This window comes from Rhodococcus aetherivorans (assembly GCF_011058165.1).
Lineage (GTDB): Bacteria > Actinomycetota > Actinomycetes > Mycobacteriales > Mycobacteriaceae > Rhodococcus > Rhodococcus aetherivorans.
On record NZ_JAALEG010000056.1, the window covers coordinates 1 to 41803 of the forward strand.

General features: G+C 70.4%; 45 protein-coding genes and 1 pseudogene. 19 read left to right on the forward strand and 27 right to left on the reverse strand.

All coding sequences use genetic code 11. The features are described from left to right. The first annotated feature begins 255 nt into the window (after positions 1 to 255). Positions 256 to 558: a metal-sensitive transcriptional regulator gene (locus G6039_RS19835; protein WP_006940428.1), complete on the forward strand. Its 303-nt coding sequence runs from the start codon at positions 256 to 258 to the stop codon at positions 556 to 558. Between the two features lie 42 nt (positions 559 to 600). Here the strand turns inward: G6039_RS19835 and G6039_RS19840 are convergent, their stop codons facing one another. Beyond that, on the reverse strand, positions 601 to 1233 hold the full coding sequence (locus tag G6039_RS19840; protein WP_043798333.1) for a class I SAM-dependent methyltransferase: 633 nt from the start codon (positions 1231 to 1233) through the stop codon (positions 601 to 603). A gap of 39 nt (positions 1234 to 1272) precedes the next feature. Next, positions 1273 to 1617 carry a glutaredoxin domain-containing protein gene (locus G6039_RS19845; RefSeq protein WP_006940432.1) on the reverse strand — a complete coding sequence of 115 codons (345 nt, stop codon included), beginning with the start codon at positions 1615 to 1617 and terminating at the stop codon, positions 1273 to 1275. Positions 1618 to 1824: 207 nt separating this feature from the next. Here G6039_RS19845 and G6039_RS19850 point away from each other — a divergent pair, with 207 nt between their 5' ends. The 3 genes from G6039_RS19850 to G6039_RS19860 all read left to right on the forward strand — a co-directional run bounded on the left by G6039_RS19850 (position 1825) and on the right by G6039_RS19860 (position 5404). Continuing rightward, positions 1825 to 2709: a slipin family protein gene (locus G6039_RS19850; RefSeq protein WP_043798330.1), complete on the forward strand. Its 885-nt coding sequence runs from the start codon at positions 1825 to 1827 to the stop codon at positions 2707 to 2709. 198 nt (positions 2710 to 2907) lie between these two features. Continuing rightward, positions 2908 to 3729, forward strand: a complete 822-nt coding sequence (locus G6039_RS19855) for a class II glutamine amidotransferase (protein WP_006940434.1) — start codon at positions 2908 to 2910, stop codon at positions 3727 to 3729. 16 nt (positions 3730 to 3745) lie between these two features. Next, positions 3746 to 5404, forward strand: coding sequence for an MFS transporter (locus tag G6039_RS19860; protein WP_043798327.1), 1659 nt, complete (start codon positions 3746 to 3748; stop codon positions 5402 to 5404). Here G6039_RS19860 and G6039_RS19865 read toward each other — a convergent pair. The 5 genes from G6039_RS19865 to G6039_RS19885 form a co-directional block, all read right to left on the reverse strand. Continuing rightward, positions 5368 to 6726 carry a diacylglycerol/lipid kinase family protein gene (locus G6039_RS19865; RefSeq protein WP_043798325.1) on the reverse strand — a complete coding sequence of 453 codons (1359 nt, stop codon included), beginning with the start codon at positions 6724 to 6726 and terminating at the stop codon, positions 5368 to 5370. The two genes, G6039_RS19860 and G6039_RS19865, sit on opposite strands and share 37 nt — an antisense overlap. After that, positions 6723 to 8150: a hypothetical protein gene (locus G6039_RS19870; RefSeq protein WP_043798321.1), complete on the reverse strand. Its 1428-nt coding sequence runs from the start codon at positions 8148 to 8150 to the stop codon at positions 6723 to 6725. The genes G6039_RS19865 and G6039_RS19870 overlap by 4 nt, the downstream gene beginning before the upstream one ends. A 127-nt stretch (positions 8151 to 8277) precedes the next feature. After that, complete coding sequence (locus G6039_RS19875; protein WP_006940443.1) at positions 8278 to 8502, reverse strand: hypothetical protein; 225 nt, start codon at positions 8500 to 8502, stop codon at positions 8278 to 8280. A gap of 124 nt (positions 8503 to 8626) precedes the next feature. After that, positions 8627 to 9244, reverse strand: coding sequence for an Rv1733c family protein (locus G6039_RS19880; protein ID WP_029546965.1), 618 nt, complete (start codon positions 9242 to 9244; stop codon positions 8627 to 8629). A 181-nt stretch (positions 9245 to 9425) separates the two neighbouring features. Then, on the reverse strand, positions 9426 to 10247 hold the full coding sequence (locus tag G6039_RS19885) for a class II glutamine amidotransferase (RefSeq protein WP_043798319.1): 822 nt from the start codon (positions 10245 to 10247) through the stop codon (positions 9426 to 9428). A gap of 279 nt (positions 10248 to 10526) precedes the next feature. On the opposite strand from G6039_RS19885, the gene G6039_RS19890 reads away from it, so the two are divergent. Continuing rightward, complete coding sequence (locus tag G6039_RS19890) at positions 10527 to 10937, forward strand: SHOCT domain-containing protein (RefSeq protein ID WP_029546963.1); 411 nt, start codon at positions 10527 to 10529, stop codon at positions 10935 to 10937. 116 nt (positions 10938 to 11053) lie between these two features. Further along, positions 11054 to 11965 (forward strand): formylglycine-generating enzyme family protein, encoded by a 912-nt coding sequence (locus G6039_RS19895; RefSeq protein ID WP_006940454.1) that lies wholly within the window; start codon positions 11054 to 11056, stop codon positions 11963 to 11965. A gap of 10 nt (positions 11966 to 11975) precedes the next feature. Here the strand turns inward: G6039_RS19895 and G6039_RS19900 are convergent, their stop codons facing one another. Further along, positions 11976 to 14330, reverse strand: a complete 2355-nt coding sequence (locus G6039_RS19900; protein ID WP_043798314.1) for an arylsulfatase — start codon at positions 14328 to 14330, stop codon at positions 11976 to 11978. A 334-nt stretch (positions 14331 to 14664) separates the two neighbouring features. On the opposite strand from G6039_RS19900, the gene G6039_RS19905 reads away from it, so the two are divergent. The 3 genes from G6039_RS19905 to G6039_RS19915 all read left to right on the forward strand — a co-directional run bounded on the left by G6039_RS19905 (position 14665) and on the right by G6039_RS19915 (position 17282). Then, positions 14665 to 15900: a cation:proton antiporter gene (locus G6039_RS19905; protein ID WP_043798312.1), complete on the forward strand. Its 1236-nt coding sequence runs from the start codon at positions 14665 to 14667 to the stop codon at positions 15898 to 15900. Between the two features lie 310 nt (positions 15901 to 16210). Next, positions 16211 to 16681, forward strand: a complete 471-nt coding sequence (locus G6039_RS19910) for a DUF6325 family protein (RefSeq protein WP_029546959.1) — start codon at positions 16211 to 16213, stop codon at positions 16679 to 16681. Positions 16682 to 17009: 328 nt separating this feature from the next. Continuing rightward, positions 17010 to 17282, forward strand: coding sequence for a hypothetical protein (locus G6039_RS19915; protein WP_006940466.1), 273 nt, complete (start codon positions 17010 to 17012; stop codon positions 17280 to 17282). A gap of 75 nt (positions 17283 to 17357) precedes the next feature. Here G6039_RS19915 and G6039_RS19920 read toward each other — a convergent pair whose 3' ends face one another. The 3 genes from G6039_RS19920 to G6039_RS19930 are packed head-to-tail and all read right to left on the reverse strand — an operon-like array spanning position 17358 to position 19764. Beyond that, positions 17358 to 18776, reverse strand: a complete 1419-nt coding sequence (locus G6039_RS19920) for a DUF2252 domain-containing protein (protein ID WP_043798309.1) — start codon at positions 18774 to 18776, stop codon at positions 17358 to 17360. 13 nt (positions 18777 to 18789) lie between these two features. After that, the gene (locus G6039_RS19925; RefSeq protein ID WP_006940470.1) at positions 18790 to 19329 is read right to left on the reverse strand and encodes a potassium channel family protein; all 540 of its coding nucleotides are present in this window, start codon (positions 19327 to 19329) and stop codon (positions 18790 to 18792) included. Between the two features lie 30 nt (positions 19330 to 19359). Next, positions 19360 to 19764 carry a DUF7144 family membrane protein gene (locus G6039_RS19930; protein ID WP_043798307.1) on the reverse strand — a complete coding sequence of 135 codons (405 nt, stop codon included), beginning with the start codon at positions 19762 to 19764 and terminating at the stop codon, positions 19360 to 19362. A gap of 288 nt (positions 19765 to 20052) precedes the next feature. Here G6039_RS19930 and G6039_RS19935 point away from each other — a divergent pair, with 288 nt between their 5' ends. Together G6039_RS19935 and G6039_RS19940 are read left to right on the forward strand one after the other, a co-directional pair. Next, entirely contained in the window at positions 20053 to 20502 is a 450-nt protein-coding gene (locus G6039_RS19935; RefSeq protein ID WP_006940473.1) for a DUF6325 family protein, read from the forward strand. Between the two features lie 60 nt (positions 20503 to 20562). After that, positions 20563 to 20853, forward strand: a complete 291-nt coding sequence (locus G6039_RS19940; RefSeq protein WP_029546956.1) for an SHOCT domain-containing protein — start codon at positions 20563 to 20565, stop codon at positions 20851 to 20853. A 15-nt stretch (positions 20854 to 20868) separates the two neighbouring features. On the opposite strand, the gene G6039_RS19945 is transcribed toward G6039_RS19940, so the two are convergent. After that, positions 20869 to 21630 carry a crotonase/enoyl-CoA hydratase family protein gene (locus G6039_RS19945; protein WP_006940476.1) on the reverse strand — a complete coding sequence of 254 codons (762 nt, stop codon included), beginning with the start codon at positions 21628 to 21630 and terminating at the stop codon, positions 20869 to 20871. A gap of 561 nt (positions 21631 to 22191) precedes the next feature. On the opposite strand from G6039_RS19945, the gene G6039_RS19950 reads away from it, so the two are divergent. The 4 genes from G6039_RS19950 (at position 22192) to G6039_RS19965 (ending at position 24999) form a co-directional block, all read left to right on the forward strand. Further along, on the forward strand, positions 22192 to 22440 hold the full coding sequence (locus G6039_RS19950; protein WP_006940478.1) for a WhiB family transcriptional regulator: 249 nt from the start codon (positions 22192 to 22194) through the stop codon (positions 22438 to 22440). Between the two features lie 115 nt (positions 22441 to 22555). Continuing rightward, a complete protein-coding gene (locus tag G6039_RS19955; protein WP_420902769.1) occupies positions 22556 to 23530 on the forward strand; it encodes a crotonase/enoyl-CoA hydratase family protein in 975 nt (324 codons plus the stop codon). Positions 23531 to 23597: 67 nt separating this feature from the next. Continuing rightward, entirely contained in the window at positions 23598 to 23996 is a 399-nt protein-coding gene (locus G6039_RS19960; protein WP_043798301.1) for a nuclear transport factor 2 family protein, read from the forward strand. A 25-nt stretch (positions 23997 to 24021) separates the two neighbouring features. Beyond that, entirely contained in the window at positions 24022 to 24999 is a 978-nt protein-coding gene (locus G6039_RS19965) for an NAD(P)H-dependent flavin oxidoreductase (RefSeq protein ID WP_006944593.1), read from the forward strand. Between the two features lie 51 nt (positions 25000 to 25050). On the opposite strand, the pseudogene G6039_RS19970 reads toward G6039_RS19965, so the two are convergent. The 11 genes and pseudogenes from G6039_RS19970 to G6039_RS20020 form a co-directional block, all read right to left on the reverse strand. Beyond that, positions 25051 to 26193, reverse strand: a pseudogene (locus tag G6039_RS19970) (MFS transporter); the annotation flags it as partial. 6 nt (positions 26194 to 26199) lie between these two features. Beyond that, positions 26200 to 27273 carry a SagB/ThcOx family dehydrogenase gene (locus G6039_RS19975; protein WP_029546951.1) on the reverse strand — a complete coding sequence of 358 codons (1074 nt, stop codon included), beginning with the start codon at positions 27271 to 27273 and terminating at the stop codon, positions 26200 to 26202. Continuing rightward, complete coding sequence (locus G6039_RS19980) at positions 27270 to 28331, reverse strand: ATP-grasp domain-containing protein (RefSeq protein WP_029546950.1); 1062 nt, start codon at positions 28329 to 28331, stop codon at positions 27270 to 27272. Before G6039_RS19980 ends, G6039_RS19975 begins: the two co-directional genes overlap by 4 nt. Positions 28332 to 28409: 78 nt before the next feature. Next, positions 28410 to 28574: a hypothetical protein gene (locus tag G6039_RS19985; RefSeq protein ID WP_006944596.1), complete on the reverse strand. Its 165-nt coding sequence runs from the start codon at positions 28572 to 28574 to the stop codon at positions 28410 to 28412. A gap of 134 nt (positions 28575 to 28708) precedes the next feature. Then, entirely contained in the window at positions 28709 to 28996 is a 288-nt protein-coding gene (locus G6039_RS19990; protein WP_029546949.1) for a putative quinol monooxygenase, read from the reverse strand. A gap of 46 nt (positions 28997 to 29042) precedes the next feature. Continuing rightward, positions 29043 to 29801 (reverse strand): SDR family NAD(P)-dependent oxidoreductase, encoded by a 759-nt coding sequence (locus G6039_RS19995; protein ID WP_043798289.1) that lies wholly within the window; start codon positions 29799 to 29801, stop codon positions 29043 to 29045. 28 nt (positions 29802 to 29829) lie between these two features. Next, on the reverse strand, positions 29830 to 30987 hold the full coding sequence (locus G6039_RS20000) for an acyl-CoA dehydrogenase family protein (RefSeq protein WP_043798288.1): 1158 nt from the start codon (positions 30985 to 30987) through the stop codon (positions 29830 to 29832). A 54-nt stretch (positions 30988 to 31041) separates the two neighbouring features. Beyond that, positions 31042 to 31704 (reverse strand): TetR/AcrR family transcriptional regulator, encoded by a 663-nt coding sequence (locus G6039_RS20005; RefSeq protein WP_043798285.1) that lies wholly within the window; start codon positions 31702 to 31704, stop codon positions 31042 to 31044. Between the two features lie 40 nt (positions 31705 to 31744). Further along, on the reverse strand, positions 31745 to 32506 hold the full coding sequence (locus G6039_RS20010) for a 3-hydroxyacyl-CoA dehydrogenase (RefSeq protein ID WP_006944612.1): 762 nt from the start codon (positions 32504 to 32506) through the stop codon (positions 31745 to 31747). Positions 32507 to 32533: 27 nt separating this feature from the next. Beyond that, the gene (locus G6039_RS20015; RefSeq protein WP_029546945.1) at positions 32534 to 33727 is read right to left on the reverse strand and encodes a thiolase family protein; all 1194 of its coding nucleotides are present in this window, start codon (positions 33725 to 33727) and stop codon (positions 32534 to 32536) included. Positions 33728 to 33805: 78 nt separating this feature from the next. Next, positions 33806 to 34606: a crotonase/enoyl-CoA hydratase family protein gene (locus tag G6039_RS20020; RefSeq protein WP_006944628.1), complete on the reverse strand. Its 801-nt coding sequence runs from the start codon at positions 34604 to 34606 to the stop codon at positions 33806 to 33808. A gap of 221 nt (positions 34607 to 34827) precedes the next feature. Between G6039_RS20020 and G6039_RS20025 the strand changes: the two genes are divergently transcribed. Both G6039_RS20025 and G6039_RS20030 read left to right on the forward strand, forming a co-directional pair. Then, entirely contained in the window at positions 34828 to 35796 is a 969-nt protein-coding gene (locus G6039_RS20025) for an NADPH:quinone oxidoreductase family protein (protein WP_006944629.1), read from the forward strand. 49 nt (positions 35797 to 35845) lie between these two features. Further along, positions 35846 to 36628, forward strand: a complete 783-nt coding sequence (locus G6039_RS20030; protein WP_029546943.1) for an enoyl-CoA hydratase — start codon at positions 35846 to 35848, stop codon at positions 36626 to 36628. 9 nt (positions 36629 to 36637) lie between these two features. On the opposite strand, the gene G6039_RS20035 is transcribed toward G6039_RS20030, so the two are convergent. The 4 genes from G6039_RS20035 to G6039_RS20050 all read right to left on the reverse strand — a co-directional run bounded on the left by G6039_RS20035 (position 36638) and on the right by G6039_RS20050 (position 39785). After that, positions 36638 to 37285 (reverse strand): TetR/AcrR family transcriptional regulator, encoded by a 648-nt coding sequence (locus tag G6039_RS20035; protein ID WP_006944631.1) that lies wholly within the window; start codon positions 37283 to 37285, stop codon positions 36638 to 36640. A gap of 150 nt (positions 37286 to 37435) precedes the next feature. Next, the gene (locus G6039_RS20040; protein ID WP_006944632.1) at positions 37436 to 38098 is read right to left on the reverse strand and encodes a histidine phosphatase family protein; all 663 of its coding nucleotides are present in this window, start codon (positions 38096 to 38098) and stop codon (positions 37436 to 37438) included. After that, the gene (gene pheA / locus G6039_RS20045) at positions 38095 to 39009 is read right to left on the reverse strand and encodes a prephenate dehydratase (protein WP_029546942.1); all 915 of its coding nucleotides are present in this window, start codon (positions 39007 to 39009) and stop codon (positions 38095 to 38097) included. The genes G6039_RS20040 and pheA overlap by 4 nt, the downstream gene beginning before the upstream one ends. 71 nt (positions 39010 to 39080) lie before the next feature. Continuing rightward, a complete protein-coding gene (locus tag G6039_RS20050) occupies positions 39081 to 39785 on the reverse strand; it encodes a hypothetical protein (protein WP_029546941.1) in 705 nt (234 codons plus the stop codon). Between the two features lie 82 nt (positions 39786 to 39867). On the opposite strand from G6039_RS20050, the gene G6039_RS20055 reads away from it, so the two are divergent. After that, a complete protein-coding gene (locus G6039_RS20055) occupies positions 39868 to 40695 on the forward strand; it encodes a DUF2470 domain-containing protein (protein ID WP_029546940.1) in 828 nt (275 codons plus the stop codon). A 73-nt stretch (positions 40696 to 40768) separates the two neighbouring features. Next, positions 40769 to 41803, forward strand: a 1035-nt coding sequence (locus G6039_RS20060; RefSeq protein WP_241258847.1) for a serine/threonine-protein kinase, incomplete at its 3' end; no start/stop codon positions are given.

Genomic DNA, 41803 nt, shown 5'->3' on the forward strand with positions numbered 1-41803 from the left:
CGGCGTCGTCGAGGTACTCGGTGACATCGCGGCGCGGATCGACCACCACCGCCCGGCCGGTGCCCTCGTCACCGATCAGGTACGACGCGTGCGACAGGCACTCGATGTAGTACTGCTCGAGAATCATCGTGGTTCCTCCGTATGGGTCGATTTCGTCCTCGATATGGACAACCCTGCCACATACCCTCTAGGGTATGTCAAGTACCCCATGGGGTATCCCTTCGAACCTCGTCCCCTACCGCAGGAAGCACAGCGATGAACACTCCCGTCGACCCCGTCCCCAGGACCGCCGTCACCCCCGAAGCCGATACGCAGGTGCTGCACCGGCTGCGCCGCGCGCAGGGGCAGCTCGCCGGCGTGATCGCCATGCTCGAATCCGGCCGCGAGTGCCGGGACGTGGTGACCCAGCTCGCCGCCGTCTCCCGGGCGCTCGACCGCGCCGGGTTCAAGATCGTTGCCGCGCAGCTTCGTCGGTGCATGCTCGACGAGGAGGACGACACGTGCCCGGACCGGCTCACCGAGGAACAGCTCGAGCGCCTCTTCCTCGCCCTGGCCTGAGGGAGACCGCCCGACGACGACGTTCGCGACGTGGTGGCGCGATCAGCGCCGTCGGGCCCTGACCACCGTGTCGTGCACGGTGACGGCGCGTCCGTCCGGGTCGGTGACCGACCGCGCGACGGCGGCCTCGGTGACGACGTCCCAGCCGTCGGGATCGAGCAGCGCCACGACGTCCACTCCCGTGAAGAACAGCTCGGGCCGCGGCGGGAGCGGCACGGTGGTCTGCAGGTCGGTGGGGTGATGCCCGACGATCAGGAGGGTGCCGCCGGGAGCGACCGCCTCCGCGAGCCCTCGAAAGAGGACGTCGCGTTCCGGTGGCGGCAGGTGCATGTACTGCGCGGAGACCAGGTCGTACCGCCCCCGGCCGGGGTCCCACGCGGTGAGGTTCTCGTGCAGCCACGTTATGCGCCCGGCGATCTCGGCGCCGGCCCGATCCGCGTGCTCGGCAGCGCGTCGCAGGGCGACGCCGGACACGTCCACGCCGTCGACCCGCCAGCCGCGCCGCGCGAGCCAGATGGCGTCCGCGCCCTCGCCGCAGCCGACGTCGAGGGCGAGGCCGGGCTCGAGTTCGGCCGCCTCCCCCACGAGGTGACGGTTCGGCTCACCGCTCCAGAGCGCGGGACGGGAACGGTAGCGCTCGTCCCAGAGTTCTTCGTCGAGTTGGTTTTCCGGCACTGCGACTCCTTCGGTCGTCGGTACGGGTGGTCGGGCGCGTCAGCCGCGGAGCGGGAAGCCGATGCGGGACAACAGCTTACGGGGACGAGACACCGGCGCCGGGAGCAGTTCGCCGGCTCGCTCGGGGAGTTCCCGCTCGATCGCGGCCTCGATCTCGCGCACCCCGGGATTGACCAGGGCGACCCGTCCCACGAAGACGGTCGGCACGGTCTCGTCGCCGCCGGTGACCGCACGGACCCGCGCCGCGGCCGCGCGGTCCTGCCAGATGTCGATCTCGCGGGTGTCGATGCCGCGTCGGCGCAGGGCCCGGCGCAGCCGCGAACAGAACGGGCACCCGGGTCGCCACAGCACTTCGATCCCGTCGACGAAGTCCGCCGATGTCATCTCCTCGCTCCTCTCACAGCACGTCCCGACCAATATACCCGAGGGGGTATGTTTCCTCCGGTGTTGCGCACGGTCTCGTACGGACGCGGCTCGGAAGGTCTCGAACTCGCCGATCCGCCCCGGCGGTGACTTTCGACCCTTCCCGGCCGCGGTCCACGAGCGCACGGTGAAGGCAACCGCGACCTGCTGCGGGATGGGAGGAACGTCGTGACCACCTGGATCATCCTCGCCGCGGTGCTCCTCGTCGTGGTGATGTTCGTGTTGTCGCAGTCGGTGCACGTCGTCACCCAGTACGAGAAGGGCGTGCTCTTCCGGTTCGGCCGGCTGCTCGGGGTGAAGGAACCCGGCCTGCATCTGATCATCCCGATCGTCGACCGCCTCACGAAGGTGTCGTTGCGGATCGTCACGATGCCGATCCAGTCCCAGGGGATCATCACGCGCGACAACGTCAGCGTGGACATCTCCGCAGTCGCCTATTTCCGTGTCATCGACGCCGTGAAGTCGGTCGTCGCGATCGAGAACGTCGCCGCTGCGATCGACCAGATCGCCCAGACCACGTTGCGCAGGGTGGTCGGCCGCCACACCCTCGACGAGGCGTTGTCGGAGACCGACGTCATCAACGTCCACATTCGAGAATTCCTCGACGTGTCCACCCTCGAATGGGGCGTGGAGGTGACCCTGGTGGAGTTGAAGGACATCCAGCTTCCCGACAGCATGAAACGCGCCATGGCCCGTCAGGCCGAGGCCGAGCGGGAGAAGCGCGCCAAGATCATCGCGGCGGAAGGCGAGTCGATGGCGGCCGCCGCGCTCGGAGACGCCTCCGACACGATGATGGCCCACCCCCTGGCCCTGCAACTGCGCAACCTGCAGACCCTGGTGGAGCTGGGGGTCGAGAAGAACACCACCGTGGTGTTCCCGGCCCCCATGATGAGTGCCATCGGCGAACTGAAGACCTTCCTCGAACACGAAGCCACCGCGGCAGCGGCAGCGGCCGCCCAGCGCACACCGGTGGCGCCCACCTCCGGCCTCGTCGGCAACGGCACGTCGGCATCCGTCGCGGTGGCCCCCACCGCGCCGGCGCGAGGAGGGTAGGGCCAGGACGGGACTCGACGGTGGAGCGGTGATCGTCCCCGGTGGCAGCCGCGGCATTGCGGTCGACGACGATGCCACCACGGGCGCGGTTCTCGATCTCCGGCGGACCGGCATGCAGTGACCGCAGGTGAGCCCACTGCCTTCTTTCCGGCCCGGGGGGCGACACCCGGGTGCTTCAATGGTCGGGTGTGCAGATGGATGGCCTACTCGGGCGAGCCGATCCTCGTGGAGGATCTGCTGTTCAAGCCCGAGCATTCACTCATCGACCAGAGCCTGCACTCCCATCTCGGAGCCACCACCACCAACGGTGACGGCTTCGGAATCGGCTGGTACGGAATAGGTTCCGAACCGGCGATGTTCAAGAGCATCGATCCGGCGTGGAACAACCACAACCTGCGGGAGATCGCCGGGCAGATCCGCACCCCGCTGCTGTTCGCGCACGTGCGGTCCTCGACCGGCACGCAGGTGCAGCGCAGCAATTGCCACCCGTTCCGGCACGAGGAATGGCTGTGGATGCACAACGGCGAGATCCTCGGCTTCCGGGACATCAAGCGGGAACTGATGATGGCCGTGGATCCGTCGCTGTACCCGGACATCGCGGGTACCACGGACTCCGAGGTGCTGTTCTTCCTCGCTCTCACGTTCGGTCTCCGGGACGATCCGTTCACCGCGGTCGGCCGTGCGATCGGGATGGTCGAGAAGGTCGCCCGCCACCGCGGGATCGACGATCCCGTGCAGATGACCGTGGCCACCACGGCCGGCGACACCATCTGGGTGTTCCGCTACTCCAGCGAGGGCCGGACCCGGTCGCTGTTCTACTCCACCGAGGTCGCCAAGCTCCGCGAGCTGCACCCCGAGGTGGAGATGTTCCATCGTCTGGGCATCGACGCCCGGTTCGTCGTGTCCGAACCGCTCCGCGATCTGCCGGGCGCATGGAACGAGATGCCCGAGTCCTCCGCCGCCGTGGTCGGCCCCGCGGGCAACGACATCCGGCCGTTCCGGCCGCTCGAGCCCGTCTGACGCGAGAGGTCGATGCATGAGTCTTGACAGTTCGCCGAAGGGTCCGGCGGTGGCCTCGGGTTCCGCACTGGTGCTCGCAGTACTGGCTGCGGGGCAGTTCCTGATGACGCTCGACAGCTCCGTGATGAACGTGTCGATGGCGACCGTGGCCGCGGACGTGGGCACCACCATCACCGGCATCCAGACCGCCATCACCCTCTACACCCTGGTGATGGCCAGCTTGATGATCACCGGCGGCAAGATCGGCACCATCCTCGGGCGGCGCCGCGCGTTCGGGCTCGGCCTGATCATCTACGGCGCCGGGTCGTTCGTCACCGGGATCGCGCCGAATCTCACCGTCCTCCTCATCGGCTGGTCCCTGCTCGAGGGCATCGGCGCCGCCCTGATCATGCCCGCGATCGTTTCCCTGGTCGCGGCGAACTTCCCCGCCGAACGCCGCCCCGCCGCCTACGGATTGGTGGCCGCGGCGGGTGCCGCGGCAGTCGCGGTGGGGCCGTTGCTCGGTGGGGCGGTGACCACGTTCGCGTCCTGGCGCTACGTCTTCTTCGGCGAGGTTGTCATCGTCGTCCTGATCCTGCTCGCGCTGCGTCGCGTGGAAGACATTCCACCGCAGCGGATCCGGCTCGACCTCGTCGGCTCGCTCCTGTCGGTCGCCGGCCTGGGAATGTTCGTCTACGGCGTGCTGCGCTCGAGCGAATGGGGCTGGATCCAGACCAAACCCGGCGGACCGGCGATCCTGGGACTGTCCCCCGTCATCTGGTTGCTGCTGGGTGGACTCTTCGTGCTCTACCTGTTCCTGCGGCGGGAGACGTACCTGGCGAAGACGGGCGGCGAACCGCTGGTCGACCCCGCGCTGCTGAGGAACAGCCAGCTCACCGGCGGTCTGAGCATGTTCTTCGCCCAATTCCTCATTCAGGCCGGGGTGTTCTTCTCCGTCCCCCTGTTCCTGTCTGTGGTCCTCGAACTCAGTGCGCTCGAGACGGGTGTGCGGATCCTTCCGCTGTCGATCGCTCTGGTCCTGGCGGCCGTCGGCATCCCCAAGCTGCGACCCCAGGCGAATCCCCGGCGCATCGTCCGGATCGGCCTCGGGATCATGGTCGTCGGCATCCTCATCCTCGTGGGTGGGATGGATCCCGGCGCAAATGCGGCGGTCGTGTCGATCCCGATGCTGCTGATGGGTCTCGGACTGGGTGCGCTGGCCTCCCAGCTCGGTGCGGTCACGGTGTCCGCGGTGCCGGACTCGCAGAGCGCCGAGGTCGGCGGTCTGCAGAACACGGCGACCAATCTCGGCGCGTCACTGGGGACCGCCCTGATCGGCTCCATCCTGATCGCCACCCTGACCACCTCCGTCATCGCCGGCATCGAGAACAACCCGGCCGTGCCGGAATCGGTGCAACAGCAGGCCACCACGGACATGGCTGCCGGGGTGCCGTTCCTGTCCGACACCCAGTTGGAGGGTGCCCTGGACGAGGCCGGGGTGGACGAGGCCACCGCGGATGCGATCCTCGAGGTCAACTCGGACGCGCGGCTCGAGGCCCTGCAGGTGGCCTTCGCCGTCACGGCACTGATCACCGTCGCCGCACTGTTCGGCACCGGATCCCTACCGCGCCGGCCGGTGGGCGCACGGCCCGGCGAGGGTCAGCGCAGGCCCGACGAGACCGACGACGAGCGCTGAGGCCGGAAGGCCAGGTCCCGGAGCCGCGCCCAGTCCCAGGTCGGCGCCGAGACCAAGGTTCCCGGACGGCGCCGGGGCACCCGCACCCGCAGCGCCTGCGGCTCGACGGTGCAGCGCACCGGCGTGGGCAGCATCAGCGCTTCCCCGTCCACCCCGACCGGAATCTCCGGTGCCTCCGCGTCGACGATCACCTCGGTGGCCACGCGCTGAACCAGCCCCCGGCTGTGCGTGCGGCGCAGCAGGTCGACCGCCTGCCCCGCGCCGGCTACCGAGATCGTCACCACCCCGAGCACCCCGCGATCCAGCCGGGGCCGTCGTCCCAGCCCCGCGAGGTCGTCGGTCGCGTACGGGTCGTTGCTCACCAGGACGGCCTGCGCGCCTTCCACCGTCGTGTCGCCGTCGATGCGGGCCCTCAGCCGGGTGGCGCTGTCGCGAGCGAGCAGGTCGGGCATCATCCGCAGGGCCGTCCCGGCCTTGTCGTCCCGGTATTCCGGGCTCTGCACCACGTCGGCGTAGACGCCGAACGAGGCGTTGTTGACGAACACCCGTCCCCCGATCCTGCCGAGATCGATGCGCAGTTCCACCCCGTCCCGCAGAGCGTCCAGGCCTGCGGCCGGGTCCTCCCGGTCCAGTCCCAGATCCAGCGCGAAGTGGTTCCGTGTGCCGGCGCTGATCACCAGGAACGGCAGACCGTGCTCGGCCGCGATCGCCGCCACCAGGGCCTGTGTCCCGTCGCCCCCGGCGACACCGAGCAGGTCGGCGCCCCGCTCCACCGCCTGCCGGGCCAGGGCCTCGACGTCGACGGGCCCCGGTCCCGCGAGCAGGGCTACCTCGGCACCGAGTTCCTCGGCCTTGCGTTGCAGATCGAACTTCACGACCTTGCCACCCCCCGAACGGGGGTTCATCACCAGGAACGGGCGGTGGACCGGCGCGGCGGGGTACTCGGGCATCCCCTGCTCTGTGTCACGGCGCAGGGCCGCCCGCGCGCACGCCAAGGCGAGCAGCACCAGCGCGACCGACACCAACGCGACCCAGAGCACGCGCTCCCGCACGAACAGCACGGGCAGCGCGAGGGGGGCGACCACTGCGAGACCCAGTGACAGCGCGCGCAGCAGCCCCCGGCTCGCGAGGAACCAGTAGAGAGCCGCGACCGTCACCGCTGCCACCGTCACGCTCACCGCCAGGAGTGCGAGGGCGCCGCGCAGGCCCGCGACGATCACCGGAACGGCGGCAGCGCCGAGGACGGCGGCGAACGCCGCACGCGCCCACCATCGGCGGGAGACCGGCACCTCGTCGCCGGGAACGGCGTCCACCGGGCTCACGTCCCGGTCTTCGAGTCCGCGTCGGGCACGATCTCCGTCGGTTGCTCCCAGGTTCGTGCCGGCCGGATCAGCACCTCGAGCGCGAGCAACGCCAGCAGGGCACCGAGAACGATCCACACGACCACGAGACCGGTCGGGTACCGCCAGAACATCAGCATCACGGCGGCGATGCCGATGATCGCCAGCCGCAACGCCGTCCGGGCCCGGTAGGCCCCGGCTTCCACCTGGTTCGGTGGGCGCGGCTTACGGGACCGCTGCACCGCGTCCATGCCTCGCCCGAATCCGCGACGGACGGCGGTCGCGGAGGCTGATCCCCCGGTCAGGTACGCCCCGACCGCGATCACCAGGCCGAGGATCGCCACCGCCCGCAGCGCGGTCCGCAGCGGCACCAGCATCGTGTCGGCGATCGCCGAGGCGGCGTCCGGGGACAGCACGTCCGGGGGAATGTCGCCGAGATAGAGGGATCGGGCGACGATCAGCGCGATCGCGAGGATCAGCATCCCCACGAGCAGTGCCGTCCCGACGAACGCCAGGGCACGACGGCGACGCCCGGGCGGAGCCACGGCCACCGCGGCCACCGCGGCGGCGATCGTCAGCCACGGCAGCACATCCGACGCCGTGTCCAGAGCGCTGACCGCCCGTTGCGCCCTGATCAGCTCCGGCGACTGGAACAGCACGAACTGCTTGTCGATGTCCGGGATCTTCTCGGCGAAGGAGAATCCCCGGTCCAGCAGGCGGGCCTTGACGTTGTCGATGATCGTGCCGAGGGAGATGCTGACCGTGCCGCTCTCGTCCACCGTTACCGAGGACGGGCCGCCCTCACCGGTGACGACTGCCACCAGCCCGGTGTGCGCTGCACGGTTGGCCTGGATCCACAGATCCTCGAACTGGTCGGTCTGCACCAGCGACAGCACCGTCTCGTACACGAAGTTGCGTGCCTGCCCGGCGATCACCGGCGCGAGCCCCTCCACCGCCCGGTCCACGCGCGGCGCGTCCGCGGTCGCCGGAACGGCATCGGTCAGGGCGGTCAGCGCGTCGGACGTGAGGCCTTCGACATCGACCCGCGCGAAGATCTCGTCGGTGACCGTGCCCGCGATCTCGGTCTGCACCGCGGGATCGGAACCGAGCGGGGCCACCGTGGTGACGTACCGGTCCGTGTCGAGGATCTCGCTGCGCACGAACCGCGCCGTCACCGACGCGATCGCCAGCAGTGCGACCAGCACCGTCAGAATCGCCACCGCAGTCCAGCGCAGCGCGTGCCGCGGCGGACGCGATACGGGCGGGGGTGGCGGCGGGGCCTCGGGCGCGGCCTCTGTCCGCGCCCGCAGTGCGGCCACCTCGGCCCGCAACCGCTCCAGCTCGGCCCGCTCGGCGGTGTCGAGCGGAGCGGTGCCCGTGCCGCTGCGCGAAATGTCGCTGTCCATCGTCTTCTCTTTCCACTCGGTGACAGAGGCACGGCAGCACGGACGAAGCGTGCCCTCCGGCGGCACGAGTCCGAGATGCAGTTCGATGTGACTGTGTGAAATGTCTTGCTGTATGCCTCCTTTTCCCTCATCCGCCGGGTGAACGGACCGGGGACGCAGTTCGGGTCTGCGCCCAGGACTCGGGCTTCAGGTCGTCGACCTGCACGCCGGGACCATAGAACTCGTGAACCAGGCCGAGGACACGGGCGAGCACCTCCGCGTCCGTGAGATCGTCGCGGAGCACCATATGCAGCTGAGCCGGACTGTCGCCGGATTCCGTCGACACCACCAACCGGCAGACCCAGTCGCTCATCTCGGCCTCCCCGCGTATCTTCTTGTGCTGCGACCGGATCGAGGAATCCTCTCCGCGCTGCCGAGCATCGCCGTGTGCGCTGCTGACCGGCCTGCAGACCCCCGGCCCGCAGACCCGGGGGCGGTCAACCCAACGTCCATCCCGGGCTCCGTCCGGTTTCGTTCCATTCGCGATCCAATGCCGACAGCCTCCGCCGCACGCCGACACGATGAACTCCGTAGAGGAGCAGCAGGGCGATGCCGGAGCCCACCCCCCACACCGTGAGTGCGGCACTGACACCGGCCACGACGCCGTCCGAGCCGGTCCTGGGCGCGGCGACGGGATCACCGGTCGAATCGATCCAGATGTCGATCGTCTCGCCCGGCTTCGCGCCGAAGGGCGTCTCCACCTTCCCCGTGCGCGTTTCGTCGGTCCCGGTCGTCCACCGCGCGGTCGCTCGGTCCGGGTCCCCCGGACCCCGGGTCGCAGTGTCCGTCATCGAACCGGTGCCCGTCGGTCCCGGCTCCTCGAGGAGGATCGCCGTCACCTGGTGGCGTTCCAGGCGTTCCTCCAGCGCAAGCTGGCCGACCCGCGCGTAGGTCGCCGTCCCGTACGCGGCGGCGAGGGGCACCATGACGAGCACGAACATCGCGACGACCAGAACGAGTGCGGATTCGACTCGCTCGGATCGTCGCATCAGCGGGTTGCCGCTCCACGGAGCGCGGCGCCATAACCGGAGGGCCAGGGGCTGCTCTGCGTTCATCTCGAAACTCCTGCAGTTACTTGACTACAGTGTTCCGCCGGCGAGGGCCTGTGGCGTAGGGCACAAGGTCATCGCTCGATTCGGTTGATCAGGGACGGGGACCTGTTGGAGTCCCCTGTCTCCCGGCACGGTCTGCACCCGGTCCCGCCTACCCCGACGCAGAGGCTCTGCTCCGCCGGGCCTACACCGGTGCGAGCGGCCGGAACGGTCGGATCTCGTCCTCGCCGGGCCGGACCACGCCCGCGGAGGACTCGGGTACTTCGTTCCATGCGTCCGGCAGATCGCGCAGCGGTTCGGAGACGATGAAGCGGGTCTCGGCACCGAGCTGGTGCAGCACCTCCACCTCGGGATGCAGCTCGAGGAGCCTGGCGAGCTTGGTGGAGAAGAACAGCGATCGGCTCTTGCCTTCGCTGGAATAACGGAACACCCACATCGACTCTCCGTCCGTGGTCGCCACGGTCATCTGCACGGGATGCTCGATCGCATGGGCGTGCGCGATCTTCTCCACGTATCCGACAGCCCGGGCGACGGCAGTGAACGGGTCCTCGGTGAGACCGAACGTCAGCGCGAGATAGAACAGCATCTCGGAGTCGGTCGAGCCCTCGATGTCGGGGTAGAGCGCCGGATCCACCGCCAGCACGAGCTCGCGTTTGATCTCCCGGAACCCGTTGAGGACCCCGTTGTGCATCCACAACCAGCGCCCGTGCCGGAAGGGATGGCAGTTGCTGCGCTGGACGTGCGTCCCGGTCGAGGCCCGCACGTGTGCGAACAGCAGCGGTGTCTCCACCTGAGCGGCGAGCTCGCGCAGGTTCCGGTCGTTCCAGGCCGGATCGATGCTCTTGAACACCGCCGGCTCCGGCCCTCTCCCGTACCATCCGATGCCGAAACCGTCACCGTTGGTGGTGGTGGCTCCGAGGCGCGAATGCAGGCTCTGATCGATCAGCGAGTGCTGCGGGCGGAACAGCAGATCCTCGGCAAGGATCGGGTCGCCGGAATATGCCATCCATCTGCACATCTCACCATTGAATCACCGCTTCGACCGCGAGCACGTCTCGAAACGGACACAGGTCGCGCTGCGTTCGTGTCGGATGCGGGCCCGGCCCGCGTACGGGCGTCTTCGTGTCGAGGACACGCGGGGGGACGGTGGGTTTCAGGGTCGGGGTGGGTTTCAAGGTCTTTATCCCCTGCGGAGACGCCGGTTGGGGTGTCATTCTCGATGTGAGTCGCCCGATATCGCGGAGGTTCGGTCCATCGCCGGAGCCGCTCACAGGAGGTGCACATCATGGATTCGTTCTGGGATTACGTGTGGTACACGATCATCGTGTTCGCGTTCGTGGCGTACCTGATCGTGCTGTTCCAGATCTTGGTCGACCTGTTCCGCGATCACACCGTTTCCGGCTTCGCCAAAGCCCTCTGGGTGATCGGGCTGGTCGTCCTCCCGTACCTGACCGCGTTCGTGTATCTGATCGCCCGGGGCCGCGGCATGGCGGAGCGGTCGATGCGTGCCCAGCAGGAGACCAAGCAGGCCACCGACGAGTACATCCGGCAGGTGGCCGGCAAGTCCCCGGCCGAGCAGATCGCCGATGCGAAGGCGCTGTACGACTCGGGAGTGATCACCCAAGCGGAGTTCGAGCAACTCAAGGCCACGGCTCTGGGACAGGCATCCGCGGGACAGACCGGAATGCAGGTCTGACAGGCCAGGACCTGCGCGGACCTGCGCGGCATCCCGAGGACCCGCTCGCAGCGAGCCGGTTCCGAGATACTCGACGCATGCAGCCAGCGGCGTCGGCGGGTCGAGCACCGAAGAAGATGACCTGGATTCCGGGCGGAACCTTCTGGATGGGGTCGGAGGAGTTCTACCCCGAGGAGCGTCCGGTCCACCAGGTGAGTGTGGACGGATTCTGGATGGACATTCATCCGGTCACGGTCGCCGAGTTCCGGCGTTTCGTGAAGGACACCGGTCACGTCACCACCGCCGAGGTCGCGCCCGAACCCGCCGATTATCCCGATGCCGACCCGGCGCTGCTGGTACCCGGGTCGCTGGTGTTCACCCCGCCGGCTCGGCGCGTACCCCTCGACGACTACCGCCGGTGGTGGTCGTGGGTGCCCGGTGCGGATTGGCGGCATCCCGAGGGCCCCGGAAGTTCGGCCGGCGGCCGCGAACACCATCCGGTGACGCACGTGTCCCACTACGACGCGCTCGCCTACGCTCGGTGGGCGGGCAAGGAGCTGCCGACCGAGTCCGAGTGGGAGTTCGCGGCCCGCGGCGGCCTGGATCGGGCCCGGTTCGTGTGGGGCGACGAGTACACCCCGAAGGGGCGGTACCTGGCCAACACCTGGCAGGGCGAGTTCCCGTGGCAGAACCTCGCCGAAGACGGGTACGTCGGCACGTCTCCGGTGGGCAGCTTCCGGCCCAACGGTTACGGCCTGGTCGACGTGGCAGGCAACGTGTGGGAATGGACGACGGACTACTTCACCGCTCGTCACGGGGCGGACGGACGTGACACCGCCCCCGCCACGGCGTGCTGCATTCCCGCCAACCCACGCACGCTCGCGCCGGAGACCGGTGCCGAGGCCCATCCCCGGCGGGTCATCAAGGGCGGATCGCACCTCTGCGCCCCCAATTACTGCTTGCGCTACCGGCCCGCAGCCAGGCAGGGGGAAAGCGCGGAAACCTCCACCTGCCACATCGGATTCCGCTGCATCGTGCGCGGCCGCTGAGCAGCGCCGGTCAATCGATCGAGAACCAGGCCCGCACCTGCGCCTCGTGGTCGACATAGCGTTCGCCGGAAACGTCGACGACGACCTTGTCGATCGTTCCCCCGGTGAACCGGAACGGGGACACGTAGTCCGGGGTGACCGGAGAGGCACTGTCCCGCCCGACGCAGATACCGTCACCGACGAGGCAGAACACCCCCGGCTGGGTGACGATCTCACCGGTGGCCACCTGCTGATCGTCGACGTAGAGGGTCAGGGTGCCGGCGAAGCCCGGCATCGCCGGATCGGTGTTCTTCCCGGCGACGGCGAATTCGGCGGTGCACACGTGGGCACCGGGAGTGATGTCCCGGTCGGCGACCACGGTCTGCAGGTGTGTGCCGACCCAGTTGAAGGCATAGCGCAGACGGCAGTCCTTGACGTAGAGGCTGTGGCCGCCGGCCAGGCCGCCGTGGGCGTAGAGGACGCCCTCGGCATCGGCCGAGTCCACGTGGACTCCGGCGACGATCGTGTAGGACCGTCCGGTGATGGCGACACCGGCCGCCTCGGGGACGTCCGCGCAGTCCGGGTAGTAGACGTAGCGGTCTCGCGCTTTTCCCGGGCGGGGGCGTTCGGCGAGCACCTGTTCGAGGGCGCTGCGGTCGTCCAGCGGTAGCCCGTGGTAGCGGCCGGCGTAGTAGAACCACAGGCTCTTCAGGGTTTCCAGCCGCTCGGGTTCGGCGTCGGCGAGGTTGTGCAGTTGCGCCCGGTCCTCCGCGAGGTGGTACAGCTCCCACACATCCTTGTCGAAGTGGCCCCACCCGGACAGCGGCGGATGCACGGAACAGACGAGCCACCCTTCGTGATACAGCGAGCGCTGCCCCAGCATCGCGTAGAACTGCACGGCCTTGCCCGGCGCTGCGGGATCGGTCAGCGAGGACGCGAAGCTCTCTCCCTCGAGCGGACTCTGGGTGTACCCCTTCAGGACCTCGGGCGGGGTGATGCCGAGCAACTCGTAGATCGTCGGGACGACATCGACGGCGTGGACGTACTGCGGGCGGGGCTCGGCCGAGGCGTCGATCCGCGCCGGCCACGAGAGCACGCACATGTCGGCGACGCCACCCTCGTAGCCGGCCCAGCGCTTCCAGTACGGAAACGGTGTGTCGAAGGCCCACGCCCAGCCGGTGTTGTAGTGGTTGTACGACAGCGGTGTGCCGAGCTCGTCGAGGTGCGGCAGGGTGCCCTCGGTGGTGTCGGGAACCCCGTTGAAGAACCGCCATTCGTTGAACGATCCGTTCGGCCCTCCTTCACCACTGGCACCGTTGTCGGAGACCACGACGATGAGGGTGTTGTCGAGCTCGCCGGTCGTTTCGAGCAGGTCGATCACCCGGCCGAGCTGATCGTCCGTGTAGGAGATGTAGCCGGCGAAGACCTCGGCCATCCGTACGAACAGGCGTTGCTCGTCGGCGGTGAGCGAGTCCCAGGGCCGGACGGTGTCGAGCAGCGGCCACGGCTGTCCGTCGGGTCCGGTGGTGGCCGGCTCCCCGTGCGGATTGATCGGGGAAAGCTCGGTGCCCTCGGGCAACAACCCGAGGTCCTTCTGCCGCTGCAGTATCTCGGCACGGATGGCCTCGTAGCCCTGGTCGAACCTGCCCTTGTACCGGTCGGCCCATTCGGTGAACACGTGATGCGGGGCGTGCCCGGCCTGCGGGGCCAGGTACATGAAGAACGGTTTGTCCGGGTCGACGACCTTGGCGTCGCGGATGAATTCGATTGCCTTGTCCACCAGGTCTTTCGACAGATGATAGCCGTCCTCCGGGGTGCCGGGGGCGTCGATCGGATGGTTGTCGTACACCAGGTCGGGGTACCAGCTGCTCGACTCGCCGCCGAGGAAGCCGTAGAACCGCTCGAACCCGCGGCCCAACGGCCACCGGGCCTTGACCGCCGACATGTTCGTCTCGTCGCCCGGGGTCAGGTGCCACTTGCCGACGCAGTAGGTGTTCCACCCTTGCTCGGCCAGCACCTCGGAGACGAACCCGTTCTCGAAGGGAATGTGGGTGGAGATGCCCGGGAACCCGGAGCTGAACTCGGCGATGGTCGCCATGCCGTTGGTCGTCGCGTTTCGCCCGGTCAGCAGCGACGCCCGGGTCGGGGAGCACAGCGCGGTGGTGTGGAAGTTCGAGTACTTCACACCCCGGTCGGCGATGCGGCGCATGGTGGGTGCCTCGATCGGGCCCCCGAAGATGTCCATGCTGCCGTACCCGACGTCGTCCCACGCGATGATCAGGACGTTCGGGGCGCCCTCGGGCGCCTGCGCAGGCAGATACGGCGCCCAGTCCGGCACGGAGTCGCGGATGTCGACGGCGATCTTTCCGTGGTGGGTCCTTGCCATGGCGACGCTCCCGATCTCGAGCAGACCTGTCGGTCTCCGGCATCTCGAGCGTACCGACCGTCCGAATCGCCGACCATGCAAACGGCCCGATCCGCCGAAGTTCTTCGCACGATGTCTCGGATTCGGCAGAATGTGACGACGCCGCCCCTCCGGTCGAGCCGGTCCCGGAAATCCGGTGCGGCGAGGCGAGAAGGACCCGACTCATGACGTGGATCATCTTGGTGTTCCTGGGAATTCCGCTGTGGTTGGGTGTGGCAGCTCTCGTTCTGCCGCGCGGACGCCGATGGCCGGCCGACGCACCCCGCCACCGCCCTCCGCCCGCGGAGGGGGCATCGTGACCTGGGCGCTTCCGGCGATCGCCGGCATCCTGCTCGTCTTCGCGGCGATCTCCGGACGGGTTGCGGGCACTTCCATCACGGCCCCGATGGTCTTCACCGTCGGCGGCCTCGTGCTGGGCGCACAGGCTGCCGGGCTGATCGACGTCGAGGCCACCAGCGAAACGGTGAAACTTCTCGCCGAGGTCACCCTCGCCCTCGTGCTGTTCTCCGACGCCGCCCGCGTGGACCCGACCGCTCTACGAGCCGAAATCTCACTTCCTGCACGCCTTCTCTGTATAGGACTACCGCTGACCATCGCGGCCGGGTTCGGCGCCGCGGTGCTCGTGCTGGGCGACCTCTCCTGGCCCGAGGCGCTGCTGCTCGCCGTGCTCCTCGCGCCCACCGACGCCGCTCTCGGGCAGGCGGTGGTCACCCTGCCGATCCTGCCGTCGCGGGTGCGCCAGGGACTCAACGTCGAAAGCGGCCTCAACGACGGCATCTGCGTACCGCTGTTCCTGATCGTGCTGGCGATCGCACGCGCCGAGTCCGGGGCAATCGGCGGCGGTGCAGCCGTACGGCTGGTCACCGAGCAGATCGGCTACGGCATCGTCGCCGGGGTCGGTGCCGGAGCGGTCGCGGCGGCGGTGCTGATCCTCGCCGGGCGGCACCGCACGATCGACCCGTTGTGGGTTCAGATCGTGCCGGTGGCCGCCGCCACGCTGGCCTACACCGTCGCCGTGCCCCTCGGCGGCTCGGGATTCATCGCCGCGTTCGTCGGCGGGCTGACCTTCGGGGCGATCCGGCGCCGCGCCGAGGGGGAGGTCTCCCACCTGATCGACGAGGCCGGGGATGTGTTCAGTGCCGTCACGTTCATCGTCTTCGGGGCGGTGTTGCTCAGCCCGGCCCTCGGACACCTGTCGTGGCCGGTGCTCGCCTACGCCGTGCTGAGCCTGACCGTCGTCCGCATGGTCCCCGTCGCGCTGTCGCTGCTCGGCACCCACGCCCGCACCCCGACCCTTGCCTTCCTCGGCTGGTTCGGCCCCCGCGGACTGGCCACCATCGTCTTCGTCATCCTGATTCTCGAAGAACCCGGTGCCTTGCCCCACGAGGACCTGCTGCTGCTCACCGCCGTCGTCACCGTGGGCCTGTCGGTCCTCGCCCACGGGGTCACCGCCGCCCCCCTCGCCGACCGGTACGCCGCATGGTTCCGCCGTCACCCCCGTCCCGAACAGCAGCCGGCACACGAGGCGTAGACGGCGCGGCACCGGATCTGTGTCCGGAACATCCGATCTGCCTTGCTCGGGTCCATTTCCGGCACGGTAGGTCATCGGATCGAGCGGCCTTCACCGGATCCCCTTTCCGGGCGCAGCCATCAGGTCTAGCGTCGACTCTGTCGGAAAACACCGGCAGACCGACTTGCCAGGTCGTCATCGGACTCTCCGACAAGCCGGCCATCCGGGACGAGGCGGCTCGTAGAAGAACCGCCCGTCGGACGTGGAACCCACGAACGATCTGTCGCCCTTGGTATTCCACGGACGGCAGCTCGGCAGAGGAGATGACGAGATGACCGAACAAGTCCAACAACAACTCGGCGACGACATCGACGAACTCGGTCCGGTGGACTGGATCGTGGTGGAGTTCCCGGGCAGCAGGTTCAGAGGCGAGATCGCACCCGCGCTCGACGACCTCGTCGAACGCGGAACAGTACGCGTACTGGATCTGCTGTTGCTGAAGAAGGACGCCGACGGATCGCTCGAAGCGTTCGAGCTCGCCGACCTGGACGAGAGCGAGATCGGCGCGCTCCGCTCCTACGAAGCCGAGCTGGCGATGTTGCTCAGCGAGGAGGACGTCGAAGCGGTCGCCGCGGCCGTCGAGCCCGGCAGCACCGCGGCCCTGCTGGTGTGGGAGAACCTGTGGGCCGCGCCGTTCGCATCGGCGGTACGCAGGGCCGGCGGACAGCTGGTGGCCAGCGGCCGCATCCCCGTACAAGCCCTGCTGGCCGCAATCGAGGCCGACGAACAAGAAGGAGACTGACATGCCCCTCGCAGCCAGGCGTATGCGTCGCGCCGCGGTGATCGGACCCGCACCCGTGGCTCGCACGGCCACGACCGTCGCGACGGCGGCGGTGGTCGCTCACGGTGTCCGCCGTCGTTCCGACCGCCGGGAAGATCGACGAGAGGACCGCAGAGACCGGCGCTGACCGTGCCGACGAAACACCAACAGGCTCCCCCGACGGCGTGCGCACCGTCGTGGAGCCGCCCGGACCGCAGAGGGCCGATCGCGCCACTCCGGCCTCCACCGATCCGGCAGTGACATGGCGGCGGAATCCGCAGGTTCGGACCCTACAGCGAATGAGGCTCTCATGACTGCCACGACGTCAGCTGCGACAGCACCTCGGCCCGCCCTCGAACGGCTGCGCGAAGCCGAACACCTCGTCCTGGACCTGCCGATCATGGGCCGCATCAGCATTCCGCCACCCGAGCAGCTCGCCTACCTCGCGGGTATCGGCACCTTGGTTGCCCTCGAGCTCCTCGAATGGCCGGTTGCAGTTGCTCTCACCGCGGGTCACCTTCTGGCCGAGGCACATCACCACCGCCTCCTCCAGGGAATCGGCGAGGCGTTGGAAGAGGCATGACCTCCCGTTCGGTGAGGTGGTCCGACCGGCGTCCGGAAGGCAACGTCGGGACCGGGCCGGCGGCGCTCCCTCGGATCAGATACCTCGCCGGGCGGTGATCCGCCCCTCGGAGATCGCACCGAGGAGTGCGGCGTGGTCGCGTGTGTTCTGTTCGGCGTAGGCGATCGCGAATGCCGTGATGGCGTCGTCGAATTCGGTGCCGGAACCGAGATACTCGGCGATCGCGATGCGGTCGCCGGATCGGGCGTGCCCATACGCCAGTACCCGTCCGCACAGCCGCCCGTACAGCGTCATTCCGGTGGGAGTCATCGCCTCGACGACCGCCGAGCCCTTGCCGTCCCGCAACTGACGCAGGTAGAAATCTCGCCGGACGCCGTCCGGTCCGGGGCCCTGCTGCCAGCCGAGGAAGATGTCGCTGGCCGCCTGCATCAAACGTTGGCCGTTGACCACACGTTCGCCCTCGTTGGCAAACGTGGGCCCGTCCACGTAGTACGAGAGCACGGACCGTTGCGCCTCCTTGGCCTGCAGGAAGAGCGGGTCGTCGTCACCCGTGCCGCGCAACAGGAAGATCCAGGCCCGGGTTCCGACGCTGCCGACACCGACCACCTTGCGCGCCGCCTGCACGAACTCGAACTGTTCGAGGAGCACCCGCCGGTCCCACTGGAGCGTCGACCGATAGTCACGCAGGCGCTGGTGCAGATCCGCGTAGAGTTCGTCGGCGTCCGCGTCGGGCAGGACCTCCTCGATGGGGACGATGAGCGGCGGGGCGCTGATGATCCGGCGCCGGCCGTCGACCACCTCGGTCAACTTGGCGAGCGCTTGGACGCTGTCCCGGTGGCGCGACTTCTCGAGCGTCTTGCGCAGGCGCTTCTTCATGGAGGAGTCGAGTTCGTCGCGCAGTTCCGTGAGTTCGGTGCTGGGCTCGATGTGCGAATACCACACCGCCAGATTTCCCCGCTCCGCCTGCCGGGCAATCGTCTCGCGATACTCCGCTGCGCAGGCGCGGGCGATGCGCGCCTGCTGCTTGCCCGTGAAACCGTTGTCCCGCGCGGCGATCACGAGGCTGGTGACCAGTCGCTTGACGTCCCACTCGAACGGGCCGGGGTAGGTCTCGTCGAAGTCGTTGATGTCGAAGGTCAGCTTGCGTTCCGGGGTGGCGAAGATTCCGAAATTGCTCATGTGCGCGTCCCCGCACAGCTGGGTGAGGACGGTCGTGGTGGGCCCGCGGGACAGATCGTCCGCCATCACCAGAGCCGCACCCCGGTAGAAGGAGAACGGCGTTTCTGCCATGCGGCCGTAGCGCACCGGAACCAGCTCCGGCACCCGGGACGTCGCCTGCCGCTCCAGCAGGTCGAGCGGATCGGGGCGACGGCTCGTATCGAACTCGGCGAGCGCGGACAGCGGGGTCCGGCTGCGGGCCGCCCGCCCCCGTTCCGCCCGCTCCTCCCTGGTGGGGTGTTCGACCACTGGCTCGCTTCTCGAGGTCTCGGTCATCAGGTTCTCCCTCTCACGTCTTCTTCTGCTGTTGGCGCCACTTCACGGCGGCGGTCAGGAACCGGAGGCCGAGCGCCAGGAGGACGAGGTTGCCGACCATCTGTGCGGTGACGACCGCTCGCGCGGCCTGGGTGGTGGCGACGATGTCTCCGAAACCCACTGTCGCGAAAACGGTCACGCAGAAATACAGGGCATCGATCCGTGAGAGCGGCACGTCGAACGATTCCGGAACGTTGTACGACAGGACGTGATACGCGGTCGCGTACCCGACCAGGTAGACGGCGACCGTCAGCAGCAGCGCCTCGATCGCCTGCACGGCAGGGTACGGTGACCGCAGCACCTGCCGGATCTGCCAGGCGCACACGGCGCACACCACCAGGAACCCACCGGCGAGCACTGCCACGGCCGAGACATCGTCGAAATCCTCGAACGGCAGCACGAAGTACGCGATCAACAACACGATCGTGGTGAGCGCCGGCCGCAGCACAGCCAGCCACAGCAACCGGCGGCCCCCCACCCCCGGCAGGCTCGGCCCGGCCTCACCGTCGGTCATCGGCGACGCCCCGGCCCGGCGGTGCCGCGGTCAGTAGTAGTCCCGGCGCGGATTCCACGTGGCCACCGCCCAGATGACGACCACATCGAGCGCAATGATGAGCACCGACCACCACGGGTAGTACGGCAGCCACATGAAGTTGGCGAGAATCGACAGCGACGCAAGCACGATGGCCGCCACCCTCGACCAGGTCGCGCCGGTGAACAGCGCGAAACCCACCAGAGCGATCACCGCACCGAGCACGATGTGGATCCATCCCCAGGTGGTGAAGTCGAACTTGTAGGTGTACTCGATCCCGACGACGAACAACTCGTCCTCCGCCACGGCGGCGATCCCCTGGAAGACCTGGAGGATGCCGATCGTGACGAGAATGATCGCGGCGCCCATGGAGGTACCGGCCGCCACATCGTGTTTGACACTCGTGTCCTGGGACATGCCAATCGCCTTCCCTTCGATTCGGCCCGACGTACGGTATTGTGCGCGCGCCACCGGCCGCCTCGCATAGAGTTGATGATCTTCGCCGGACCTCGACCGCCCGACGACCGGCATTCCAGGGATGCGAGAGGCCTTTGGTCACCACATCGACCGAAGCGAGGGCATTCCGGGACCGAGCGGAGCAGGATGGTGGCTGCCGGGGTCGGTCGCGTGCACCAGCCACCGAGTCGACGCGGGTGGACACGGCCCGATGGCCCCGTTCCCGGCACAGCGAAAAGAGGTATACCCGTGAACGATGCCGACATCGACGAAATAGGTCCCATCGACTATCTCGTCGTCGAGTTCCCGGCAGACCGTCAGCCCGACGGCTCGGCCCTGCCGCTGCTGCGTGACCTCGTCGCGCGCGGAATCATCCGCGTGCTCGACCTCGCCTTCGTCCGCAAGGACACCGACGGCTCGCTGAGCGGGATCGACATCTCCGAGGTCGGACTCGAGGGCGACATCGACGTGACCCTCTTCGCCGAGGCGGCCACCGGCCTGCTCGACGACACCGACCTCGGCGAGGCCGGTGCGGCTCTCGAACCGGGATGCTCGGCGGCGATCGTCGTCTACGAGAACACCTGGGCCGCACCCTTCGCGGCCGCCCTGCGCCGCAACGGAGCCCAACTCGTCGCCTCCGGCCGCATCCCGGTTCAGAGCATCCTCGCATCACTCGAGGCGCTCGACGCCCAGACCTGAACCACCGCAGCAGGATCCGATTCCGACTACGCCGAACGCCCACCCGAGGAGAACACCGTCATGCCCGGACTGCTTCGCGGGGTCGCCCGCACCGCCGTGGTGGCCGGAACCGCCACCGCTGTTTCCAACCGGGTCTCCCGGCGCCAGGGCCGGCGCTGGGCGGCGGAGGAACAGCCCCAGTACGCGCCACCACCGCCCGCCCCGGCGCCGGCCGCCGCTCCCCCCGCAGAGAGCGGCGCCGGCGGCATGGACCGGATCACCGCCCTGAAGGAACTCGCCGAACTGAAGACGCAGGGTGTGCTGACCGAGGCCGAGTTCGAGGCCGAGAAGGCCCGGATCCTCGCGTCGTAGCGGTTCCCGGAGCCGTCACTCCGCGCGCCACACCGGCGCGCGCTTCTCGGCGAACGCGCGGGCCCCTTCCTGCGCGTCCGCGGAGGCGAACACCGGCTCGACGAGTGCACGCTGCGACGCGAACGCCTCCGCGTCGGTGTACTGCACGGCCGACGCCATGATCTGCTTGGAGGCACGGACGGCGAGCGGTCCGTTGCCGCTGATGCGGGCGGCGAGCGCCCGCGCGCCGTCGAGGGCCGCGCCCGGCTCGGTGAGGGTGTTGACCAGGCCGTGCGCGTGCGCCACCTCGGCGGTGAGGGGGTCACCGGTGAGCACGATCTCCATGGCGAGCTGGTAGGGCAGCACCTTGGGCAGGCGCAGCAGACCGCCGGCCGCGGCGACGAGCCCGCGCTTGACCTCGGGCAGGCCGAACTTGGCGCCCCGGGCGGCGACGACGAGGTCCGCCGAGAGGGCGAGCTCGCACCCGCCGGCGAGTGCCCAGCCTTCGACCGCGGCGATCAGCGGCTTGGTCGGCGGCCGCTCCGTGAGCCCGGCGAATCCCCGTCCGGGCAGCGAGGGCCGCTCGCCCCGGGTGAACGCCTTGAGGTCCATGCCGGCGCAGAAGGTGCCGCCGGCGCCGGTGATGATCCCGACGACCAGGTCCGGTCGCGCCTCGAACTCGTCGACGGCGGCGGCGAGCGCCTTGGCGACCTCGAGATCGACGGCGTTGCGCGCCTCGGGCCGGTTGATGGTCATGACGGCGATGCCGTCGCCGAACTCGGTCAGTACAGCGCTCACGTGGTGTCTCCTCGGGATCCTCGGGGTTCCGGCCGGGCACGGGGCGGAACGTCCCGTCGAGTCGATCACCGGACCGGCGCCCGAGACAAAGTCCGAACGGGGTATCGACCCATAGCCGAAACCTATGTAGGGAGGCCGGGGTCATGAGGTACCCGTCACTGTTCGCGCACGGGCGGGAAGAACCCGGCCGCGGGGCGTGTTGGACCCGACCGATCGACGACGGCCACGACACGGAAGGCCACGACACGGAAGGAGGCATGCGATGTGCACATCACCCCCGGCTGCGCCGGTGCGACAGCCGATGCGGCATCCCGTCGCGGGCATCCTTCCGCCGGCCGGGCCCCGACATGCGGGGCCGCCGGCGGCACCACCCGGCAGGTGCTGACCGCCGGGCGGACACCCCTCGTCCGGTGACCGCCGCTCCGACTTCGTTTACGGCACCGAGAACCCATCTGCCACAAGCGGATTCGAGACACCGCACTGGGCGGCAGCGAATCCGTCGCAAGTCCTGCGCCGCCCCGACCAGATCTGCATCCCCATCCTCGGAAGGAGGACCTGCCCGTGACCACGATGCTCACCGACCTGCTCGCCCCGTCGGACGCCACGCCGGACTGGGACCTGGCCGCGTGCCGCGGCGACGCGACCCCGGACGCCTGGTTCCCGGACCCGTCGGAGTCGTTCGACTACGCCCGCAACGTGTGCGCCCGCTGCCCCCTTGCCACCGCGTGCGCCACCTACGCCACCGAGACCCGGCAGTCCGGCATCTGGGGCGGCCGGGAGTTCCGCCGCGGCCGCGTGACCCGCGGATAAGCCCGCACGCCGCGCCCTGCGCCCCCGTCGCCGACTCCCGTGGTGACGGGGGCGCCGCGCTGTGCACGGCCCTGACACCTACCGATCGTTCAGTAAACATGTCATGCTGGCCGGCGTGGAACACATCGCACTCGCCGTGGCCGACGGCATCGCCACCATCACCCTCGACCGCCCCGACCGGCTCAACGCCTTCACCACCACGATGGAGCACGAGCTGATCGCGGCCTACGATCGCTGCGACGCCGACGATTCCGTGCGCGCCGTTGTACTCACCGGCGCCGGGCGCGCATTCTGCGCCGGCGCCGACCTCTCCGGCGGTGCCGACACGTTCGCGCAGCGGCTCGACGAGCCGAGCGACGACGCGACCGCCGACGTCCGGCGCGATGACACGGCCGCCGACGTCCGGCGCGATGACACGGCCGCCGACGTCCGGCGCGATGACACGGCCGCCGACGTCCGGCGCGATGACACGGCCGCCGACGTCCGGCGCGACGGCGGCGGCCGCGTCGTGCTGCGCATGTTCGAGTGCCGCAAGCCGATCATCGCGGCGATCAACGGCCCGGCCGTCGGCGTCGGCATCACCATGACGCTCGCGGCGGATTTCCGCCTCGCCGCCGACGACGCCCGCATCGGCTTCGTGTTCAACCGCCGCGGCCTCGTCCCCGAGTCGTGCTCCACCTGGTTCCTGCCCCGCCTGGTTCCGCTGCAGACCGCCCTGGACTGGGTGTATTCGGGACGGATCTTCGACGCGGCCGAGGCCCACACGGCCGGGCTCGTCTATGCGCTGTATCCCGGGGCCGAACTGCTCGAGCGGGCGTATGCGCTGGCCCGCAGCCTCACCGAGCACTCGGCCCCGGTGTCGGTGGCGCTCTCGCGGCAGATGATGTGGCGCACGCTGGGCGCCGAGCACCCCATGGTCGCGCACCGCATCGAGACGCGCGGCATCAACCTCCGCGGCGTCGGGCGCGACGCCCGCGAGGGCATCTCGGCGTTCCTCGAGAAGCGTCCCGCGGCGTTCCCGGACAGCGTGTCCGCCGACCTGCCGGACCTGTTCCGCGACGATCTGCCCGTACCGCCGTTTCGCGCATGAACGGTCAACATTGACTGTTTAGTGGCGCGGCCCCTACGCTCGAAGCGACGCACACAGAGAGGGAACCATGACCGCTCGTACCCGGCCCCCCGTCGTCGAACGCTGGCATCACATCGTCGAGCACGAGGACATGGCCGCCCTCGAGGACCTGATCGCCGACGACGCCGTATTCTCCTCCCCCGCGGTGTTCACACCGCAGGAAGGCAAGGCCAGGACCGTCGCCTACCTGCGGGCGGCGCTCACCGTGTTCTCCGGTGCGGGGTTCCGCTACGTCGACGAGTGGTACAACGACGACTCGGCGGTTCTCGAGTTCACCGCCGATCTCGACGGCATCCACGTCAACGGCATCGACCTGATCCGCTGGGACGACCGCGGCCGGATCATCTCGTTCAAGGTCATGACCCGTCCGCTGAAGGGCCTGCAGGCCCTCATCCCGCTCATGGCCGCCCAGCTCGGGCAGTCGTAACACCGAAATCACCAAGGAGATTCGCATGGCCCTGCCTTCGATCCTGCAAGACCGGCTGCGCCTGCCCGTCGTGGCGTCGCCGATGTTCATCGTCTCCGGTCCGGACCTGGTGATCGCCCAGTGCACCTCCGGCGTCGTCGGCTCCTTCCCCTCGCTCAACGCGCGCCCCCAGGCGATGCTGCGCGAGTGGCTCACCCGCATCACCGAGGCCCTCGCCAAGCACGACGCCAACCACCCCGAGGCGCCGTCCGCGCCCTACGCGGTCAACCTCATCGTGCACCGCTCCAACGACCGCCTCGAAGAAGACCTCGCCACGATCGTCGAGTTCGAGGTCCCGGTCGTCATCACCTCCCTCGGCGCCCGCACCGACGTCAACGACGCCATCCACTCCTACGGCGGCATCGTCCTGCACGACGTCATCAACAACACCTTCGCCCGCAAGGCCGTCGACAAGGGCGCCGACGGCCTCATCGCCGTCGCCGCCGGCGCCGGCGGCCACGCGGGCGCCCAGTCACCGTTCGCGCTGGTCCAGGAGATCCGTGAGTGGTTCGACGGCCCGCTGCTGCTGTCGGGCTCGATCGCGCACGGCCGTTCGATCCTCGCGGCGCAGGCCGCCGGCGCCGATCTCGCCTACGTCGGTTCGGCGTTCATCGCCACCGCCGAGGCCAACGCCGACGCCCGCTACAAGCAGATGATCGTCGACTCCACCGCCGCCGACATCGTCTACTCCAACCTGTTCACCGGCGTGCACGGCAACTACCTGCGCGGCAGCATCGAAGCCGCCGGGCTCGACCCGAACAACCTCGCCGTGTCGGACCCGTCGGCCATGGACTTCGGCACCGGCGAGAGTTCCGGAACCGGCGCGAAGGCGAAGGCCTGGCGCGACATCTGGGGTTCCGGGCAGGGCGTCGGCGCGGTCGACGCCGTCGTCCCCGCCGCCGAGCTCGTCGACCGGCTCGCCACCGAGTACCGCGCGGCGCGGGAGCGGCTCGCCGGCCTGTAGGCGCACCGTCCGGTTGACCGCGGTCGCCACGACCACCCCGCCGAGGAGCGCGGCGAGCATCCACGCGGTGCTCGCCGCGCCGACGGTCGTCGTCAGCACGCCCACCGTCAGCGGGGCGAACATCGCCGGCAACGAGGTGACCAGCCCGGTCGCCGCGCCGACCCGGCCCCGCACCTCGTCGGGCACCAGTTCGGCACAGCGTGCGGTCACCACCACCGACCACGACGGGGTCACCGCCAGCAGGGCGGCATAACCGGCGGCGGCGACGACCGGCGACCCCGTGGCCGCCGCGAGGACCGCCAGGACACCGAGGCCCGCCGAGAGCACGAGCAGACGGTGGGCCGGGATCCGGCGGCGGAGCCGCGGCACCGCCAGCGCCCCGAGCATGCCCCCGCCGTAGGCGACGGCGAGCGCGATCCCGACCGTCGAGGACGGCGCGCCGCTGTCGGCCAGGAGCACGACCACCACCAGACCACAGCCGTTGACCACGAACTCGGCGACGGCCGTCAGCGCCGCGGTGGTGCGGACGAACGGGTGGGCGGCGAACCACCGCACCCCGTCCCGGATGGCGGCCCACGGCCGTTCCGCGGCGGAACCGGGGACGCGCGGCGCCTGCAGCGGGGTGCGCACCCGGGCCGCGGCCGCTCCCGCCACCACGAACGACACGGCATGGCCCGCGAAGGGCAGCGCGGCGCCGAGACCGTAGAGGGTCGCCGCGAGCGGCGGGCCGGCCACCCCGGTCGCGTACCCCCGCGCCTCGAAAAGCCCGTACGCCGTGCCGATCTGCTCGCGCTCGACCACCTGCGGCACAGCCGCGTCCTCGGCGAGTCCGCGCACCGCCCACCCCGCCCCGAGCACCGACACCGCGACGAGGACGGGCACCGGATGGAACAGACCGCGCCACGCGCAGCCCGCGAGCACCGCGGCGGCGGCCGCCGAGCAAGCGTCGACGGTGATCATGACGCGACGGCGATCGAAGCGGTCGACGATCCAGCCGGCCGGGACCGTCGCGGCCGTGAAGGCACCCATCGTCACGGTCGAGACCAGCCCGACCGTCGCGGCCGAACCGCTGACCGCGAGCACCCACAACATGATCGCGACGCCGTAGCCGCGGCTGCCGAGCTGCGCGACCGCCTGACCGGCGCACAGCCGCGCGAAGTCGGGGTTGCGGAGCGCACCACCGCCGGCGGACAACGGGCGTCACCCGAGTCCGGCGGCGGGGCGGCCCAGCGCGGTGACCGCCAGGGCCGGCTCGGCGGTGGGATCGCAGCCGAGCAGGTCCTCGAGCTCGCGGTCGCGCATCGCCGTCGCCGTCACCGCGCCCAGGCCCAGCGCGGTGGCAGTGAGCAGGACGGTCTGACTGACGTGGCCGAGTTCGATGAGGATGTCGCGGTAGGCGCGGGAACGTTCGTACCGCCACCGGGTCCGGGCCGGTACCGCCGTGTAGATCAGCAACGCCGCGCAGTCCGACAGCCACGGCTGCTCGCCGAGCGCCGCGCCCAGCACGGAGCCGGGCACGCTGTCGCCGATCCGTTCCAGCCCGCCGCGCAGCGGCGCGTAGTGGAAGAACCCCGGCGCGAGCCCGTCGACGCGGTTCGCGTAGAGGTACAGCTCGATGGGGGTGCGGGCGCCGGCGGACGGGCTGGTCTTCAACAGCACCTGCCCCACCTGCGGATGGTCGATCACTTCGACGGGTCCCGTCGCGACGCGGGCGACGGTGCCCACCGCGTCCAGGGACACGGGGTCGGCGGTGAACTGCCGGACCGAGCGGCGCTCGAACAGGGCGTCGACGAGTCCCGGGCGCCGCCACGCGGACGAGTCCGGCCGGTCGCCGGGCACGGGAATCATCGGATGCTGCGGGTAGGACTTGGCCGGCGCAGGGGCGGGCTGCTCGCTCGCCTTGGCCGCCGACCGCAGCTCGTCGTCGAGCACGTCGGCGAACCGGACGTCGGAGCCGGTGCGGGCCGCGAAGTGCAGGTAGCGGGCCGAGGGGCCCCACGTGCCCCACTCGGCGAGCATCTGCTGTTGTTCGACGTGCTCGGCCGATCCCTCGGCGACGAGGACCTGCGCCTCGAGCAGCCGGCGAGCGATTCCGAGCGACAGCTCCCCCAGTTCGGCGATGCTGTCGAGTTCGCGCCACGACGCGAACCAGCGCAGCACCCGCTCACTGTCGGGGGTGAGCGCGAACTGCCGGTGGTGCAGGTAGTCGTCCCACACCAGCGTGCCGTCACGCCAGAACAGCACCGCATACTCGGCAACGGCGACGCGGGTCATCGGTTCTCTCCTCGGGGGGCGGGGGCGGTCGCGGCGGCGATCAGGGCGCGCACCGCGTTCGTGGTGTCGGTGTCACCGGCGCCGTGTTCGGTCCAGCGCCAGTCGAATTCGGGGTTGACCTCGAGAAACACCGGGCCGCCGGGCGTGTCGAGCAGGTCGAAGGCGGCGAGGTCGAGCCGGAACCGGTCGAGGAGCGTCCGCAGCGATGCGGCCACGTCGGCGGGAATGTCGCAGCGCCGCACGGTGATCGACTCCGGCCGGGTCCACAGCGACTCGGGGGTGGGCCGGGTGACCGCGTAGCCGATCAGCGTTCCGCCCACGGCGTGGATCCGCAGCTCCCGGTCGGCGGCCACATACTCCTGCACGAGCACCGGTGCGCCCGTGCGGTGTTCGCCGTCGAGTGACGCGCGGGTGACGCGCTGCGGGTAGACGCCCCGCAGGCGGCCGGGTTGCGGTTCGACGCAGTGCCGGCCGAGGCTCTTGACCAGCAGGTCGCCGGGCCCCGGCAGGGCCCGGGCCGCGACGTCGAGCCGCGTGGTCACGAGGGTGGCGGGCACACGCAGCCCAGCCGCGCGGGCGGCGGCGAGCTGGGTCAGGCGGTCGGGGGTTCCGGGCCGGGCCCCGGAGTTGAGCGTGTGCAGGCCGGGGTGCGCGGCAAGGGCGGCGACGAGCGCCTGCCACTGGTCGCGCACGTGCTGCACTGCGTCGGGGGTGGTCTGCGCGGTGCGCAGTGCGTCGACGTCGAAGTAGCGCAGCCAGCACACCCGGGGCCGGAACGTCCGGCCGTCGCGGGTGAGCAGGCCGGCGAACGGATCCCACTGCACGTCCGTGTCGGCACACCGGTCGCTGTCGAGACGCACCAGCGCGATGCCGCGGGCGGCGAGCCACAGCGACAGCTCGTCGATCTCGCGGTCGGCGGCCCGGGTGAGGACGAGGACACACGGCGCCGGATCCGTCGCCGCGGGATGCCCGACGCGAGCCTGGAAGTCCCGGGATTCGGCGGAGGCGGTGGTGAGGTGGGGGTGCGAGCGCAGCAGCAACGGCAGCGCAGCGGTCATGAGGGGTTCCTTCGGTGGCGGTCGTCGGGACGGTACGGCCGGGGCACCGTGGTGCCCCGGCCGTTGCACGCCCGCCGATCAGCCGCCGTGGCAGCCCTTGCAGCCGGGCCGCGTCATGGCCTCGACGTAGTCGCTCGCGTAGGCCGCGAAGGTGGCGTCCTCGATCGCCGCGACGCTGCGCAGCGCGGCTTCGTCACCGGCGTCGAGGGTGAGCAGGGTCCGGGCCATCTCTTCGATGTTCATGGCGTCCGCCTTTTCTGGGAGGTTCCGCCGTTCCCGGGACCGGGTAGGCGGGCGTCGATCCGACGTATCGATCGTCGGCGACGGCGCCGCCCCCGGCCAGGCACCCCAGGGCGGGATCTGCCCACCCCTGCCGGTCAGACCTCGTTGTAGTAGGTCAGCTTCGGCGCACCCGCGAGCAGCGGACCGAGATCGGTGATCGCACCGGGCCCGGCCCGGAACTCGCGGTACGCGGCGTCGTGCTGCTCCGACTCCCACTTCTCCACGACCACCCAGCGGGCCTCGTTCGAACGGTCGGCGAGCACCTCGAGGCCCAGGCAGCCGTCGAACGCGCGGGTTTCCTTCAGCACACGATCCATCAGCGCGCGGGCCTCCCCGAGCACGTCGGGCTTGAACTCGAGCTCCAGGAATGCGGTCAGTGCCATAGCTTCTCCTCGTGGACGAACTTGCTGGACAACACTTCCGGCGACGTCAGAAGATCGAGTAGCCGCCGTCGATCAGGGTGGACGATCCGGTCTGGAACGCGGACGCGTCGCTCGCGAGGTACACGGCGATGCCGGCGAAGTCCTCGGGAGTTCCCCACCGGCCCAACGGTACCCGGGAAATAACGTGCGTGGTGAACGATTCGGAGCCCTGGAGCGGTCCGGTCATGTCGGTGGCGATCCAGCCGGGCAGCACGCTGTTGACGCGGATGCGGTGCCGGGCGAGTTCCACCGCGCACCCGTTGGCCAGGGCCAGGACCCCTGCCTTGGTGGCGGCGTAGGCCTGATTGCGCCCGGCGCCCTGGATCGCACCCAGGCTGGAGGTGACGATCACCGATCCGCCGGTGCCCTGGTCGACGAGCACCCTGGCCGTCTCGCGCAGGGTGAAGTACGCCCCGTCGAGGTTGGCGGCCGTCACCTTCCGGTAGTCCTCGGTACTCGACTCGACGAACTTGACGAGGGGCACACCGATTCCGGCGTTGACCACGACGATGTCGAGGCCGCCGAGCTCCGCGACCGTCGCGGCGACACCGTCGCGCACGGCCTCCTCGTCGGACACGTCCACCGATCGGGTCACCACGCGCGCCCCGGTCGTCGCGAGATCGGCCGCCGCCTTCTCGAGGCGTTCGGCGCCGCGGCCCCACAGCGCCACGTCGGCACCTGCGGAGGCGAGCCCGCGCGCCATGCCCAGCCCGATTCCGGCCGAGCCGCCGGTGACCAGTGCCCGCTTGCCGGACAGATCGAACATGGTGTCTCTCCTTCGGATACGGGGTGGATCAGGCGTATTCAGCGGCGATGTCGCGTCCGATGATCTCCTTCATGATCTCGGTGGTGCCACCGTAGATGGTCTGGATGCGGGTGTCGACGTAGGCGCGGCCGATGGGGTACTCCATCATGTAGCCGTAGCCGCCGTGCAACTGCACGCACCGGTCGACGACGCGCTTCTGCAGCTCGCTGGCCCACCATTTGGCCTTGGCGGCGTCGACCGCGGTCAGCTCGCCCGCGTTGAGCGCCAGGACGCACCGGTCGATGTGCGAGCCGGTGACCTCGATCTCGGTGAGCATCTCGGCGAGGGCGAAGCGGGTGTTCTGCAGGTCGCCGATCGGCTTGCCGAACGCCCTGCGTTCGAACACGTAGTCCTTGGTCCACTCGTACGCCGCCCGCGCGGCCGCGATCGCGGCGACGGCGATGGAGAGGCGCTCGAGGGGCAGGTGCTCCATCAGGTGGAAGAATCCCTGCCCTTCGGTGCCGAGCAGGTTCGCGGCCGGCACCCGCACGCCCTCGAAGGACAGTTCGGCGGTGTCCTGCCCGGCCAGGCCCACCTTGTGCAGCTTGCGGCCGCGGGAAAAGCCCGGCATGTCGCGTTCGACGACGAGCAGGGAGAATCCGCGGGCACCGGCGTGCGGGTCGGTGCGGGCGACGACGATGACCAGATCGGAGTGGATACCGTTGGTGATGAACGTCTTCTGCCCGGTCAGGGTCCAGTCGTCGCCGTCGCGCACGGCGGTGGTCTTGACGGCTTGCAGGTCCGAGCCGGTGCCGGGTTCGGTCATGGCGATCGCGCCGATCAGCTCCCCGGCGGCCATGCCGGGCAGCCAGCGCCGCTTCTGGTCCTCGGTGCCGAGGTCGGCGACATAGGGGATGGCGATGTCGTCCTGCAGGCTCATGCCGGAGCCGAAGGAGGTTGTGCCGGTGCGGGCGATCTCCTCGGCGACGACGCAGCGGAACCGGTAGTCGGTCACCCCGGAGCCGCCGTATTCTTCGGGGACGCCGAGGCCGACGATGCCGGACTTGCCGGCGGCGAGCCAGGCGGAGCGGTCGATGAGCCGCTCGGTCTCCCACCGTTCGTAGTGCAGTTCGACCTCGCGGGCGAGGAATTCGCGCACCGTGTCCCGGTACGCCTCGTGGTCGGCTTCGAAAAGGTTGCGGTGCATCGGTTCTCTCCCAGGAGGGCGAAGGACGGTCGGGTCGGCGGGGGCGATCGGCGCTCAGTTCCTCCGCACCGGCGACGAGCCGCTGGGCGGGTCCGGCGCGGCCCGGTATCCCACGATGCGCAGGGCGATGACGGTGTAGCGGGCGGTGACCTGGTCGGGGGTGAGCGGGCCGCCGAGCCGGAACCAGCGGGCGATGGACTGGCACATGCCGAGCAGGGCACGCACGGATTCGGCGATGTCGTCGACGGCGAAGACGCCGCGCTCGACCCCGTCGTCGACGAGGTCGAGGGCCATGAGCTCGAGGCGCTTCCGGGTCGCGGCGTAGTTGCGGCGGTTCTGCGGGGACACGTGCCGCAGTTCGGAGTCGAGTGCGGACTGCGGGGCGCGGTGCGTCGAGTTCAGCACGATCGCCTCGACGAAGTTGGTGAAGCGCCGGACGGGGTCGTCACCACCCTCACCGACGGCGGCGAGGGCGCGTTCGATCAGGTCCCGGACGGCGGTGTCGAGCAGGGTGACGAGAACGGCTTCCTTGTTCTCGTGGTGGTAGTACAGCGCGGGCACCGTCACCCCGACCCGGCGGGCCAGGTCGCGGACGGTGGTTCCGTGGAAACCGTTCTCTCCGAAGGCTTCCAGCGCGTGATCGAGGATGGGGCCGAGCTGTAGGGGCTCGAACTCCCGCCAGTTCGCGAACCTGGGGGGTGCGGGCTCCACAGTCATCGGCCCCGTCCTCTCACGCGTCGATCAGCTCAGGCGGCGCTCAGCGCGGGGCCATGCGGATGGCGCCGTCGAGGCGGATGACCTCGCCGTTGAGCATCGGGTTGGAGACGATGTGCGCGGCCAGGGCGCCGTACTCGGACGGGTCGCCGAGGCGGGCCGGGTGGGGCACCTGCTGGCCGAGCGAGGCCTGCGCCTCCTCCGGCAGGGAGCCGAGGAGCGGGGTCTTGAACAGGCCGGGGGCGATGGTGACGACGCGGATCAGCAGCGACGCGAGATCGCGGGCGATCGGCAGGGTCATGCCGACGACGCCGCCCTTGGATGCGGAGTAGGCGGCCTGGCCGATCTGGCCGTCGAACGCGGCGACGGAGGCGGTGTTGATGATGACGCCGCGCTCGCCGTCGATCGGCTCGGTCTTGGCGATGCGCTCGGCGGCCAGGCGGATCACGTTGAACGTGCCGACGAGATTCACGTTGATGATCTTGGTGAAGTCGGCGAGCGGGAAAGCGCCCTTCTTGCTCACGGTCTTGATGGCGTTGCCGATGCCGGCGCAGTTGACCGCGACGCGCAGCGGGCCGAGCGATTCGGCGAGGTCGAGGGCCTCGACGACGGCGGCCTCGTCGGTGACGTCGGCGGCGGCGAAGCGGACGCGGTCGCCGAGCTCCTTGGCGACGGTCTCACCGTTGGAGGAGGGCAGGTCGATGATGACGACCTGCGCGCCGTCGGCGAGCAGGGCCTTGACGGTGGCCAGGCCGAGGCCGGAGGCACCGCCGGTGACGACGGCAACGCTGTCGTTGACGATCATGAGATTCCTTTCGGATGTGGTTGCGGGTCAGAGACGTTCGATGATGGTGGCATTGGCCATGCCGGCGCCCTCGCACATGGTCTGCAGGCCGTACCGGCCGCCGGTGGCCTCGAGGTGGTTGACCAGGGTGGTCAGCAGCCGGGTGCCGGACGAGCCGAGGGCGTGGCCGAGGGCGATCGCGCCGCCGCGCGGGTTGAGCCGGGCCGGATCCGCCCCGAACTCGTGCGCCCACATCAGCGGCACCGGGGCGAACGCCTCGTTGACCTCGTAGGCGTCGATGTCGTCGATGCCCAGACCCGAGCGGGCCAGGATCTTCTTCGTCGCGGGGATGGGGGCGGTGAGCATGAACATCGGATCGTCGCCGGCGACGGCGAAGGAATGGAACCGCGCCCGCGGGGTCAGGCCCAGCTTGGCGGCGGCCTCCTCGCTCATGATCAGCACCGCCGACGCCCCGTCGGTCAGCGGCGACGAGTTGCCCGGGGTGATGTGCCAGCCGGCCTCCGGGAAGCGCGCGGCGTACGCCTCGGTGTAGAACGACGGCTTCAGCCCGGCCAGGGCCTCGGCGGTGGTGGCGGCGCGCACCGTCTCGTCGACGGTGTGCCGGACCTGCTCACCGGCGGCATTGGTGACCGTGATCGGGACGATCTCCTTGTCGAAGAAGCCGGCGGCGATCGCCTCGGCGGCCCGCTGGTGCGACTGCGCCGAGAACGCGTCGAGGGCCTCGCGGTCGAACTTCCACTTCGCGGCGATCAGCTCGGCGGAGATGCCCTGGTTGACCAGGCCCTCGGGGTAGCGGGCGGCGATGCCCGGGCCGGAGGCGTCCTGTCCCATCGACGAGGTACCCATCGGCACCCGGCTCATCGACTCCACACCGCACGCGATGACGATGTCGTAGGCGCCGGCGATGATGCCCTGGGCGGCGAAGTGGGCGGCCTGCTGGCTCGAGCCGCACTGCCGGTCGATGGTGGTGGCCGGCACCGACTCGGGGAAGCCGGCCGACAGCAGGGCGGTGCGGGAGATGTTCAGGGCCTGCTCGCCCGCCTGGTTGACGCAGCCGCCGATGACGTCGTCGACGAGGGCGGGGTCGAGGTCGTTGCGCGAGGTGATCTCACGCAGCACGTGGGCGAGCAGCTCGACGGGATGGGTGCCGGACAGGGCGCCGCCGGGCTTGCCCTTGCCGACCGCGGTGCGGACCACGTCGACGATGACAGCGTTGGTCATGAGGAGTTCCTTTCGAGGGTTGGAGCGGCCCGGGTGCCCCGGAGGGGATCGACGAGACCCCGGGCCGAGATCAGGGGGTCAGCGACCCTTCCAGACCGGCTGCCGCTTCTGTGCGAAGGCGGTCGGGCCTTCCTTGGCGTCGTCGCTGGTGAACACCACCTTCACCGCGGCGGCGTTGGCCTCCCACACACCCGGCTCCCAGTCGGCGCCGTGCGCGGTCCGGTGGATCATCGACTTCGATTCGCGTACCGAGAGCGGAGCGTTCGCGGCAATGGTCTCGGCCAGCCCGAGCGCCATCTCGAGCGCCGTGCCGTGCGGTGCGACCCGGTTGACCAGGCCCAGTTCCTTGCCCTGCGCAGCGGAGATCGGCTCACCGGTCAGCGCCAGTTCCAGCGCGACCTTGCGGGGGATCTGCTGTTGGAGCCGGATCACCCCGCCCGCGGCGGCGAAGAGACCTCGCTTGACCTCGGGCAGGCCCAGCTGGGCCTCCTCGTCGACGACGGCGAGGTCGGACGCGAGCACCAGCTCGGTGCCGCCGCCGAGGGCGAACCCGTTGACAGCGGCGATGGTCGGCTTGCTGATCCAGTGCTGGGCATAGCCGGCGAAACCCCATTCGGGGTGCCCGTCGGCGGCGATGCTCTCGCCCGTGGCCAGGGCCTTGAGGTCGGCGCCCGCGCAGAACGCGCGGCCCGCACCGGTGAGCACCACGACGCGCACGTCGTCGTCCGCCTCCGCCTGCTCGAGCAGCGTGCCGACCGCCGTCGCCAGCGCTGCGTTCACGGCGTTGAGCGCCCGGGGGCGGTTGAGCGTGATGACGGCGATGCCGCCACGCCGCTCGTACTGTGCGGCAGGTTCGGTAACGGTGGACTCGTCGGCCATGTGCGCCCCTATCGGATACAGTCGGCGTTACTTATCGATCGCTAAAGGACTACCACGGATCGATCGATCGGTCAATGGCCTGGTCTAACTAGCGTCCGATCAGACGGTTCTGGTATGGATGAGGCCGTACGCGTGAGCCGCGACACGGATTCCCGAAGACACGGGCCCCCGAGACACGGAGCCCCGAGACAGGCTCGGCCACCAGGACGGCAGGAGAACTCATGCAGGCGGTACAACTGACCGAAGCAACCGGGCCCGACGGCGTACGGCTCGTGGACCTTCCCGAGCCCGACGCGGACGGCCTCGTCGTCGTCGATCTGCACGCGGCCGGAGTCTCGTTCCCAGACCTGCTGCAGACCACAGCGAGCTACCAGGTCGTGCGCCCCCTGCCGTCCGTGCTCGGCGTCGAAGGCGCCGGCACCGTGCGCACCGCCCCGGCCGGCAGCGGCCTGAGCCCGGGGCAGCGCGTCGCCGTCCTCGCCACCGGCGGCGCCTGGCAGCAGACCGTCGCGGTGGATCCGAAATCCGTCTTTCCGCTTCCCGATTCGGTGTCCCTGACGGCCGGAGCCGGATTCCTCATGAACTACCTGACCGTCCACTTCGCCCTCGACGAACGCGCCCGCTACCGCGCCGGCGAGACGGTGCTCGTGCACGGCGCCGCAGGCGGGGTCGGCGTCGCCGCCCTACAGGTCGCGGCCGCGCTCGGACTCGAGACCATCGCGGTGGTGAGCACCGAGGAGAAGGCCGCGGTCGCGAAGGCCAACCGCGCCACCCACACCGTCGCCGTGGAGGGCTTCAAGGACCGGGTCCTCGAGCTCACCGGCGGACGCGGCGTCGACATCGTTCTCGATCCCGTCGGCGGCGACCGGTTCACCGACAGCCTGCGCAGCCTGGCACCGAACGGACGGGTCGTGGTCCTCGGCTTCACCGGCGGCGAGATTCCCACCGTCAAAGTGAATCGTCTTCTGCTCAAGAACATCTCGGTCCTCGGCGCCGGATGGGGCGAATACGTGCGTACCTTCCCCGGCTACACCGCCCAGCAATGGGCGCAGCTCGAGCCGCTGCTGCGCTCCGGGGCACTGCAGATCCCCGAACCCACCGTCCACCCGATGACGCACGCCGCCGAGGCGCTGCGGTCGCTCGCACATCGCTCCGCCACCGGCAAGGTCGCCCTGGCGCTGCGCCCCTGACGTCCCGAGAGACCCTGACCGTCCCGAGAACCCCACCCCCGGAGGACCCATGACCATCGATCCCGTCGGCGTCGACGTCACCGTCGACGACGGCATCCTGCGCGTCACCCTCAACCGGCCCGCACGGATGAACGCCGTCACCACCGCCACCCTCGAGGCCGTCGCCGACGCCTTCGAGAAGCACGCCGGCGACGACGCCGTGCGCGTCGCAGTCCTCACCGGCACCGGTCGCGCCTTCTGCACCGGCGCCGACCTCGCCGGCAAGGACCTGTCCGCTCCGCCGTCGGCCGGGACCATCGACGCCGCCAACCGCACCGTCGCCGCGATCCGCGCCTTCCCGCGCCCGGTCATCGGCGCCGTCAACGGCCCCGCCGCCGGCGTCGGCGTGTCCCTCGCCCTGGGCTGCGACCTCACCGTCGCGGCCGAGTCCGCCTACCTGCTGCTCGCCTTCACCCGCATCGGCCTCATGCCCGACGGCGGCGCGACCGCACTCGTCGCCGCGTCGATCGGCCGTGCCCGTGCCCTGAAGATGGCGCTGCTCGCCGAACGGCTGCCCGTCACCGAGGCACTCGCGGCCGGGCTGATCGCCGAGGTGCACCCCGACGACGACTTCGCCGCCGCCGTCGACGCGCTCGCCACCCGGCTCGCCGCCGGACCGGTCGAGGCCTTCCACGCCACCAAGGACGCGATCAACGACGCGACCCTCGGCGAGCTCGACAGCGCGTTCACCCGCGAGCGCGCCGGGCAGCTCGAGCTGCTGGCGTCCGCGGACTTCCACGAGGGCGTGAGCGCCTTCCAGGAGAAGCGGACGGCGGTGTTCGGCCGGGGCTGAGCCCGCCCGTCAGGGCTTCGGGGGAGGGGTGGCGCCGACCGTCTTGAGGGCGATCGCGACGTACTTGCGCGCCACCTCCTCCGGGCTCAGGGAGCCCTCGCGGTGGTACCACCGCGGGATGGACTGGCACATGCCGAGCAGCGCACGGGTCGTCTCGGCCGGATCCTCGACGTCGAACGCCCCGCGCCGGGTCCCGTCCTCGACGATCTCGAAGACGAGCTTCTCGATCTCCTTGCGCACCGCGCGGTAGCGCTGCCGGTTCTCGGGGCTGAGGTAGCGCACCTCGCCCTCGAGGGCGGCGAGGCGGGGACGGTTCGTCATGCGCAGCACGATCGCCTCGATGGCGTTGGAGAGCCGCTGCACCGGATCGTCGCCGCCGTCGGCGTCGGCGGCGTAGGCCCGGGTCATCACGTCGCTGGTCGAGAGCTCGAGCAGCGCGATGAGCAGGCCTTCCTTGTTCTCGTGGTGGTAGTACAGCGCGGGAACGGTGACGCCGACCCGGCGGGCGATCTCCCGTACCGAGGTGCCGTGGAACCCGGTCTCGTAGAAGGCGTCGAGCGCCGCGGAGAGAATGGGAGTCAGCTCCATCGGCTCGAGGCGACGCCAGTCCGGCGCAGCGACACCGTCCGCGACGGTGTCGTCGGTGGAAGTTCCCATTGCCGTACCCAACCTATCGATCGCTACATTCGGACGGCTCGAGGATACCCGTGCGTCGGCCCCGGCCGGGACGCCTGCGCACTCGGGGGCTCCCCGCGAGCGATGGACGCGCGCAGGAAGCACCACGGCGCGCGGACGACGAGGTGGGGGCTAACCCATCGGATCGTCGGCGCCGGCGCGTCCGGTGTCGTGGAACGGCGCCTGGAAGGTGCCCCAGCGCACGCACTCCCAGCCGCCGCCGGGCAGCGGGACCAGTTCGACGCTCTGGGTGTTGGCGAGGTGGTTGCTGGTCGCGAAGCTGCCCGGCACCCGGCCGAGGTGCGCGGCGACGAGGCGGATGGCGGCGCCGTGGCTGACCACGACGACGTCCCCCGAGCCGTCGTCGAGGTAGTCGGTGCGCAGCGACTCGACCACCGGCAGGTACCGGTCCAGGACGTCGAGGCCGGATTCGCCGCCGGGCACCCGGTCGCGCAGGTCGCCGGTGTGCCAGGACTCGTACACCTTCATGAACAGCGCGTGGGATTCCTCGTCGCTGCGGTCCTCGAGCTCACCGACCTGCACCTCGTGCAGGCCTTCGCGGACGACGGTGGTCACACGGGCGGCGAGTTCGACGTGCTCGGCGGTCTGCCGGGCGCGCAGGGCCTGCGAGGCGAACAGGGCTGTCGGCGGCTGCTGCGCGAAGCCCTGTCCGAGGGTGCGGGCCTGCGCGACGCCGAGGTCGGTCAGTTCGGCGCCCGGCAGCTTGGTGTCGAGGCGACGTGCGACATTCGCCACCGTCTGCCCGTGCCGGACCAGGATCAATCGGCCGCTCAACGCTCTTCCTCCCCGCGCCGCAGCCGTTGCAGCCACTGCGCATCCTCTTCGTCCGATACCGGGGCCACACCGTGCTGGGACACTGCCGCCCAGGAGCCGAGGAACCGCACCTGCGCGAAGCGGTGCAGCGCCTTGAGCGCCTCGGCGACGAGCGCGTCGTCGATGTGGCCGACACAGTCCAAGTGGAAAAAGTAGGTCCCGTATTCCTGGCGGGTAGGGCGGGACTCGATGCGGGTGAGGTCGATGCCGCGGGTGGCGAACTCGGTCATGGCCCGCACGAGGGAGCCCGGTTCGTTCGGCAGCTGCAGGATCACGGAGGTGCGGTCGACGCCGGTGCGCGCCGGCGTGGGGGCGGGCCGGGTGGCGAGCACGAACCGGGTGCGGGCGCCGGCGTGGTCGGCGACGCCGTCGGCGAGGACCGGCAGGCCGAGCCGCTGCCCGGCCAGGGCGGTGGACACGCCGGCGTCGGCCTTGCCGGCGGCGACGTCCTCGGCGGCGCCGGCATTGGACGAGGCGGCCACCACGTCGGCCTTCGGCATGTGGTCGACGATCCACTGGCGCACCTGCGCGGCGGCCACCGGATAGGCGTGCACGATGCGGACCTCGTCGAGCGTGATGCCCGGCCGGGCCACGACGGTGAAGGCGACGTCCAGCTCGGTTTCGGCCACGATCTGCAGGCGCGGGCCGACCGCGAGGGCGTCCATCGTGGGGGGCACCGAGCCCTCCACCGAGCTCTCGATGGGCACCACTGCGCCGTCGACCGCGCCGTCGCGCACGAGTTGCAGCGCCGCGGGCGGGCTGGCGGCCGACACCCGCTCGACCGGGCCGTCGAAGGTGCCGGCGTCCTCGAACCGGGCGAGGGCCATCTCCGTGAAGGTTCCGGTGGGGCCGAAGTAGGCGATGCGGGGCACGCCTAGAAGGGTACGCATCGAACGTGTCCGGGCCCTGTCATCGCGGCAACGGGGTCATCGCGGCAACGGGGTCATCGCGCCGCCAGGCCGAGGGCTGCGAGGTCGCGCGCGACGCCGGCCGGGTCGTCGACCTCGACGGCGAGCAGGATCTCGCGCACGGCCGCGGCCGCCTCGGGGATCAGGGCGGTCAGCCGGCCGGGGTCGGGCGCGGCGAGGGCGGCGCGCACGTCGTCGCCGCGCAGGGCCGCGACGGTGGCGGCGAGCAGGGCGAGCACCTCGTCGGCGTCGCGGGCTCGGGCGACGTAACCGGTGCCGGCGTGGGCGAGGACGGACAGGAAGTCGGCGATCTCCCCCACGTCGCGTCCGGTGGGCAGGCCGGGGCTGTGTCCGGCGCCGACGAGTGCGCGGGCCGTCACGGGCAGGTCACCGGCGTCGACGTAGACGGTCAGAGGGGCGGGTACGGCGACGGCGAGCGCGTCGTCGAGGTCCGCCGCGGTGCAGTCGAGCTGGTAGCGGACCGGGACCGGGCGCAGGCCGGCCAGGCGCTCCGCGTCGGGGGCGACGTCGAGTTCACCGACGATCCGCACCGCCCCGGTGGTCTCCCCGAGGGCCTCGGTCAGCGTGGACACCGGCACCACGGGGTCTCCGATCGCGTCGAGCGCGGGGGCGGCGAGCGCGTCGGCGAGGGTCGGATGCCGGCGGGTGAGCAGTGCGGTGAGCAGGCCGCGGGGCTCCTCGCGGGACGGCGGCATTCCGAGGGTGAGCGGGATCGGCACGTCTCCAGGCTAGTCGCCGGGGTGTTGCGACCCCGCTCACCATGACTTAGGTTTGCCTCACCTACCATTCGAGGAGGATTCGATGCCGGCCACCACCGCCCGTTCCGCGCCCACGACCGCCGAAGCGGTCCGCACCGCCGTCGCCCGCACCGGCTCCGTCGCAGTTGTCACCGGCTCCACCGCAGTTGTCACCGGCTCCGCCGCAGTTGCCACCGGCTCCGCCGTACTCGCCACCGACGGGGCCGCGCCCGTCACCGCGGTGCTGCACCACCTGCACAGCGACGGCGACCTGCTCGTCGTCGTCCCCGACGACTGTGCCGCCGTCGCGCTGACCTGGCAGCGCGGCGCCGCGGGCCTGCACGCCGTGCTGGAACTGACCGACCACTCGCCGCTGCGGCTGCGCAACCCCGTCCGCTCGCTCATCTGGCTCAGCGGCACCGCCCACGCCGTCGCCGAACCCCGCCGGCTCGCCGCCGACATCGCCGCGACCCTGCCCCACCCCGCGCTGCTCGACGTCGGGCACCGCGCCGAACTGCTGCGCCTACGGCTCACGTCCGTCGTCGCCGCCGACACCACCGGCGCCGAGTCCGTGGAGGTCGCCGACGTCCTCGCGGCCGCGCCGGACCCGTTCGCGGCCGTCGAGTCCGCATGGTTGCAGCACCTCGAGCAGGACCACGGCGACCTCGTCCACCGCATCGCCCGGCACATCCCCGTCAACGACCGGCGCGGCCGCATCCGGCCTCTCGGCCTGGACCGTTACGGCCTGCGCCTGCGACTCGAGTCCGGCCGCGGCGACCACGACGTCCGGATTCCGTTCCCCGAACCCGCCGACGACGTCGAGTCCCTGAGCCGCGCCCTGCGCCGCCTCGTGGGCTGCCCGTTCGCCAACGGGCTGCGCGCGAGGCACTGATCGGCCCCGCGCTTCGGCGGTATCCTCGAGTCAGCACTCTCCCGAGCGCGTCGCACGCCGAAAGCCGGGAACCATGGCCGATTTCGATCCGGAAGCCACCCGCCCCGCGGGGCAGGGGATCGCGGCGGAACTCGCCGCGGCGGGGTTCGACGACGCCCTCGTCGTCGGCCGGGGCGGCTTCGGCGTCGTCTATCGGTGCCGGCAACGCTCCCTCGGGCGCACCGTCGCGATCAAGGTGCTCTCCTCCGACCTCGACGCCGAGAACCGCGAACGGTTCCTGCGCGAGGGGTTCGCGATGGGCGGGCTGTCCGGCCACCCGAACATCGTCAACATCCTCCAGGTGGGCGTCACCTCCACCGGCCGGCCGTACATCGTGATGCCCTACCACCCCAACGACTCGCTGGCGGTGCGGGTACGCCGGGACGGGCCGATGCCGTGGTGGGACGTCGTCCGCGTCGGGGTCAAGCTCGCCGGCGCCCTCGAGACCGCCCACCGCGCCGGCACCCTGCACCGCGACGTCAAGCCCGCCAACATCCTCGTCACCGAGTACGGCGAGCCGCAGCTCACCGACTTCGGCATCGCCCGCATCGCCGGCGGCTTCGAAACCGCCACCGGCGCCTTCACCGGATCCCTCGCCTTCACCGCACCCGAGGTGCTCGAGGGCAAGCCGCCCACCCCGGCCTCGGACATCTACGGCCTCGGCGCGGCCATGTTCGCCCTCATCACCGGCCGCGCCGCGTTCGAGCGACGCACGGGCGAGGAGATCATCGCGCAGTTCCTGCGCATCACCAGCCAGCCCATCCCGGACCTGCGCCCCCACGGCATCCCCGACGACGTGTGCGCCGCCATCGAGCACGCCATGTCCGTCGACCCGGCCCGCCGGCCCGCGACCGCGGCCGACTTCGGCCGCGAGCTGCAGCAGACCCAGGCCCGGCACGGCCGCCACGTCGACGACATGGCCCTGCCCGGCGAGCTGCGGTTCCACGACCAGCCGACGGGCCGGCACCCCCTCGCGAAACCCGTCACGGCCACACCCGTCACGGCCACCGCGGCACCCGTCAAACCCGCACCGCCGGGACCGAACGGTCCCCCACCGCCACCGCCGCCC

Bases quoted from the DNA above. Each gene is read 5' to 3' on its own strand.
- G6039_RS19835 (WP_006940428.1), top strand. From the start codon at position 256: ATGAACACTCCCGTCGACCCCGTCCCCAGGACCGCCGTCACCCCCGAA.
- G6039_RS19845 (WP_006940432.1), bottom strand. From the start codon at position 1,617: ATGACATCGGCGGACTTCGTCGACGGGATCGAAGTGCTGTGGCGACCC.
- G6039_RS19855 (WP_006940434.1), top strand. From the start codon at position 2,908: ATGGCCTACTCGGGCGAGCCGATCCTCGTGGAGGATCTGCTGTTCAAG.
- G6039_RS19860 (WP_043798327.1), top strand. From the start codon at position 3,746: ATGAGTCTTGACAGTTCGCCGAAGGGTCCGGCGGTGGCCTCGGGTTCC.
- G6039_RS19870 (WP_043798321.1), bottom strand. From the start codon at position 8,150: ATGGACAGCGACATTTCGCGCAGCGGCACGGGCACCGCTCCGCTCGAC.
- G6039_RS19875 (WP_006940443.1), bottom strand. From the start codon at position 8,502: ATGAGCGACTGGGTCTGCCGGTTGGTGGTGTCGACGGAATCCGGCGAC.
- G6039_RS19880 (WP_029546965.1), bottom strand. From the start codon at position 9,244: ATGAACGCAGAGCAGCCCCTGGCCCTCCGGTTATGGCGCCGCGCTCCG.
- G6039_RS19885 (WP_043798319.1), bottom strand. From the start codon at position 10,247: ATGGCATATTCCGGCGACCCGATCCTTGCCGAGGATCTGCTGTTCCGC.
- G6039_RS19890 (WP_029546963.1), top strand. From the start codon at position 10,527: ATGGATTCGTTCTGGGATTACGTGTGGTACACGATCATCGTGTTCGCG.
- G6039_RS19895 (WP_006940454.1), top strand. From the start codon at position 11,054: ATGACCTGGATTCCGGGCGGAACCTTCTGGATGGGGTCGGAGGAGTTC.
- G6039_RS19900 (WP_043798314.1), bottom strand. From the start codon at position 14,330: ATGGCAAGGACCCACCACGGAAAGATCGCCGTCGACATCCGCGACTCC.
- G6039_RS19910 (WP_029546959.1), top strand. From the start codon at position 16,211: ATGACCGAACAAGTCCAACAACAACTCGGCGACGACATCGACGAACTC.
- G6039_RS19915 (WP_006940466.1), top strand. From the start codon at position 17,010: ATGACTGCCACGACGTCAGCTGCGACAGCACCTCGGCCCGCCCTCGAA.
- G6039_RS19920 (WP_043798309.1), bottom strand. From the start codon at position 18,776: ATGACCGAGACCTCGAGAAGCGAGCCAGTGGTCGAACACCCCACCAGG.
- G6039_RS19925 (WP_006940470.1), bottom strand. From the start codon at position 19,329: ATGACCGACGGTGAGGCCGGGCCGAGCCTGCCGGGGGTGGGGGGCCGC.
- G6039_RS19930 (WP_043798307.1), bottom strand. From the start codon at position 19,764: ATGTCCCAGGACACGAGTGTCAAACACGATGTGGCGGCCGGTACCTCC.
- G6039_RS19940 (WP_029546956.1), top strand. From the start codon at position 20,563: ATGCCCGGACTGCTTCGCGGGGTCGCCCGCACCGCCGTGGTGGCCGGA.
- G6039_RS19960 (WP_043798301.1), top strand. From the start codon at position 23,598: ATGACCGCTCGTACCCGGCCCCCCGTCGTCGAACGCTGGCATCACATC.
- G6039_RS19965 (WP_006944593.1), top strand. From the start codon at position 24,022: ATGGCCCTGCCTTCGATCCTGCAAGACCGGCTGCGCCTGCCCGTCGTG.
- G6039_RS19975 (WP_029546951.1), bottom strand. From the start codon at position 27,273: ATGACCCGCGTCGCCGTTGCCGAGTATGCGGTGCTGTTCTGGCGTGAC.
- G6039_RS19980 (WP_029546950.1), bottom strand. From the start codon at position 28,331: ATGACCGCTGCGCTGCCGTTGCTGCTGCGCTCGCACCCCCACCTCACC.
- G6039_RS19985 (WP_006944596.1), bottom strand. From the start codon at position 28,574: ATGAACATCGAAGAGATGGCCCGGACCCTGCTCACCCTCGACGCCGGT.
- G6039_RS19990 (WP_029546949.1), bottom strand. From the start codon at position 28,996: ATGGCACTGACCGCATTCCTGGAGCTCGAGTTCAAGCCCGACGTGCTC.
- G6039_RS19995 (WP_043798289.1), bottom strand. From the start codon at position 29,801: ATGTTCGATCTGTCCGGCAAGCGGGCACTGGTCACCGGCGGCTCGGCC.
- G6039_RS20000 (WP_043798288.1), bottom strand. From the start codon at position 30,987: ATGCACCGCAACCTTTTCGAAGCCGACCACGAGGCGTACCGGGACACG.
- G6039_RS20005 (WP_043798285.1), bottom strand. From the start codon at position 31,704: ATGACTGTGGAGCCCGCACCCCCCAGGTTCGCGAACTGGCGGGAGTTC.
- G6039_RS20010 (WP_006944612.1), bottom strand. From the start codon at position 32,506: ATGATCGTCAACGACAGCGTTGCCGTCGTCACCGGCGGTGCCTCCGGC.
- G6039_RS20015 (WP_029546945.1), bottom strand. From the start codon at position 33,727: ATGACCAACGCTGTCATCGTCGACGTGGTCCGCACCGCGGTCGGCAAG.
- G6039_RS20020 (WP_006944628.1), bottom strand. From the start codon at position 34,606: ATGGCCGACGAGTCCACCGTTACCGAACCTGCCGCACAGTACGAGCGG.
- G6039_RS20025 (WP_006944629.1), top strand. From the start codon at position 34,828: ATGCAGGCGGTACAACTGACCGAAGCAACCGGGCCCGACGGCGTACGG.
- G6039_RS20030 (WP_029546943.1), top strand. From the start codon at position 35,846: ATGACCATCGATCCCGTCGGCGTCGACGTCACCGTCGACGACGGCATC.
- G6039_RS20035 (WP_006944631.1), bottom strand. From the start codon at position 37,285: ATGGGAACTTCCACCGACGACACCGTCGCGGACGGTGTCGCTGCGCCG.
- G6039_RS20055 (WP_029546940.1), top strand. From the start codon at position 39,868: ATGCCGGCCACCACCGCCCGTTCCGCGCCCACGACCGCCGAAGCGGTC.